Origin of the sequence: Neorhizobium tomejilense, from assembly GCF_964254135.1 — a bacterium.
In the GTDB taxonomy this organism is placed as follows: domain Bacteria; phylum Pseudomonadota; class Alphaproteobacteria; order Rhizobiales; family Rhizobiaceae; genus Neorhizobium; species Neorhizobium tomejilense.
The window spans coordinates 3,922,501-3,979,091 of the sequence record NZ_CAXUSO020000001.1 but is presented as its reverse complement, the minus strand read 5'-3'; the positions used below and the strand labels follow the sequence as shown (position 1 = coordinate 3,979,091).

Annotated in this window: 49 protein-coding genes and 3 riboswitches (1 of these 52 running past the window's edge); of the genes, 14 read left to right on the top strand and 35 right to left on the bottom strand. The window is 63.6% G+C overall.

Annotated features, from left to right (window positions below; genetic code table 11):
* From ACSQ3G_RS19615 to kynU, 3 genes are all read right to left on the bottom strand, one after another.
* A protein-coding gene (locus tag ACSQ3G_RS19615) for an ABC transporter substrate-binding protein (protein ID WP_046636773.1) crosses the window boundary here: on the bottom strand, positions 1-540 show its start. It extends 609 nt beyond the left edge of the window; 540 of the gene's 1,149 nt are visible here — the first part of the coding sequence; its start codon is at positions 538-540; its stop codon lies beyond the left edge, outside the window.
* A 143-nt stretch (positions 541-683) separates the two neighbouring features.
* Entirely contained in the window at positions 684-1,199 is a 516-nt protein-coding gene (locus ACSQ3G_RS19610; protein ID WP_436111223.1) for a MarR family winged helix-turn-helix transcriptional regulator, read from the bottom strand.
* A 4-nt stretch (positions 1,200-1,203) separates the two neighbouring features.
* Positions 1,204-2,397 carry a kynureninase gene (gene kynU, locus ACSQ3G_RS19605; protein ID WP_436111222.1) on the bottom strand — a complete coding sequence of 398 codons (1,194 nt, stop codon included), beginning with the start codon at positions 2,395-2,397 and terminating at the stop codon, positions 1,204-1,206.
* A 189-nt stretch (positions 2,398-2,586) separates the two neighbouring features.
* On the opposite strand from kynU, the gene ACSQ3G_RS19600 reads away from it, so the two are divergent.
* On the top strand, positions 2,587-2,994 hold the full coding sequence (locus ACSQ3G_RS19600) for an ACT domain-containing protein (protein WP_436111221.1): 408 nt from the start codon (positions 2,587-2,589) through the stop codon (positions 2,992-2,994).
* Here ACSQ3G_RS19600 and ACSQ3G_RS19595 read toward each other — a convergent pair.
* Positions 2,991-4,304, bottom strand: a complete 1,314-nt coding sequence (locus ACSQ3G_RS19595; RefSeq protein ID WP_436111220.1) for a cobyrinic acid a,c-diamide synthase CobB — start codon at positions 4,302-4,304, stop codon at positions 2,991-2,993. The genes ACSQ3G_RS19600 and ACSQ3G_RS19595 overlap by 4 nt on opposite strands.
* Positions 4,301-5,080, bottom strand: a complete 780-nt coding sequence (cobA, locus tag ACSQ3G_RS19590; RefSeq protein WP_436111219.1) for a uroporphyrinogen-III C-methyltransferase — start codon at positions 5,078-5,080, stop codon at positions 4,301-4,303. The genes ACSQ3G_RS19595 and cobA overlap by 4 nt, the downstream gene beginning before the upstream one ends.
* Positions 5,081-5,133: 53 nt before the next feature.
* Here cobA and ACSQ3G_RS19585 point away from each other — a divergent pair, with 53 nt between their 5' ends.
* Entirely contained in the window at positions 5,134-6,246 is a 1,113-nt protein-coding gene (locus ACSQ3G_RS19585) for a cobalt-precorrin-5B (C(1))-methyltransferase (RefSeq protein WP_436111218.1), read from the top strand.
* Here ACSQ3G_RS19585 and cobM read toward each other — a convergent pair.
* The 3 genes from cobM to cbiE are packed head-to-tail and all read right to left on the bottom strand — an operon-like array spanning position 6,219 to position 8,637.
* Positions 6,219-7,004, bottom strand: a complete 786-nt coding sequence (gene cobM, locus ACSQ3G_RS19580) for a precorrin-4 C(11)-methyltransferase (RefSeq protein ID WP_436111217.1) — start codon at positions 7,002-7,004, stop codon at positions 6,219-6,221. The genes ACSQ3G_RS19585 and cobM overlap by 28 nt on opposite strands.
* Entirely contained in the window at positions 7,001-7,387 is a 387-nt protein-coding gene (locus tag ACSQ3G_RS19575) for a cobalamin biosynthesis protein (protein WP_436111216.1), read from the bottom strand. Before ACSQ3G_RS19575 ends, cobM begins: the two co-directional genes overlap by 4 nt.
* The gene (gene cbiE, locus ACSQ3G_RS19570; protein ID WP_436111215.1) at positions 7,384-8,637 is read right to left on the bottom strand and encodes a precorrin-6y C5,15-methyltransferase (decarboxylating) subunit CbiE; all 1,254 of its coding nucleotides are present in this window, start codon (positions 8,635-8,637) and stop codon (positions 7,384-7,386) included. The genes ACSQ3G_RS19575 and cbiE overlap by 4 nt, the downstream gene beginning before the upstream one ends.
* 1 nt (position 8,638) lies before the next feature.
* On the opposite strand from cbiE, the gene ACSQ3G_RS19565 reads away from it, so the two are divergent.
* Positions 8,639-9,394, top strand: coding sequence for a cobalt-precorrin-6A reductase (locus tag ACSQ3G_RS19565; RefSeq protein WP_436111214.1), 756 nt, complete (start codon positions 8,639-8,641; stop codon positions 9,392-9,394).
* On the opposite strand, the gene ACSQ3G_RS19560 is transcribed toward ACSQ3G_RS19565, so the two are convergent.
* From ACSQ3G_RS19560 to ACSQ3G_RS19530, 7 genes are read right to left on the bottom strand one after another with little or no spacing between them, the layout of a single operon-like run.
* Positions 9,370-10,137, bottom strand: coding sequence for a precorrin-3B C(17)-methyltransferase (locus ACSQ3G_RS19560; RefSeq protein WP_436111213.1), 768 nt, complete (start codon positions 10,135-10,137; stop codon positions 9,370-9,372). The genes ACSQ3G_RS19565 and ACSQ3G_RS19560 overlap by 25 nt on opposite strands.
* Positions 10,134-10,874 carry a precorrin-2 C(20)-methyltransferase gene (locus tag ACSQ3G_RS19555; protein WP_436111212.1) on the bottom strand — a complete coding sequence of 247 codons (741 nt, stop codon included), beginning with the start codon at positions 10,872-10,874 and terminating at the stop codon, positions 10,134-10,136. Before ACSQ3G_RS19555 ends, ACSQ3G_RS19560 begins: the two co-directional genes overlap by 4 nt.
* The gene (locus ACSQ3G_RS19550; protein ID WP_105426459.1) at positions 10,871-11,500 is read right to left on the bottom strand and encodes a precorrin-8X methylmutase; all 630 of its coding nucleotides are present in this window, start codon (positions 11,498-11,500) and stop codon (positions 10,871-10,873) included. Before ACSQ3G_RS19550 ends, ACSQ3G_RS19555 begins: the two co-directional genes overlap by 4 nt.
* Positions 11,497-12,810, bottom strand: a complete 1,314-nt coding sequence (gene cobG / locus ACSQ3G_RS19545; RefSeq protein WP_436111211.1) for a precorrin-3B synthase — start codon at positions 12,808-12,810, stop codon at positions 11,497-11,499. The genes ACSQ3G_RS19550 and cobG overlap by 4 nt, the downstream gene beginning before the upstream one ends.
* Positions 12,807-16,100 (bottom strand): cobaltochelatase subunit CobN, encoded by a 3,294-nt coding sequence (gene cobN, locus ACSQ3G_RS19540; protein ID WP_436111210.1) that lies wholly within the window; start codon positions 16,098-16,100, stop codon positions 12,807-12,809. The genes cobG and cobN overlap by 4 nt, the downstream gene beginning before the upstream one ends.
* Before the next feature lie 17 nt (positions 16,101-16,117).
* Positions 16,118-17,155, bottom strand: a complete 1,038-nt coding sequence (gene cobW / locus ACSQ3G_RS19535) for a cobalamin biosynthesis protein CobW (protein ID WP_436111209.1) — start codon at positions 17,153-17,155, stop codon at positions 16,118-16,120.
* On the bottom strand, positions 17,152-17,562 hold the full coding sequence (locus ACSQ3G_RS19530) for a DUF1636 family protein (RefSeq protein ID WP_436111208.1): 411 nt from the start codon (positions 17,560-17,562) through the stop codon (positions 17,152-17,154). Before ACSQ3G_RS19530 ends, cobW begins: the two co-directional genes overlap by 4 nt.
* A 105-nt stretch (positions 17,563-17,667) precedes the next feature.
* A riboswitch (cobalamin riboswitch) is annotated at positions 17,668-17,907 on the bottom strand.
* Positions 17,908-17,966: 59 nt separating this feature from the next.
* Positions 17,967-18,195, top strand: a riboswitch (cobalamin riboswitch).
* A 37-nt stretch (positions 18,196-18,232) separates the two neighbouring features.
* Between ACSQ3G_RS19530 and ACSQ3G_RS19525 the strand changes: the two genes are divergently transcribed.
* Genes ACSQ3G_RS19525 through ACSQ3G_RS19510 form a run of 4 tightly spaced genes read left to right on the top strand, consistent with a single transcriptional unit; the run spans position 18,233 to position 21,267 of the window.
* Entirely contained in the window at positions 18,233-18,409 is a 177-nt protein-coding gene (locus tag ACSQ3G_RS19525) for a CbtB domain-containing protein (protein ID WP_037087553.1), read from the top strand.
* Between the two features lie 13 nt (positions 18,410-18,422).
* A complete protein-coding gene (locus tag ACSQ3G_RS19520) occupies positions 18,423-19,184 on the top strand; it encodes a CbtA family protein (protein ID WP_436111207.1) in 762 nt (253 codons plus the stop codon).
* On the top strand, positions 19,181-19,795 hold the full coding sequence (cobO, locus tag ACSQ3G_RS19515) for a cob(I)yrinic acid a,c-diamide adenosyltransferase (RefSeq protein ID WP_046634744.1): 615 nt from the start codon (positions 19,181-19,183) through the stop codon (positions 19,793-19,795). Before ACSQ3G_RS19520 ends, cobO begins: the two co-directional genes overlap by 4 nt.
* A gap of 2 nt (positions 19,796-19,797) precedes the next feature.
* Positions 19,798-21,267, top strand: a complete 1,470-nt coding sequence (locus tag ACSQ3G_RS19510) for a cobyric acid synthase (RefSeq protein WP_436111206.1) — start codon at positions 19,798-19,800, stop codon at positions 21,265-21,267.
* Here ACSQ3G_RS19510 and cbiB read toward each other — a convergent pair.
* Positions 21,251-22,216 carry an adenosylcobinamide-phosphate synthase CbiB gene (cbiB, locus tag ACSQ3G_RS19505; RefSeq protein ID WP_436111205.1) on the bottom strand — a complete coding sequence of 322 codons (966 nt, stop codon included), beginning with the start codon at positions 22,214-22,216 and terminating at the stop codon, positions 21,251-21,253. The genes ACSQ3G_RS19510 and cbiB overlap by 17 nt on opposite strands.
* A gap of 4 nt (positions 22,217-22,220) precedes the next feature.
* On the opposite strand from cbiB, the gene cobD reads away from it, so the two are divergent.
* Positions 22,221-23,255 (top strand): threonine-phosphate decarboxylase CobD, encoded by a 1,035-nt coding sequence (cobD, locus tag ACSQ3G_RS19500; RefSeq protein WP_436111204.1) that lies wholly within the window; start codon positions 22,221-22,223, stop codon positions 23,253-23,255.
* Here cobD and ACSQ3G_RS19495 read toward each other — a convergent pair.
* Genes ACSQ3G_RS19495 through ACSQ3G_RS19485 form a run of 3 tightly spaced genes read right to left on the bottom strand, consistent with a single transcriptional unit; the run spans position 23,236 to position 27,119 of the window.
* Positions 23,236-24,234 (bottom strand): P1 family peptidase, encoded by a 999-nt coding sequence (locus ACSQ3G_RS19495; protein ID WP_436111203.1) that lies wholly within the window; start codon positions 24,232-24,234, stop codon positions 23,236-23,238. The genes cobD and ACSQ3G_RS19495 overlap by 20 nt on opposite strands.
* 3 nt (positions 24,235-24,237) lie before the next feature.
* A complete protein-coding gene (gene amaB, locus ACSQ3G_RS19490; protein ID WP_436111202.1) occupies positions 24,238-25,779 on the bottom strand; it encodes an L-piperidine-6-carboxylate dehydrogenase in 1,542 nt (513 codons plus the stop codon).
* 56 nt (positions 25,780-25,835) lie between these two features.
* The gene (locus tag ACSQ3G_RS19485) at positions 25,836-27,119 is read right to left on the bottom strand and encodes an NAD(P)/FAD-dependent oxidoreductase (protein ID WP_436111201.1); all 1,284 of its coding nucleotides are present in this window, start codon (positions 27,117-27,119) and stop codon (positions 25,836-25,838) included.
* Positions 27,120-27,216: 97 nt separating this feature from the next.
* Between ACSQ3G_RS19485 and ACSQ3G_RS19480 the strand changes: the two genes are divergently transcribed.
* Both ACSQ3G_RS19480 and ACSQ3G_RS19475 read left to right on the top strand, forming a co-directional pair.
* Complete coding sequence (locus tag ACSQ3G_RS19480; RefSeq protein ID WP_436111200.1) at positions 27,217-28,155, top strand: LysR family transcriptional regulator; 939 nt, start codon at positions 27,217-27,219, stop codon at positions 28,153-28,155.
* Positions 28,156-28,208: 53 nt separating this feature from the next.
* Positions 28,209-28,445, top strand: coding sequence for an Lrp/AsnC ligand binding domain-containing protein (locus ACSQ3G_RS19475; RefSeq protein WP_007765628.1), 237 nt, complete (start codon positions 28,209-28,211; stop codon positions 28,443-28,445).
* A 56-nt stretch (positions 28,446-28,501) separates the two neighbouring features.
* Here ACSQ3G_RS19475 and ACSQ3G_RS19470 read toward each other — a convergent pair whose 3' ends face one another.
* The 3 genes from ACSQ3G_RS19470 to purU all read right to left on the bottom strand — a co-directional run bounded on the left by ACSQ3G_RS19470 (position 28,502) and on the right by purU (position 32,747).
* A complete protein-coding gene (locus tag ACSQ3G_RS19470) occupies positions 28,502-28,699 on the bottom strand; it encodes a hypothetical protein (RefSeq protein WP_007765631.1) in 198 nt (65 codons plus the stop codon).
* Between the two features lie 432 nt (positions 28,700-29,131).
* The gene (locus ACSQ3G_RS19465; RefSeq protein WP_436111199.1) at positions 29,132-31,777 is read right to left on the bottom strand and encodes an aminotransferase class III-fold pyridoxal phosphate-dependent enzyme; all 2,646 of its coding nucleotides are present in this window, start codon (positions 31,775-31,777) and stop codon (positions 29,132-29,134) included.
* A gap of 85 nt (positions 31,778-31,862) precedes the next feature.
* Entirely contained in the window at positions 31,863-32,747 is an 885-nt protein-coding gene (purU, locus tag ACSQ3G_RS19460; protein ID WP_105385067.1) for a formyltetrahydrofolate deformylase, read from the bottom strand.
* Positions 32,748-33,258: 511 nt separating this feature from the next.
* On the opposite strand from purU, the gene ACSQ3G_RS19455 reads away from it, so the two are divergent.
* Complete coding sequence (locus tag ACSQ3G_RS19455) at positions 33,259-35,091, top strand: alpha/beta hydrolase (protein ID WP_436111198.1); 1,833 nt, start codon at positions 33,259-33,261, stop codon at positions 35,089-35,091.
* Here the strand turns inward: ACSQ3G_RS19455 and ACSQ3G_RS19450 are convergent.
* Genes ACSQ3G_RS19450 through ACSQ3G_RS19430 form a run of 5 tightly spaced genes read right to left on the bottom strand, consistent with a single transcriptional unit; the run spans position 35,059 to position 40,901 of the window.
* Positions 35,059-37,521 carry a glycosyl hydrolase 2 galactose-binding domain-containing protein gene (locus ACSQ3G_RS19450; protein ID WP_436111197.1) on the bottom strand — a complete coding sequence of 821 codons (2,463 nt, stop codon included), beginning with the start codon at positions 37,519-37,521 and terminating at the stop codon, positions 35,059-35,061. The two genes, ACSQ3G_RS19455 and ACSQ3G_RS19450, sit on opposite strands and share 33 nt — an antisense overlap.
* Positions 37,518-38,501, bottom strand: coding sequence for a DUF1839 family protein (locus ACSQ3G_RS19445; RefSeq protein ID WP_436111196.1), 984 nt, complete (start codon positions 38,499-38,501; stop codon positions 37,518-37,520). Before ACSQ3G_RS19445 ends, ACSQ3G_RS19450 begins: the two co-directional genes overlap by 4 nt.
* Before the next feature lie 4 nt (positions 38,502-38,505).
* Positions 38,506-39,417, bottom strand: a complete 912-nt coding sequence (locus ACSQ3G_RS19440; protein WP_046668199.1) for an amino acid--[acyl-carrier-protein] ligase — start codon at positions 39,415-39,417, stop codon at positions 38,506-38,508.
* A gap of 49 nt (positions 39,418-39,466) precedes the next feature.
* On the bottom strand, positions 39,467-40,648 hold the full coding sequence (locus ACSQ3G_RS19435) for an acyl-CoA dehydrogenase family protein (RefSeq protein ID WP_436111195.1): 1,182 nt from the start codon (positions 40,646-40,648) through the stop codon (positions 39,467-39,469).
* A 1-nt stretch (position 40,649) separates the two neighbouring features.
* The gene (locus ACSQ3G_RS19430) at positions 40,650-40,901 is read right to left on the bottom strand and encodes an acyl carrier protein (RefSeq protein ID WP_046606773.1); all 252 of its coding nucleotides are present in this window, start codon (positions 40,899-40,901) and stop codon (positions 40,650-40,652) included.
* Between the two features lie 179 nt (positions 40,902-41,080).
* A riboswitch (TPP riboswitch) is annotated at positions 41,081-41,213 on the top strand.
* 99 nt (positions 41,214-41,312) lie between these two features.
* Between ACSQ3G_RS19430 and thiC the strand changes: the two genes are divergently transcribed.
* Entirely contained in the window at positions 41,313-43,124 is a 1,812-nt protein-coding gene (thiC, locus tag ACSQ3G_RS19425; protein ID WP_436111194.1) for a phosphomethylpyrimidine synthase ThiC, read from the top strand.
* Between the two features lie 49 nt (positions 43,125-43,173).
* On the opposite strand, the gene ACSQ3G_RS19420 is transcribed toward thiC, so the two are convergent.
* Positions 43,174-43,953 (bottom strand): SDR family NAD(P)-dependent oxidoreductase, encoded by a 780-nt coding sequence (locus ACSQ3G_RS19420; RefSeq protein WP_436111193.1) that lies wholly within the window; start codon positions 43,951-43,953, stop codon positions 43,174-43,176.
* 138 nt (positions 43,954-44,091) lie between these two features.
* Here ACSQ3G_RS19420 and ACSQ3G_RS19415 point away from each other — a divergent pair, with 138 nt between their 5' ends.
* A complete protein-coding gene (locus tag ACSQ3G_RS19415) occupies positions 44,092-44,982 on the top strand; it encodes an AraC family transcriptional regulator (RefSeq protein WP_436111192.1) in 891 nt (296 codons plus the stop codon).
* Positions 44,983-45,512: 530 nt separating this feature from the next.
* Here ACSQ3G_RS19415 and ACSQ3G_RS19410 read toward each other — a convergent pair.
* Positions 45,513-46,559, bottom strand: a complete 1,047-nt coding sequence (locus ACSQ3G_RS19410) for a lysine-2,3-aminomutase-like protein (protein ID WP_436111191.1) — start codon at positions 46,557-46,559, stop codon at positions 45,513-45,515.
* On the bottom strand, positions 46,556-47,626 hold the full coding sequence (epmA, locus tag ACSQ3G_RS19405) for an EF-P lysine aminoacylase EpmA (RefSeq protein WP_436111190.1): 1,071 nt from the start codon (positions 47,624-47,626) through the stop codon (positions 46,556-46,558). Before epmA ends, ACSQ3G_RS19410 begins: the two co-directional genes overlap by 4 nt.
* Before the next feature lie 165 nt (positions 47,627-47,791).
* Between epmA and efp the strand changes: the two genes are divergently transcribed.
* Positions 47,792-48,361, top strand: a complete 570-nt coding sequence (gene efp, locus ACSQ3G_RS19400; RefSeq protein ID WP_038591328.1) for an elongation factor P — start codon at positions 47,792-47,794, stop codon at positions 48,359-48,361.
* 99 nt (positions 48,362-48,460) lie between these two features.
* Here the strand turns inward: efp and ACSQ3G_RS19395 are convergent, their stop codons facing one another.
* The 5 genes from ACSQ3G_RS19395 to ACSQ3G_RS19375 all read right to left on the bottom strand — a co-directional run bounded on the left by ACSQ3G_RS19395 (position 48,461) and on the right by ACSQ3G_RS19375 (position 56,149).
* Complete coding sequence (locus ACSQ3G_RS19395; RefSeq protein ID WP_436111189.1) at positions 48,461-49,888, bottom strand: efflux transporter outer membrane subunit; 1,428 nt, start codon at positions 49,886-49,888, stop codon at positions 48,461-48,463.
* Between the two features lie 132 nt (positions 49,889-50,020).
* A complete protein-coding gene (locus tag ACSQ3G_RS19390; protein WP_436111188.1) occupies positions 50,021-53,119 on the bottom strand; it encodes an efflux RND transporter permease subunit in 3,099 nt (1,032 codons plus the stop codon).
* 49 nt (positions 53,120-53,168) lie between these two features.
* Positions 53,169-54,365: an efflux RND transporter periplasmic adaptor subunit gene (locus ACSQ3G_RS19385; RefSeq protein ID WP_436111187.1), complete on the bottom strand. Its 1,197-nt coding sequence runs from the start codon at positions 54,363-54,365 to the stop codon at positions 53,169-53,171.
* 165 nt (positions 54,366-54,530) lie between these two features.
* Positions 54,531-55,133: a TetR family transcriptional regulator gene (locus tag ACSQ3G_RS19380; RefSeq protein ID WP_436111186.1), complete on the bottom strand. Its 603-nt coding sequence runs from the start codon at positions 55,131-55,133 to the stop codon at positions 54,531-54,533.
* A 65-nt stretch (positions 55,134-55,198) separates the two neighbouring features.
* Complete coding sequence (locus tag ACSQ3G_RS19375; RefSeq protein ID WP_436111185.1) at positions 55,199-56,149, bottom strand: phosphoribosylaminoimidazolesuccinocarboxamide synthase; 951 nt, start codon at positions 56,147-56,149, stop codon at positions 55,199-55,201.
* Positions 56,150-56,591: the final 442 nt, after the last annotated feature.

The following is a 56,591-nucleotide window of genomic DNA, read 5'->3' as shown; positions in this document are numbered from 1 at the left end:
TTCGCCGATCGCCTTGAACTGGCCCATCCAAAGGTCGCCGTAGCTATCCGAGAAGCCGATATAACCGACCGTCTTGACGCCATCTGCCTTCATCTTGGCAAACAGGTTCCTGGCGATCAGGCCGGCATCCTGCGGCATCACAAAGGTCCACTTGCCTTTGGAAATGGTCGGCGGAACCGGCGAGCAGGAGAGGTGCGGCGTGCTGGTTTCACCGGCAACACCGGCAACAGCGATCGAGGCGGGCGTCAGCGCGGAGCCGACGATGACATCGACCTTGTCGTCGTTGACGAAGCGGCGGGCATTGGTGGTGGCAACCGAAGGGTCGCCGGCATCATCGAGAACGATGACCTTCAGCTTTTCGCCGCCCACTTCGGCCGGCCACAATTCGACGGAGTTCTTCAGCGGAATGCCGAGCGCCGCACCCGGGCCGGTCGACGATATGGTCACGCCGATCGTGATGTCGGCCAGTGCAGAGCTTGCAAACAAGGACAAGGACAGGACGGCAACAGGCGCCATTCCAGCAAAAAACCGGTTCTTCATAGGATCCTCCCAGGACAAAAGCGGGCGATCTCCTCCCGCCCTGCCATTTGTTTACAGGGAGATTGTTTCTTTGTAAACAATTCTGATAATGGTTATGTAAAGCTTACGAAGGCCGGTTCGGATGCGGCCGAGGTCCGCAAGCCTTACTCGGCATCACGCCCCAACAGCCGCGCCAAACCGGCTTTACCGTTCAATTCCACCATATCACGAGCCAACCTGGCGCGACGTTCGATCAGTTCGAGCATCTCCATGAATGCCGCGGTCTTTTCCGGCGGCAGATCGCCGAACATGTGTTTCTCGAGGGCATCGATGCCGGCCACCATCTTTTCGTAGACGGCCGTTCCTGCTGCCGTCAGCTGGATCTGGGCCCATCGCGCATCACGTGCGTCGGCGCGGCGGTCGATCAGGTCGCGGTCCACGAGTTCGCGGATCGCGCGCGACACCATCGCCTTGTCGATCGTCGTGAGCTTGCCGATTTCCATCGGCGAGATCGATTGATAGGTGCCGATCGCCGACATGACTCGCCAGATGTTCAGCTTGAAACCGTTGGCCTCGCAAAGCAGGCTGACGAGCTTCATCATTTCCGCGTTGCTGCGCGCGAGCCGGTAAGGCACGACCTTGGAGAGCTTTCGAGGGGACGTGGGGCCTTCTTCCGTCATCCGCTCAGGTCACCATCGCCCGCTGTCTATATTCTGCGGCATCCCAGAGGCGGTTGGTCATGATGTCTTCGAGAATGTCCACCGCTCCCAACACCTCGGCCTCGCCGATATAAAGCGGTGTGAAGCCGAAGCGAATGGCGTTCGGAGCGCGGAAATCGCCGATCACGCCGCGCGCGATCAGGGCCTGCATGATCGCATAGCCTTCCTCGTGCAGGAAGGAAATCTGGCTGCCGCGCTTCGTCCCGTCGCGGGGGGAACCGAGCTTCAGCATCGGGCAGCGCCTTTCGACTTCCGCGACGAACAGATCGCAGAGTTTTATCGACTGCCGCCGCAGGTCCGCCATGTCGACGCCGTCCCAGGCATCGAGCGCTGCGTCAAGCGCCGCAAGCCCGATGATCGGCGGCGTGCCGACCCGCATGCGGTCGATGCCGCCGCCCGGACGATAACCGAGATCGAAGGCGAAGGGCTGTTCGTGCCCCAGCCAGCCGGACAGCGCCGGCCGGACCTTATCCGCATGGCGGGGGGCGACATAGATGAAGGCCGGCGCACCAGGCCCGCCGTTCAGGTACTTGTAGGTGCAGCCGACCGCGAAATCCGCGTTCGCACCGGCAAGATCGACAGGCAGGGCACCGGCCGTATGGGCAAGATCCCAGACGGTGATCGCGCCGGCTGCATGCGCCTTTTCGGTCAGCGCCTTCATGTCGTGCAGCCGCCCGGTGCGGTAGTCCACTTCCGTCAGCATGACCACGGCGACGGTTTCGTCAATCGCGGCTTCGACCCCTTCCGGCTCGACGATCTTCAGCTCAAGACCCTTGCCGAGCGAGCCGATCAGGCCCTGCGCCATATAGAGGTCGGACGGAAAATTGCCGCTGTCGGACAACACGACCTTGCGTTCCGGTACCAGTTCCAATGCCGAGGCGAGCGCCTGGTAGACTTTGATCGACAGGGTGTCACCCATGACGACCGTGCCTTCCGCCGCCCCGATCAGTTTGGCCACCCGGTCGCCGATCCGCCGCGGCATCGTCATCCAGCCGGCCTTGTTCCAGCCCTTGATCAACAGCTCGCCCCATTCATCGGCCATCAGCCGGGCGACGCGTTCCCTGGCGGCAAGCGGCAGCGGTCCGAGCGAATTGCCGTCGAGATAGATCACGCCTTCCGGCAGATAGAAGAGCGAGCGGGTCTTTTCGAAATCCGTCACCGGAACACCTTGCTGTTCGAAACCAATCGTTCGAGGGGCTTAGCCTCGTAGCAGCGCAGACTAAAAGCTGGCGAGGGACGCGCAAGACAGGATTTGCCGCGCGGGCGATTATTTTGGAAGCGATATCGGGTCTTGCGGGTCGTAGATCGCCGTCTTAACCTCGGTTATGGAGCGATCCTTGGAGGCCTCATGAGCGGAATCACCGACCTTTCCACCTTGCTTGCGAGCCTTGAGCCGGTTCTTGTCGACGGTGAATTCGTCTATGCGACCGTGCCGCCCGAGAAAATGCACGACTATCTGGCGCTGAAGCCGATCGGACTGTTCTTCGAGAAGGAAGGCCTGACGCTGATCCTGCCGAGAGAGGCTGCCGAAAAGGCCGAGCTCGCCTCAAGCGCACCGCTTCGCTGCATCACCATGATGGTGCATTCTTCATTGGAAGCGGTCGGCATGACTGCGGCGATGGCGGCGGCACTCACCAAAGAGGGCGTCAGCGCGAATGTCGTCGCGGCCTATTACCACGACCATATCTTCGTGCCGGCGGCGGATGCCGAACGTGCGGTTGTCGCGCTTAGGGCGCTTTCAGCCCCTGCCGGTTAGCCGCGGGCAATCGCGTGGAAAAAGGCGCCGCTGACGAGGCCCCGTCGGCCGCCTGTCGGACCGATCGGCTTGCCGCCACCGTCGGCGATCGTCGCAAATGGCTGGTCGGTTCCCGGTGAAACAACGCTGGCATAGTGGAATTCATGGCCGCGGATCGTATCGCCCTTGCCGCCGAGCGGGCTGTTCTCGGCGATCTCCGCCTGGCGGTAACCGAGGTTCATCCGGCGTTTGGCGAAACTGGTGCGGTGGGACAGGAGACCCGTCATGGCGTGCGTCACGCCGTCGGCATCCTCCAGCGTTTCTCCGAGCACCATGTAGCCGCCGCACTCGCCGTGAACGGGCTTTGTTTCTGCAAATCGCGTTAGGCCGGTCTTGAAATTCTCGGCTGCCGCAAGCCGTCCGGCGTGCAGTTCGGGATATCCGCCCGGCAGCCAGCAGACGTCGCAGCCGACAGCCGGCGCTTCATCGGCCAGGGGCGAGAAGGAAACAACCTCCGCGCCGGCGGAGCGCCATTCGCGCATCAGATGCGGGTAGAGAAAGGTAAAGGCGGCATCCTGCGCCAGCGCGATCCTTCGGCCGGGCGGACGCAGGGATTTTTCCGCCGAGCCGCTCGGAATATTGAAGGGCTTTGCTGCGGCATAGATCGCATCGAGGTCGAGCGAGGCTTCCATGGCGTCGGCCAGCCGTTCGATATGCGCGTCCATTTCCGGGTGTTCGCTCGCCTGCACCAGGCCGAGATGCCGTTCGGGCAGAACCAGCGAGGGATCACGCAGGACGGTGCCGACGACGGGAATTCCGGCCGCCTGGATCGCATCGCCGCACAGTTTCTTGTGTCGTTCGCTGCCGGCCCGGTTGAGCACGCAGGCGGCGATCTTCACGGTCGGATCGTAATGAGCAAAGCCGTAGGCGATTACGCCGGCGGTCTGGGACTGGCCGGAAACGTCCAGTACCAGCAGCACGGGCAGGCGGAACAGCCGGGCGAGATCGGAGGCCGCGCCCGAACGGTTCTCTTCGCTGACGATGCCGTCGAAAAGGCCCATGGCACTTTCGATCAGCAGCAGCTCGGCATCTTCCGCCTGTCCGCGCGCCAGGTGCCGCAGCAAATCCGGCGCCATCGCCCAGCTGTCGAGGTTGAGGCCCGGCCGATGCGTCGCGGCCTCGTGAAAACCCGGATCGATATAATCCGGGCCTGTCTTGACGCCGCGCACCTTGACGCCGCGACGGGCAAAGGCGCGCAGCAGGCCGATGGTGACGCTGGTCTTGCCGGAGCCGGAACGCGGCGCACCGATGATGAGCGCGCGGGCGGTCATGACTTGCCCCCCGACAGGACGGCCTGCATGGAGACGATCCGGCCGATGACGATCAGGGCGGGCGCGGCAAATTTCTGCCGCACCACTTCCGCCTCGACCGTTGCAAGCGTTGCAGTCAGCGAGCGTTCATCCGGTGTCGTCGCCGCCATCAGCACCGCGACCGGCGTTTCCGGCGGCAACCCGCCTTCGATCAGCAGCCGGGCGATCGTGCCGATCGTGCTGACGCCCATATAGACGATGATCGGCTCGCCGGTTTTCGCCAGCGCCTTCCAGTCCAGGTCGCCGGGGCTGCCGGCCGCATGGCCGGTCGCAAGGGTGATCGCGCGGCTCATCCCCCGCATCGTCGCGGGAATGTTGGCGGAAGCGAGAGCCGCCAGGGCCGAGGTCATGCCCGGCAGTACGCGGAACTGGATGTTCTCTCGGGCAAGCGCCTCGGCTTCCTCGCCGCCGCGCCCGAACACGAAGGGATCGCCGCCCTTCAGCCGCAGAACACGCCGGCCCTTGCGGGCGAGTTCGATCAGCAGGCCGGTAATGTCATCCTGGGCGACGGAGGGTTTGCCGCCGCGTTTTCCGACGAAGACAAGTTCGGCGGTCGTCGCGAGCGACAGTACGCCGTCGGAGACCAGCGCGTCATGGACGATCACGTCCGCCTTGCCGATCGCGTCGGCGACTTCCAGCGTCAGGTAACGCGGATGGCCGGGCCCGGCGCCGGCGAGCCAGACATGGCCGGTCTCGAAGACGGGTGCTGCGACGATAGTTTCGATGCTTTCATTCATATGCGGACCTTTGACCGGTGACGCTCGGCCCCGGTCGGGCTATAGAAACGGCCATGGAAGTGGATGGCAAGAACCTTCGTCGTGGCTGGACCACGGGAACCTGTGCGGCGGCGGCGAGCAAGGCGGCTTGTCTTGCCCTCCTTTCCGGAAAATTTCCCGATCTGGTCGAGGTGACTTTGCCCGGCGGGCAGACGCCGTCCTTCTCCCTCGCCGTCGAAGAAGCCGGCGAGGGGTTTGCGAGAGCCGGGATCATCAAGGATGCCGGTGATGACCCGGACGTCACCCATGGGGCGCTGATCAAGAGCACCGTGCGGCGCGGCGCGACCGGCAGCGGCATCACCTTCAAGGCCGGCGAAGGCGTCGGCACCGTCACCCGCGCCGGACTGCCCCTGCCCGTCGGCGAACCCGCCATCAATCCGGTGCCGCGCAAGATGATCGCCCAGGCGATCGCAGAGGTCGCCGGCGAAGAGGCCGATTTCGAGATCGAGATTTCCGTCGCCGATGGCGAAAAAATTGCCGAGAAGACGCTGAACGGCCGGCTCGGAATCGTGGGCGGCATATCGATCCTCGGCACGACGGGGATCGTCATTCCCTTTTCCTGCTCGGCCTGGATCCATTCGATCTGGCGCGGCATCGACGTGGCGCGCGCCGCCGGGCTCGATCATGTGGCAGGCGCCACCGGCAACACGTCCGAAAAGGCGGTGCAGGCGCATCATGGATTGCACGAGATCGCGCTGATCGACATGGGCGATTTCGTCGGCGGCATGCTGAAATATCTGCGCGATCATCCGGTGCCGAAAGTGACGATCGCCGGCGGCGTCGCCAAGATGACCAAGCTCGCGCAGGGCATGCTCGACGTCCACTCCAAGCGCGGACTGGCCGATCTCGAAGCTCTGGCGAAACTCGCCGGTGAAGCCGGGGCGAGCGATGAACTTGCGGCGCAGATAGCGGCCGCCAATACCGTATCCCAAGCGTTCGCGCTCGCTGGCGAAAACGGCCTGGCGCTGGGCGACCGGATTGCCGCGCTCGCCTGGAAGACGGCCGCCAAGGCGCTCAAACAGCCCGAGATTGCGCTGGAAATCCTGGTCTACGATCGCGAGGGCCGGTTGGTCGGCCAGACCGCGTTTACCCCGTCCGATCATTCGGAATCCTTGTCGCCGGCCTGAGGCCAGCCGGGACGGAAGCGGCGCACATAATCGGCATTGTAAAGCTGGCTCTCGACGAAATCGGCAGCGCCCAGGCCCTTGCCAACGAAAATCAGCGCAGTCCGTTCAGCTGGCTCCGCCGCCAGCTTCGCTTCGATATCGGCAAGCGTGCCGCGGATGATCCGTTCTTCCGGCCAGGAGGCGCGAACCACGATTGCGACCGGGCAATCGGCGCCATAAAGCGGTATCAGTTCTGCGACAATCCGGTCGAGCGCGTGGATGGCGAGGTGGATTGCCAGCGTGGCGCCGGTGGCGCCAAAGGCAGCCAGCGTCTCGCCATCCGGCATTTTCGAAGCGCGGCCGGACACGCGGGTGAGGACAAGGCTCTGCGCCACTTCCGGGATGGTCAGCTCCCGCCTCAGAGCCGCGGCGGCGGCGGCAAAGGAGGGCACGCCGGGGGTCAGTGTGTAGTCGATACCGTGCTTCTCCAGCCGGCGGATCTGTTCTGCGACGGCACTCCAGACGGAAAGATCGCCGGAATGCAGCCGCGCGACATCCTGGCCGGCCTGATGTGCCGCCACGTATTCCGCCTCGATATCGTCCAGCGACAGCGAGCCAGTATCGACGATCCGTGCATCTTGCGGGCAATAGTCGAGCAGTTCCTTCGGCATGATAGAGCCGGCATAAAGGCAGACCGGCGAGCGGGCGAGGATATCGCGGCCGCGCACGGTGATGAGATCGGCGGCGCCCGGTCCGGCGCCGATGAAATGCACGGTCATGAATGGTCCTTCGAGCGTGCCAGCGCGCAGGTGGCGCCATCGGCGATCAATCGCGCGACAATCAGTTCCGAAGCCTCGCCAGCGGCGGCCAGTGCCGCGGCTTCGGAAAGGCTTGGCGTGGCCGTTTGCGCAAGACTATGTTTCGAAACTGTTCTGGTGCGCGCTTCCACCTGCTTCAGCGCCACCTCGTCGACAATCTGCAAGGGCAGGCGCAGCCGCTGCGCAAGCGCGACCATCCCCGGCTCATGCCGCTTGATCTCGCCGGTCGCCAGAACGGAAACGGATTCACGTGAAATATTCGCCGCGGCACAGGCGGCAGAAAGCGCCGAAAGCAGCGCTTCCGCGGACGTTCCCTTGCGACAGCCGAGACCGGCGGCAATCATGGTTTCACTCCGGGTTTCGTCCAGCTCCATTGGGTGACCGGCATGGCCGGCTTCCAGCCCGACATGCCGCCGATCGGCGCTGCGCGCGAAACCTCCATGCGGATCAGTTCGCCGCCGAGTTTCGCATGCGCTGCCAGGAGAACCGCTTCCATTTCCAGCGTCACGGCATTGGCGACCAGCCGCCCGCCGGGCTTCAACGCCTCCAGGGCCCTATCGAAAACGCTAGGCTCGCTGCCGCCGCCGCCGATGAAGATCGCATCCGGCTGCGGCAGGCCGGCCAGAGCTCCCGGCGCCTCACCTTCGACGATGCGCAGTCCGGGCACACCGAATGCCGAGGCATTCCGCGCGATCCGTGCTGACCGATTGGCGTTGGCTTCGATCGCAATGGCCTTGAGGGAAGGATCGGCCAGCATCCATTCGATGCCGATCGAACCCGATCCGGCGCCGATATCCCACAACAGTTCGCCGCGGTGCGGAGCCAGTGCCGAGAGAGTCAGCGCCCGGATTTCACGCTTGGTGATCTGCCCGTCATGTTCGAACAGCGTATCGTCCAACCCGAAAGCGCGCGGAAGGATAAAGGCTCCAGCTTCGGCCTTCACGTCGATGGCGACGACATTCAGCACATCGATATCCGGTAGCGCAAACTCATCCGCCTGTTGTGGACGGATACGTTCCGCCGCGCCGCCCAAAGATTCCAGAACAGTTATCCGAGAAGGCCCGAAACCCGTGCGGGACAAAAGCTCCGCCAGCGCCGCCGGCCCGTTTTCATCGGATGTCAGCGCGATGATCCGCCGGCCAGGATGCAGTAGCGGTCGGATGTGATCGAGCGGACGGCCATGCAATGACACCGTTTCGATGTCCTGCAGCGGCCAGCCGAGCCTTGAGGCGGCCAGAGAAAAGGCCGAGGGGGCAGGATAGGCGGTATATTCTTCAGGCGCGACATGGCGGGACAGCGTTGCGCCGACGCCGAAGAAGAAAGGGTCTCCGGAGGCCAGCACGCAGATCTTTTGGCCACGCAGCGCCACGACGTCGCGCATTGTTGCATCAAACGGTGTCGGCCACTGCCGGGCTTCGCCGGTGATAACGGAGGCTGCCAGTTCCAGATGCCGCCTGCCGCCGAAGACAACGACGGCGGATGCAATTGCCGAGCGGGCATTGTCGCCGAGGCCCGGTACGCCGTCCTCGCCGATGCCGACGATGGACAGCCAGCGGCTTTGGTTTAAAGGTTTGCGAACTGATTCAGGAGGCATCTTGCAACGTTCCATCCTCATTCTCGGCGGTACGGCGGAAGCCCGCGCGCTGGCCGGAAAGCTCGCCGGCGATCCGCGGTTTGCCGTGGAGCTGTCGCTTGCCGGGCGCACACGCGCGCCGGCCGGGCAACCCGTGCCGGTGCGTGTCGGCGGCTTTGGCGGTGCCGAAGGGCTTGCAGCCTATCTCAGGCAGAAAGGCATCTCGATTCTGATCGATGCGACGCATCCCTATGCAGCTCAGATTTCCCGCAATGCGGCCAAAGCTGCCGAGATTTCCGGCGTTCCGCTTGTCGCCCTGCGACGGTCGGCCTGGGTGAGGCAGCCCGGTGACCGCTGGATCGATGTCGACGGTGTCGCCGATGCGGTCAATGCCCTGGGAGATGTCCCGCGAAAAGCATTTCTGACGCTTGGCCGGCAGGAGCTTCTGCCCTTCGAAGCCGCGCCCCAACACCACTACCTGGTCCGCAGCGTCGATCCGGTCGAACCGCCGCTTTCCGTCCCGAACGCGGTCTATCTGACCGCGCGCGGCCCCTTTGGGCAGGCGGATGAGGCCCGGCTTCTGCAGGACCACGGCATCGAGGTGATCGTCGCCAAGAACAGCGGCGGGCCGGCGAGCTACGGCAAGATCGCCGCTGCGCGCGAACTTGGTATCGATGTCGTCCTGATCCGCCGTCCGGACCTGCCGGACGTGCCGTCCGTCGAGACCGTGGAGGAGATGCTCGCCTGGCTCGATCATGCGCCGGTGCCCCTGAAATAACGCGGGGAATAGACGATCGGGCGCCGGTTCTCCCGCTCGATAACCCGCGTTTCCGCGGTGCCGACGATCACGCATGTCGCCATGTCGGCCATGTCGCCTGCCGCTTCGGCAAGCGGCACGATGCGGATAGCTTCATCCGGCCGACCGGCCGCTTTGCCGAAGATCACCGGCACGGTGCCGGGCAGATGGGCGCGCAGAATATCGAAGGCTTCGCCGAGTTGATGCGGGCGCGCCTTGCTGATCGGGTTGTAGAAGGCTATCACGAACCCGGCCGTCGCCGCCGCGGTGAGGCGTTTCTCGATCACATCCCAGGGCTTCAGATTATTCGAAAGCGAGATGGCGCAGAAATCATGGCCGAGCGGCGCACCGGCTTTGGCCGCGACGGCCAGCATGGCGGTAATGCCGGGAACGACCGAAAAATCGATCTCGCGCCACAGGGCCGGACCTTCGTCGATCGCCTCGCAGACTGCGGCGGCCATGGCGAACACGCCGGGGTCGCCGCCCGACACGACACAGACCTTGCCTCCGCCCGCCGCCATTTCGAGCGCGGCACGGGCGCGCGCCAGTTCCTCCCGGTTATCGGATGCGTGGCGGCGCTGGTCGGAGCGGAGGTTCAAACGGTCGATATACGGAAAATAGCCGAAAAAATCCTCCGCTTCCGTCACTGCGGCGGCCGCTTCCGGCGTCATCTGGTCGGGATTGCCGGGGCCGAGGCCGACGACGGTCAACGAACCGGTTGTCATGGCCGTGTCTTCCAGCCGGGCACGAGGACGATCGAGAAATACGGAGCAGGGCTCTCGTCGCGCTCTTCCAGACGCTGTGCTGCGCCGTTCGCCATCGTGCCACGCTCGACATAGAGCGCTCCGGACAGTTTTCCGACGGAGGCCAGCGCCCGGCGGATCTTCGGCAGGTTGCGCCCGACCTTCATGATCACTGCGCCGTCGGTGTTTTCAAGCCGCTCCGCAAGCTTCTCTTCGGACAGGGTTCCGGGCAGCACGCTTAGAATATCGTCGCCCTGGACGAGCGGCATGCCGGTCATCGACCAGCAGCCGGACATGGCGGTGACGCCGGCTACCACTTCTGCGTGGTAGCGGCCGGCCAGCCGCACATGCAGGTGCATGTAGGATCCATAGAAGAGAGGGTCCCCTTCGCTCAGCACGGCCACGTGCCTGCCCGCATCGAGATGCGCGGCGATGTCGTCCGCGGAGCGATCGAAGAAATCGGCGATCGGGCCGCGATAATCGGCCTCGTCCTTGTGGGTCTCGACCGTGACCGGATAGACCAGCGGCAATTCGAGCGTACCCGGCCGGATATGTGCCTCGACGATGGCGCGGCCGTTGCCGCTCGAGCCCTTCTTGCAGAAGAAGGCGATCACATCCGCTTCCTGGATGGCGCGCACCGCCTTCAGCGTCAGCAGTTCGGGGTCGCCGGGTCCTGTGCCGACGCCGAGGAGCCTGCCCTTGATGAGCGCGGCGTTCACAGTCCGGCCCTCGCCAGCGCGTTGACGCAGGCAGCCGTCATCGCCGAGCCGCCCATGCGGCCGCGCACGATTGCATAGGGAATACCCAGCGTCGCTTCCATCAGCGCTTCCTTGGATTCCGCCGCGCCGACGAAACCGACCGGCATGCCGATGATGGCAGCAGGACGCGGCGCGCCGGCGTCGAGCATTTCGAGCAGGCGGAAGAGCGCGGTCGGCGCATTGCCGATCGCAACGACTGCGCCTTCGAGATCGTCCCAGAGATCCAGCGCGGCAGCCGAGCGGGTGTTGCCGATGGTTTTGGCAAGCTCGATCGTGCGGCCGTCGCGCAGCGTGCAGATCACCTGGTTATGGGCCGGCAGGCGGGCGCGGGTAATGCCGTGGGCCACCATCTCGGCATCGCAATAGATCGGCTTGCCGGCATGCAGCGCGCCGCGGGCCTGGGCAACGAAATCCTTCGAAAACCGGAAATGCTGAGCCGCCTCGACCAGCCCGCAAGCATGGATCATGCGCACCGCGATCTCGGCCTGTTCCGACGAAAAAGGCGAGAGATCCGCTTCCTCGCGGATGATCGCGAAGGATTTTTCGTAGATCGCGTCGCCTTCGCGAATGTAATCGTAACTGTTCATGGTCTTCCTGACGTAACGGCCGCAGCAAGCCGGCGCGGTCCCAGACGGGCGAGGCAGGCTGCGGAGTTTTCGCCGGCGCGCCTTTCGTCTCGGACAAGATCGGCGATGCGGCGAAGGGAGTTGTTGGTATCGGCAAAAGCGACCGAGGCAAAGGGCTCGTCGGCCGCTTTTCCTCCGGCGATGAGCGAAAGGCCGGCCGCCGTTCCGCAGAGTGCAAGCGCTGACGGCTGCGGATGGGCGCAGCCCTTTGGGCAGCCGGTGACGTGCAGCTTGAACGAGCCATCCAGCAGATCGCCGCAGTCTTCCGCCGCTCTGGCGCCGAGTTCATGGGTGGCGACGGTTGCGGAATTGCAGGCGGGACTTCCGGGACAAGCGGCAATCGCCGAACGCGGATCGCTCGGCGAGGTCACGAAGCCATTGTTACCGGCAAAAGCGGTCAGCGCTTGGCAAGCGCTTCGGGCGCCAAAAAACAGGAGCGAATGGTCGAAGGCCGGTTTCAGGGACTGTATTCCGAGCCGCTCGGCCTCGTCGCAGAGAGCGATCAGGTCCTCGGCGTTTGCCTGACCAAAGGCCGGGCCGATGCCTGCCGCGAAAAGGTCGCCGGGGAGGCGGAAGGTGCCGAAAGGCAAGGCCCGCCGGCTGGGCGCATCGTTCGTGGGCAAGCCGGCGGCGAGATCGCGTCCCCTCGCCTTGGGTCCCTTTTCGCCGAGCTTTCGAAGCAGCGCCAGAGTGGCGGAGACGGCCTCTGTTTCACGTAAAACATTGAAAACGCGGCCGGTTGTTTCGGTCCCGCCTAAAAACAGGGTCCAGTGGATGCCTTCTCCGCTGGAAACGGCGGTAAGCCGGATATCGGCCAGGAGGTCGGAAAGCCTGAGCTGCCCGCCGCTGTCAACCACTACCGACATCTTTGGAGCAAGGCCGGGGATGTCGCGGGCACCTTGGCGGATCGCCTCGGCTATGGCGCGCGGATCGGCGATCTCGGTGTCGTCCATCCCCGCCAGGGGCGGAGTTTCGACGGCAAGTCCTTCCCGGAGCGGCAGGTTCAGCGCGCGGACATCGGCATCGAGGAGGGGAGCCGAGGCCTCGCTCAGTCCCCGGACCTGCAGGTTGCCGCGGGCGGAAATATCGAGAACGCCGTTGCCATGGCGCCGCGCCAGCCGGCAGAGCTCGGCCAGCTGGGCCGGGGTGATCGCGTCAGTCAGCGCGACTCGGGCGAGAAGTCCGTCGCCGGTCAGCATAGGGGCGGACAGGGCGGGGCAGGCGCCACGGCGCATATCCAGCGTGCTTCGATCGAGGGAGAGTGCCGTCATGCGACCTTCTCCCGGGTGAGCATTTCGAGCTCGGCGTCGATCGCGTTGCGGCGGGGATGCCAGAGGCCGCGGCGAAGGGCCGAGCGAAAACGCTCGGCCATGAAGCGTGCGCCTTGGGGGTTCTGGCCCAGCAGGAAGTCGCGGACCTTTTCATCGCCGAGATAGGCGTCGTAGGTCGCCTCGATCAGCGATTGCGGGATGGCGTGGGTGGTTTCGGCAAAACCGATCAGGCGGTCGACCGTTTCCACCAGTTCCGCTGCGCCGCGCGGACCGTGGCGCATCTGGCCGGCGATGAAGCGCGGATTGACGGCGCGGGCGCGCACCACGCGGGTTACCGCTTCGGAAATCGAACGGGCACGAGGTTTTTGAGGATCGGTCGTGTCGAGTGCGATCACATCCGCCTTGCCGCCGAGTGCTGCCACAGCCGCTGCAAATCCGCCGATGAAGGCGACATCGGCCGAGCCGTCCAGCAGGTCGCGGCCCGGATCGTCGCCGGTATGGACCAGCAGATCGGCGGTCCCGATGCGGTTCGCGAACTGGCCGGGCACGTGGCTGGCATCGCCCTCCGCGCCGCCGAAGGAATGGCTCGTCGCATCGAGATAGATGCGGCCCAGCTCCTCGCGTTCGCCCCAAGTGCCATCGGCGAGCTTTTCCTCGATGCCGGAGCCGTAGGTGCCCGGTGCCGAGCCGAAGATGCGTGAGGGGACGTGCCCAAGCGTTTGTGCCTCTTCGGCGAGAGGATTGTCGCCCGGTGCTTCCTCGCGGCTGGCAATGGCGCGCATCGCGGCGTCGAGCAGGGCGATGAGAGCCGGAAACATGTCGCGGAACAGGCCGGAAATCCTCAGCGTCACGTCGACGCGCGGGCGGCCGAGCGCTGCCGGCGGCAAGACGTCGATGCCGGTGACGCGGCCCGTCGCCGTATCCTGCACGGGTCTCGCCCCCATCAGCGCCAGAACCTGTGCGACTTCCTCGCCGCCGCTGCGCAGGGACGCGCTGCCCCAGAGATCGAAGACAAGGCTTTTCGGCCAGTCACCGTGATCCTGGAGATAACGCCGCAGGATCTCGTCGGCCGCACGTTTGCCGAGTTCGAAGGCGGTCGGCGTCGGCAGGGTGCGCGGGTCGCTGGCGAAGAGGTTGCGGCCGGTCGGCATCACGTCGCGGCGGCCGCGGGCCGGGGCACCGGATGGGCCCGGGCGGATGTGCTTGCCGTCCAGTGCGTCGAGCAAGGCCTGTCGCTCGGTTTCAGCGCTACGGACTCGTAATGGATCGTCATCGCTGGGCACCACCTGCCCAAAGACGTACTGGCCGTCCTTGATCGAAAAGTCCTTGAGATCGCAGAGAAAGGCGTCGATGCGGGTCAGCGCCGTATCCGGATCGTCATTGTTCGAGACGCCGGCCTCGCCCGCCAGTCCGGTGTCGCGGGCGGTCTCGACGATCAGCCTGGCCAGCCGGTCGCGGCGGCGGCGATCGAGGCCGTCGGCCTGCGCGTATTCGTCGACCAGCAGTTCCAGCTTCTTCTGTTCGTCGGAAAGACCGGCGCCGGCCAGGACCGGCGGCAGATGGCCGATGGTGACGGCGGCGATCCGCCGTTTCGCGACCGCCGCCTCGCCCGGATTGGAGACGATGAACGGATAGATGACCGGCAGGCCACCGGTGACGATCTCAGGAAAACAATCCTTCGACAGCGCCACGGTCTTGCCCGGCAGCCATTCGAGCGTCCCGTGGGCGCCGACATGGACGATCGCATGCGCGCCAAGCGTCTCGCGCATCCATTGACCGAAGGCGATCAGCGCGTGGCGCGGGGGCAGGTCCGGGCTGTGATAGTCGGCGCGGCGATCGGCGTTGCGGCCGCGATCGGGGGCGAGCGCGACGGTGACATTGCCAAAGCTCGCGGTGCGGAAACGGAAAATGCCGTCCCTGAAGTCTTCGTCGGCTTCTGCCCCGCCCCACGCCGCCTCTACAACGGGCAGGGGATCGTAGGCGGCGCGTGGGTGGCCGGTGGATTTGTCATCCAGGCGGTCAAGAAGGTCACGCGGGGTCTCGGGGATATCCGAAATATGATAGCCGGCTACCGACAGTTCGTGTAGCATCCCGAGCACGCTTTGCGGCACGTCCAGGCCGACGGCATAACCGGTGCGTCCGGGCGCGCTCGGATAATCCGGCATGAGGATGACGATCTTGCGCTCGGGCCGTGACGTGGTTTTCAGCCGGAGGAAGGCGGCGATACGGTCGACGACCTGTTCGACCCGGTCCGGCTCCGGCCGGTTGACGAGGTTGGCGGAGCTTTCGCCTGCCTTGAAGGAGATCGCGCCGGCAAGAATGCGCCCGTCGAGCTCCGGCAGGACGACGTGCATAGCGAGGTCGGCGGGGTTGAGGCCGCGCCGGCTCTCCGTCCAGCCATCGCGGCGGGTCGTGGCAACGACGATCTGGAAGACCGGCACGCCGGTGCGGTCGAAAATCGTTTCGCCGTTGCCGTCCGTGCCGCTGGCAAAGGCGGTGGTGGAAAGGATGGCCGCAGATTTCAGGTCAGAGATCGCCTGTTCGACGAAGGCCAGTGCATCCGGCTCCTTCAGTCCGCCGACGAAGATAGGCACCGGTGCAAAACCGCGCTTTTTGAGCGCTTCGAACAGCGCGTCGATCGGCGCTGCGTCATTCGCAAGCAGCATGGAGCGGTAGAACAGGATCGGCAGGCGCGGCGCATCCGGCGCAAAGCGGGTCAGCAGGTCGTTGATCTCGACAATGCCTTTTCCGGGTGCGTAATAACCGGCCTTCGGCACCGGGGCCGCCTGCGACAGCGGTTCCGTTTTGCCCTCGGCCAGCGTCGTCAGCAACCTCGCCAGAAGCCGCATATTGGCCGGACCGCCCTCGCGAAAGCAGCTCAGGATGCCGGCGATCCGGTCTTCCGAAACGGTCGAGGCCGCGATCAGTCGCTCGTCGCGGATGCTGCATTCGCCGGGCAGCAGCGCCAGCGCGATCTTTTTCCGCTTCGCCATGCGCGAAAGCTCCTCAACGCCGTAGGACCAGCGATCGAAACCGCCGAGAATGCGCACGAGGATGATCTTGGCGTGGGCCGCCGTCTTCTCGACCCACAGATCGACGGACATCGGATGGCGCAGGTCGGAAAGACTGGTCAGCCGCAGGCTCGGCAAATTCGAACCCCAGACGGCGGAAAGGCCGTTCAGGTCGCTGCCGGAAAAGGACAGCACCACCACGTCGGCCGGCGACTGATTGAGGTCGACCGGTTCGATGAGGTCGTCAAGCGACGACGATGTGGTGGCGAGTATGTGCATCCTTCCCTCGGGCCTACTTATGCGGCCAGCATCCTTTCGATCGCGGCGCGGTCGATGCCTTTTTCGCCGATCACGACAAGGCGGCTTGTCCGCGCTTCGCCGGGTGCCCAGGCGCGGTCGAAATAGTGGTTCACGCGCGATCCTACCGCCTGAACCTGCAGGCGCATCGGCTTGTTCGCGACTTCCACGAAGCCTTTTATGCGCAGCACGTTTTCCGCCTCCGCCGTCGCGGAAATGCGTGCGGCGAGCTGTTCGGCGTCGGCGACTGCGGCCAGATCGACGACGAAGCTGTCGAAATCGTCGTGATCGTGGTCGAGTTCGTCGTCGTGATGGGTCTTGCGGTTTTCGATATCGTCCTCGACGGCGAGGCCGAGGCCGATCAGCACTGCCGGATCGATGGCGCCGTTGGCGGCCGAGACGATTTTCACGGCACGTGGCAGATGGGCGGACACGCGATCCCTGGCGGTCGCAAGGCCGGCGGCATCCAGGAGGTCGCTCTTGGTGAGCACGATCATGTCGGCACAGGCCACCTGGTCCTCGAACACTTCCTCGACCGGATCGTCATGGTCGATCGAACCGTCCGCGTTGCGCTGCGCTTCCAGCGCCTCGTGATCGTCGGCGACGCGACCTTCGGCGAGTGCCAGTCCATCGACCACGGCAATCACGGCGTCCACCGTCACTCGCGCCTTGACGTCAGGCCACTGGAAGGCCTGGACGAGGGGCTTCGGCAACGCGAGGCCCGAGGTTTCGATGAGGATGTGATCGACGCGGGGTTCGATGGCCAGGATCCGGTCGATCGCCGGCACGAAATCGTCCGCCACGGTGCAGCAGATACAGCCGTTGGCAAGCTCGATGATGTTGTCCTCCGGGCAGCTTTCGATGCCGCAGCCCTTCAGCACGTCGCCGTCTATGCCGACATCGCCGAATTCGTTGACGATGATTGCCAGCCGCTTGCCCTTCAGGTTTTCGATCAGGTTGCGGATCAGCGTGGTCTTGCCGGCGCCTAAGAACCCGGTAACGACGGTGCAGGGAACGCGGTCGAACGAAACGCTCATGATGGCATGTCCTCGTGGTGATGAAAGGGTGGAATACGGGCCGTCATGCCCTTGCCGCGCAGGCAGGTCGGGCGGCCGCGAAGGGGAAGGAAGCCGCGCTCGTCCTCGGCCAGCATCATCGCGCCGGTGACGATGTCCTCGACATTGTCGAGCGAGAGATGGCCGAAGACATAGGACCAGCCGCTCTTGTGGTTGAAGGCGGCGCTCGGGCTTTTTTCGCAACTGGCAAGGCAGGTGACCGGCTTGACCGCGAGCGGCTTGCCGTTTGCTGCCTCGCGCAGCGCCGCGATTAGTGCGATGCCGGGCCGGATTTCGCCGTCGGACGCGTCACGGCAATTGGTGCAGACGAAAATCGTCACATCTGCCGGGCCGGCGGTTGCCGGATCATCTGGTCGGTGGTCACTCATCGGTCAGCCGCGTTCCCGCCGGGGTCGAAAATCGGGGCGCGGAGCAGAAGGTCGAAACCCCTCTGCGGTGATCGAGAACTTCCTCCGGAGCACCCCGCCCGGTGAAGCAAAATTAATCGGACGGCAGGTCTCCTGGCTCGCGGGTCGTCGCCATTTGCCTGCCTTCCCAGGATACCGTTGGCCGGATTTCCCAGTGGCTTGACGGCCAAATGGCCGTTTTAGGCAATGGCTCGCCGCCTACAGTTGCGGGGGCAGCCGCGGCATTGATCCTGAAAAAGGGATCGCACCGCATTCTCTCTTAGCCCTCCCCGTTGCCGGAAAGGGACCATCTCCTTTCAAGTAAGCCCGGTCGCAGGCCCATGTCAATGCGTCGCAAAGGCGATTGCCGTGACGCCGAATTCGTCTATAGTGACCGAGCCTATGGTGCCCGAAAGGGTTTTAGAGGGAATGCGGTGCGACGGATTTCTGCCGTCCAACCCGCGGCTGCCCCCGCAACTGTAAGCGGAAAGTCTTCGACCAAAACGGCCGTGCGGCCGTCAAGCCACTGGGAAATCCGGCCAACGGGATCCTGGGAAGGCGGGAGAAGGCGTCCGATCCGCGAGCCAGGAGACCTGCCAGAGGCGGCAAAGAACGTGAACGGCCCTCGGGTGGAGGGCGAAAGGACGAGACCATGGTTACGAATTCTGCTGCAGCTGCAGTCAGCCTCTCCGCTTCGAAAATCATTCCCCTCAGCATGACGGCCCTGCTCGGCCTGTTCATCGTCGGCTTTGTCGGTTTCTCGCATCTGGAAGTCGTCCATAACGCCGCGCATGACACGCGCCACTCGCTCGCCTTTCCCTGCCACTGAGGAGTTCTCCCCAATGTCGTTGTTTCGCAACATCGTCTTCACGGCGGTGATCGCCGGGCTTTTGTCCGGACTGCTGCTGACCGTGATGCAGAGCTTCTCCACCGTGCCGCTGATCCTGCAGGCGGAAGTGTTCGAGAATGCCGCGCCCGAGGCAGGCCACAGCCATGATGCTGCGCCGGCCGCAGGTGCCACGGCATCGGCCGCCGAGCATCACCACGGCGACGAAGCGTGGGCTCCCGCCGACGGCTTCGAGCGTTTCATCTATACTGCTGCCGCCGACATGCTGTCGGCTATCGGTTTTGCCCTTGTCCTGGTTGCCGCTTCGGAAGCGTTCGGCGGCTTCAAGGGCTGGCGCGGCGGCCTGATGTTCGGCATTGCCGGCTTCCTCGCCGTCATCCTCGCGCCCGGCCTTGGCCTGCCGCCGGAACTGCCCGGCATGCCGGCTGCGGAACTCGGCCCGCGCCAGATCTGGTGGGTCTCGACGGCGGTCTGCACGGCAATGGGTCTCGGCCTGCTCGCCTATACCCGCTCGGCCGTGTTCGCAGCGCTTGCGATCGTGCTGCTGATCGCCCCGCATCTGGTCGGCGCGCCGCTGCCGCCAAGCCATGAAACGGCGGTCCCGATGGATCTCCATGCCCGCTTCGTCAACGCCGTCTATGCCACCAACCTGGTGTTCTGGGCCGTGCTCGGTGCGCTTACCGGTGTGGTCCGCGAACGATTCCGGGCCGGCGAGGAAGCTTCTGCCGGATCCCCGGCGAAGCTCGCTTCCCGGTGAAGGAGATCGACGAGGCGTCCGTCGAGCGTCACCGCGCCAAGATGGCGAACCGCAAGGCGGTGCAGGATGCGGAAGTGGCCGAGAAGACCCAGGAAAAGGGTCTTCTCATCGTCCATACCGGCTCGGGCAAGGGTAAATCCACCGCCGCTTTCGGCCTGGCGCTGCGCATGCTCGGCAACAACCGCCGGGTCGGCGTCGTGCAGTTTATCAAGGGCGCCTGGTCGACGGGGGAGCAGCCGGCGCTTGCCGTCTTCGGTGACCGCGTCGTCTGGCACACGATGGGCGAGGGTTTCACCTGGGAAACCCAAGACCTGAAGCGTGACGTTGCTGCGGCGGAGAAGGCCTGGGAAAAGGCGCTCGAGCTGATGGCGGACGAGACGATCGGGCTCGTCATCCTCGACGAACTCAACATCGCACTTCGTTATGACTATCTCGATCTCGACAAGATCGTCGCGGCGCTCCAGGCGCGACGGCCGGACCTGCATGTGGTCGTTACCGGCCGCAATGCCAAGCCTGCGTTGATCGAGGCGGCCGACATGGTCACCGAGATGACGCTGGTCAAACATCACTTCAAGGCGGGCGTGAAGGCCCAGGCCGGCATCGAGTTTTAGCCATGGTTCGGGTCAAGCCAGCTCGGGCGCTGATGTTTCAGGGAACGGGCTCGGATGTGGGCAAGTCGCTGGTGGTGGCCGGCCTTGCCCGCGCCTTTACGCTGCGCGGCCTGAAGATCATGCCGTTCAAGCCGCAGAACATGTCGAACAATGCCGCGGTCACCGCGGATGGCGGCGAAATCGGCCGGGCGCAGGCGCTGCAGGCGCGTGCCGCCGGCGCACCGCTCAGCGTCCACATGAACCCGGTGCTCCTGAAGCCGCAGAGCGAGGTGGGTGCGCAGGTCGTGGTGCAAGGCAGGGTCGAAGGCAATGCCAAGGCCGCCGAGTATCAGATGCTCAAACGGACGCTGATGCCGCGGGTTCTCGAAAGTTTCGGGCTTCTTCGCAATCAGGCCGATCTGGTGTTGATCGAAGGTGCCGGCAGCGCCTCGGAAATCAATCTTCGCCAGAACGACATCGCCAATATGGGGTTCGCGCGGGCCGCCGGCGTGCCGGTGGTGCTGATCGGCGATATCGACCGCGGCGGGGTGATCGCCAGCCTTGCCGGCACTAGGTTGGTGCTCGATCCCGAAGATGCGGCAATGATCCGGGGCTTTATCGTCAATCGGTTTCGGGGCGACCCAGCCCTGTTCGCAGACGGCATGCGGATGATTGGGGAACTCACGGGCTGGCATTCGGTCGGGCTGTTGCCGCATTTTGCCGATGCGGCCCGGCTGCCGGCGGAAGATGCGCTTGGCCTCAATGCACCTTCTGTGCGGAAGGCTGGCGCGAAGATCAGGATCGCGGTGCCGATCCTGCCGCATGTCTCCAATTTCGACGATCTCGATCCGCTGGAAGCGGAGCCGGATGTCGATCTCATTCGGATCCGGCCGGGACAGGTCATTCCCGGCGATTGCGATCTCGTGCTGCTGGTCGGTTCGAAGGCGACGATATCCGATCTCCGGGCGCTGAAGGCGGCCGGTTTCGACGTGGATATTGCAGCGCATGTCCGCCGCGGCGGGCGAGTTTTGGGCCTTTGCGGCGGCTATCAGATGCTTGGCAAAACGATTTCTGATCCGGACGGAACGGAAGGACCACCCGGCTCGATCGAAGGTCTTGGCCTATTGGATGTCGAAACGGTTCTTTCCGGCGATAAACGGCTGGAGGCCGTCTCAGGCGAAAGCTTCGACGGAATTTCCCTGTCGGGCTATGAAATGCATATCGGACGGACGTCGGGCGTGGATTGCCAATGCCCGTTCTCGATCGTCGGCGGCAACCCGGAAGGCGCGATATCGGCGGATGGCCGGGTCTGGGGCACTTATCTCCACGGTCTGTTTTCCGACGACCGGCAGCGGTCGGCCTGGCTGACGCGACTCGGAGGTTCTACCTCCGCCCTCGATTACGAGGCAGGCGTGGACGCGGTGCTGGACCGGCTGGCCGCCCATATGGAAAAGCATCTCGATCTGGATGGGCTGCTCAAACTTGCCAGATGATCCACGCCAGAAGGCCGAAAAGGCCGATCAGCAGCGCGTCGGCAACGCGGGCGAGTTTCAGCGCGCGGCGAATGTCGTCGTAGGTGAGCTCGGAGCGCCCACCCTCGCCCATGAACCGCGCCTCGATCATCTGTCCGCCATAGCTGCGCGGTCCGGCAAGCGCAATGCCGAGCGCGCCGGCCATCGCCGCTTCCGGCCAGCCGGCGTTCGGCGACCGGTGATGGCGGGCATCCCGCCTGATGGCGCGGATCGCGTTGCCTGGCGAGGCGCGATCGATGAAACCTGCAGCGACCACGAAAAGAAGGGCGCTCAGGCGCGAGGCGGGCAGGTTGATGAGATCGTCGAATCGCGCGGCCGCCCAGCCGAAGGCTTCGTAACGCGGCAGCTTGTGGCCGATCATGCTGTCGGCGGTATTGGCCGCCTTGTAGCCGACGCCGCCCGCAAGACCGCCGATCCCCATCCAGAAGGCCGGCGCCACGACGCCGTCCGAAAAATTCTCGGCCAGACTCTCGATCGCCGCGCGGCAGACGCCGGCTTCATCGAGCTTTTCCGGATCGCGCCCAACGATTTTCGAGACCGCTTTCCGCCCGGCGTCCAGGCCGCCGTATCGCAGCGCCGTGGCCACGGCCTCTACATGGGTTTCAAGGCTCCTCTGCGCAGGCAGGCTCGCAGCGATCACGACCAACAGGATCGGCCCGAGGGGGATCATTCTCAGGTCGTATTCGATCACCAGGCTGAGCAGGACTGTGATGCCGAGAAGCGCCAGAAGCGCGAACACGCCCTTTCGCTTGCGCGTGGAGAAGTCGTCGCTTTCGCGGTTCAGATCGCGGTCGAGCCGGGATATCAGTGCGCCGATCCAGGTGACCGGATGGCCGATGCGCCGGAACAGCCAGTCCGGATAACCCACGATGCGCTCCGTGATCAGGGCGAAAAATGCGAGAAGGAACATAAAGTTGGCAGGCCCTGATATTGGTGGTGAAATTGGCGATCCGATACAGCACGGCGGCAATCTTTCCCGTGCCCGGGCGCTGTTTCGCCACGCGCCGGAACCCTGGGTCGATCTTTCCACCGGTATCAGCCCGCATTCCTATCCGTATTCGCCCCTGCCCGACAATGCTTTCGCGCGACTGCCCGACGTCGCATCGGCGGAAAGGCTGAAGGCTCTTGCCGCTGCTGCCTACGGCGCGCCGTCGGCGGCACATGTCGCGGCGGGGCCGGGGACGCAGATCCTGCTGCCGATGGTCGCCGATCTGATCGCCCGGAAAGGCCGTGCCGCGGTTCTTTCTCCCACCTATGCGGAACATGCCCGCGCGGCGCGGCTTTCCGGTTTGGAAGTCACCGAAACCGACGATCTGGATCGGTTGGTGGAAGCGGACATCGCCGTCATCGTCAATCCAAACAATCCGACCGGACGGATCGTCCCGCGGGCCGATCTTTTGGCGCTCACAGAAGTCATGCGCGCGAAGGGTGGGCTGCTGGTCGTGGACGAAGCGTTCATGGACGTCTCGGAAGCATCGAGCGTCACCGACGCAGTGGACGCCGGCGGGCTGGTGGTGCTGCGCTCCTTCGGCAAGTTCTTCGGCATGGCCGGCCTGCGGCTCGGCTTCGTGATCTCACATCCGGAAGCGGTGGCGAGAATCGAGAACCGGTTGGGTCCCTGGGCGGTGTCCGGTCCGGCATTGCACGTGGCGAACGAGGCACTCGCCGATGTCGGATGGCAGGGCGCGATGCGGCTGAGACTTGGAGAGGATGCGGCGCGGCTGGATGCCCTGCTCGGTGCTGCGGGAATACCTGTTACGGGTGGGACGTCGCTGTTCCGCTTCATCCGCGATCCGCGCGCGCAGGCGGTTTTCCGGCACCTTGGAGAGCGGGGCATTCTGGTGCGCCGGTTCGAGGAACGGCCCGAGGATCTAAGAATCGGCCTTCCATGCGAGAATGACTGGCCGCGGCTCGAAGAAGCCTTGAAAACTATTGAGCCGGCGAATTGAATTTGTCGCGCCAAGCGATCTGGGCGTTGGCATTGGGCAAAGCCGTTGCCTCGTAGACGCCGCGGGCTATGGCACGGGCGGTTACCAGCGTCGCCAGATGGCAGATTTCCATGAAATCCGAGGGGTCGCTTAAAGGTCTTGCACCGGTTGCCGCCGAAAAGATCGTGTCGCCGTCGAAGGGCAGGTGGGCCGGGAGGATGGCGCGGGCCAAGCCGTCATGGGCGAGGATGGAAAGCCGGTGCGCCTGTGCCTTGGTCAGCACGGCATCGGTGACGATGACGCCTATCGTCGTCGACGTCACGTTGCGGCCCTTGAGGCGCATGCGATTGTCGAAGGTCGGAGGCAGTCCAAGCCCGCCGAACTCCTTGTCTTCTTCAAAGGGAGCGGCCCAGAAATGCGGGCCTTCACCTATCGTCGCCGAGCCCAGGGCATTGGCGGCAACCAGTGCCGCGACCGTATGACCTGTCGAAGTCCGGGCGCTCGCCGAACCGATGCCGCCCTTGAACGTCGCCGTCGTGGCGCCCGTTCCGGCGCCGATGGTTCCGAGCGAGAACCCACCCTTGGCGGCGGCCCTGAAGGCCTCGTAACCCATCTCGCGGTAGGGCGAATGCAGGCCCCAGTCCTTGTTGCCGCCGTTGAGGAGATCCATCAGGATCGCCTGCGGCACGATCGGCACGCGGACGCTGCCGACCTGGAAACCGCGGCCGATTTCCCGCAGGCCCGATTGCACGCCGCCGGCCGCATCGAGACCGAAGGCCGAGCCGCCCGACAGCACGAAGGCATCGACCGTCTGCACGGTCATCGACGGATCGAGCAGGGCCGTATCCCGCCCGCCCGGAGCACCGCCGAGCACCGAGCCGGAGGCGATTGCCGGTTCGTCGAAGATGATCGCCGTGACGCCCGACCCCAAGGCAAGATCGGTGGCATGGCCGACGGCCACGCCCTCGATATCGGTCAGCAGGTTCAGCGTTTCGGCCATCGGTTATTCGATGTCGAACTTGACGCCCTGCGCGAGCGGCAGTGTGCGGCCGTAGTTCAGGGTGTTGGTGGCGCGGCGCATATAGACGCGCCATGCGTCGGAGCCGGATTCGCGGCCGCCGCCGGTTTCCTTCTCGCCGCCGAACGCACCGCCGATCTCGGCGCCCGAAGGGCCGATATTGACATTGGCGATGCCGCAATCGGAGCCGCGGGCGGAGACGAAGGTTTCCGCCTCGCGCATGTCGTTGGTGAAGATCGAGGAGGAAAGGCCCTGCGGCACGTCGTTGTGCAGGTGGAGCGCTTCATCGAAGCTCGAATATTTCATCACGTAGAGGATCGGAGCGAAAGTCTCGTCCTTGACCGGACCGGACTGGGCCGGCATTTCGACGATCGCCGGGCGGACGTAATAGGCGTCTGCCGCCTCGTCCTGGTGGACGCGTTCGCCGCCGGTCACCTTGCCGCCTTCGGCCTTTGCTGCTTCCAACGCCTTCTGCATCTTGTCGTAAGCGGCCTTGTCGATCAGCGGGCCGACGAGATTGCCGTTTTCGAGCGGGCTGCCGATCGTCACCGACTGGTAGGCCTTGGCGAGGCGCGGCACCAGCGTTTCGTAGACGCTGTCATGCACGAAGAGGCGGCGAAGCGAGGTGCAGCGCTGGCCGGCGGTGCCCATGGCGGCGAAGGCGACACCGCGAAGCGTCAGGTCGAGATCGGCGGTCGGGGCGACGATCGCGGCATTGTTGCCGCCGAGTTCCAGCAGCGAGCGGGCGAAGCGCGACGCCAGCCGCGGGCCGACGGCGCGACCCATGGCCGTGGAGCCGGTCGCGGAAACCAGCGGGATCTTGTCGTGATCGACCAGGACTTCGCCGATATCGCGGCCGCCGATCAGGAGGGTCGAAAGGTTCTTCGGGGCCTTTCCGCCGTCGGCGATGAAACGGGCGAGTGCCTTTTCGAAGATTGCCTGGGTGGCGAGCGCGGTCAGCGGCGTCTTCTCCGACGGCTTCCAGACGGTGGAATTGCCGCAGACGATCGCGAGCGCCGCGTTCCAGGACCAGACGGCGACCGGGAAGTTGAAGGCGGAAATGATGCCGATGGCGCCGAGCGGATGCCAGGTCTCCATCATCCGGTGTTCGGAGCGTTCGGTGGCGATGGTCAGGCCGTAGAGCTGGCGGGAAAGGCCGACCGCGAAATCGCAGATGTCGATCATTTCCTGCACTTCGCCGAGACCTTCGGAGGTGACCTTGCCGACTTCGATCGACACCAGCCGGCCGAGCGCGGTCTTGGCTGCGCGCAATTCCTCGCCGAGCAGGCGGATCAGTTCGCCGCGCTTCGGGGCCGGTACCAGCCGCCATTCGAGAAAGGCCGCATGGGCGGCGTCGATCGCCTTTGCGGCGCCGGCGGCGGTTTCTTCCGGCAGTTTGCCGATCTCTTTGCCGGTGATCGGCGAACGGACGGCGAGCGTGCCGCCGATATAACTTTCGGCCTTTACGCCGAGACCGCCCAGAATGTTTTTCACCTCAGCGGCGAGATCGAGTGTGGCGAGCGTCATGTCAGTCTCCGGATGTGTAATTTTCGTCAATCTACAAATCGGTGGCGGTTTCGCAATCAGAACCGCTCGCCGGCGAAATGGGCGATCTGCGCGCCCGCTTCATAATAAGCTTCCTTGATGGCGCGGAAGCCGGGTTCCTGAACCTCTGTCAGCGGCAGCGGAAGGTCGGTTTCCGAAACCTCGCCGAGGATATGGCGTGCCAGCAGCTTGCCGAAGGTGGTGCCCGGCGCGATGCCGCGACCATTGTAGCCGGAAAAACCGAGGACGTTGCGGCCGAATTTGTGGAAACGCGGCAGGGCGTTGTCGGTCATGCCGATCTGTCCATACCATTCGGCCTCGAATTCCACATCTCCGAGCTGCGGAAAGAGCCGCTTCAGCGAGCGCCGCGCCCAGTTCTTGTGAATCCCCGTTCCGGTGCCGCGCAACGCGCCGACCGAACCGAAGACAAGCCGGCCGGCCTGGTCCATGCGGAGGGAAGAGAGAATGTCCTTGGTGTCCCAGCAGCCTTCGCGGCCGGGCAGGATCGAGCGGCGCAGGTTGTCGCCGAGCGGCATGGTGGCAAGGTTGAAATAGGGCAGGTAAACCTGTTCGCGGCGCACCTGTTCCCAGGGGCCGGTGCTGTAGGCGTCGGTCGCAACGATGATCCAGTCGGCGGTAACTTCGCCGGAGGCAGTCCTGACGACTTTCCGGCCGTTGACTTCATCCGTGCCGGTCACCGCGCTGGCGGTATGGAGCCTGGCGCCGGCCTTTACCGCCGCGTGGGCGAGGCCGCGAGCATAGGCGAGCGGCTGCAGCGTGCCGGCCCGCATGTCGAGCAGCGATCCGGCATAGGCGCCTGAGCCGACGCGGTGCTCGGTTTCGGCTGCATCGAGCAATGTCACCGGGGCGCCGCGCGTCTGCCATTGCCGGGCGCGCTCCTCCAGCTCCTTCAGCCCTTCGGGACCAACGGCGCAATGCAGCGTGCCGTTCTTTTCGAGCTCGCAGGCGATGGCGTGTTTCTCGATCAGCTCGCGGACGAGGGCGGGGCCGTTGCCGAGCAGGTCGAGCAGGCGTTCACCGTAAACAGGGCCGAGTTCCTTCGGAAAATCGTCGGGCATCACCCACATGCCGGCATTGATCAGGCCGACATTGCGGCCGGCGCCGCCGAAACCGATCTCGGCTGCCTCGAGCAGCACGACATTGGTCCCCGCTTGCGCAAGATGCAGCGCGGCTGAGAGACCGGTATATCCGCCGCCGACAATCACCACATCGGCAGATATGACCTCCTCCAGCCGGGCGGTCGGCGGCGGGGCGGGGGCGGTCTTTTCCCAGAGGCCGTGAGAGCGGGGATCGTTCAGCATGATGATTGTCCGGGAGCGTTGATCGCCACTCTTTACAGGGAGCAGTTATCGATGAATATCGACATGTTCTCAACAGATCATTCGCTGGAGGAATGACATGCTGCCGCCCCGGCGCTTTCTCCCGTCATTCTCGCTGCTTTCCGCCTTCGAGGCCGCGGCCCGCACCGGCAGCGTCACGGCGGCGGCAAACGAGCTCGGCCTGACCCAGAGCGCCGTCAGCCGCCAGATTTCGGCGCTGGAAAGACAGCTCGGCGTGGCTTTGTTCCTACGCGAGCGGCAGACGATCCGGTTGACGCTTGCCGGAGACGGGTATGCCCGCGAGGTGCGGGAGGCGCTCAGGCGCATTTCGCATGCCTCGCTCAATCTCAGGGCCAATCCCTCCGGCGGCACGCTGAACCTCGCGGTCCTGCCGTTTTTCGGCACGCGATGGCTCACTCCGCGCATCGGCCGCTTCCTGGAAGCGCATCCGGGCATGGTGGTCAATCTCATCACGCGGCTCGAGCCTTTCGATTTCCGGTTCGATACGCTGGATGCCGCGATCCATTTCGGCTCGGCCCGCTGGCCGGGCGCCACGCTCACCTTTCTCATGGATGAGGAAGTCGTGCCGGCCTGCAGCCCGGCCTTCAAGATCAAGCATCATCTTCAAACGCCGGCGGACGTGCTTCGGGCGCCTCTGCTGCATCTCAACACGAGGCCGGATGCCTGGGAATTGTGGTTTTCCAGGAACCGGATCGTCTTCGAGGCGCTGCACGGCATGCTGTTCGATCAGTTCATGACCATGGTGGAGGCGGCAACCGCCGGCCTCGGTGCGGCTCTGCTGCCGCGGTTCCTGATCGGCCGGGAGCTGGAACAGGGCCTGTTGGTGCCCGCCGTGGAGGCCGAGAAGATGGAGACCGGGCAATATCATCTTGCCTATCCGCCCGACCGGGCGACCTACCCGCCGCTTGCCGCCTTCCGGGACTGGATCACCGAGGAAATTCATCGCGACGAGAATCGCCAGGATATGCTTGCGAACGGCGACGGCATCGGCCAATAGTCGGACATGTCCATCATGATCGCTCAGGCGATCCGACCGACGGGAAGACGTCCATGAAACCTATTTTCGTCCAGCTCCGCTGCAAGCCCGGCAAGACCTACGAGGTTGCCGACGCCATCTACAAGACCGAGCTCGCGTCCGAACTTTATTCGACCAGCGGCGACTGGGACCTGCTGTTGAAGGTCTACATCAAGGACAACGATGAGATCGGCCGGTTCGTGAACGAGAAGATCGCGTCGATCCCGGGCATTGAGCGTTCGCTGACGACGATGACCTTCACCGCGTTCTGAGCGCAATAAAAAAGCCGCCACAGGGGCGGCTTTTTGGAATTTGAACTTAAAAAATATCAGACATGCGCCGCCGAGGCGCTGTTGCGCGAGCGAACCAGCTCGCGGATGGCAAGACGCACTTCGTCGGCAGAGCCGAAACGCTGCTCGTCCAGATCGATGACATGGAATTTCACGGCGATGAACTTCAGCCGGTCCGCGTCAGGAATGACAATACCGACGGGCTCGCCGCCGAATTCGATTACTTGCTTCTGCATGGCAGACTCCCGCTTTGGCTGCTTGCGACGCAGCTCTGGCGAATGAAAATTTTCAGGAACGATTGAACTGAAGCGTTACATTCGACAGCACGGAAGGGAGCGGCGATCCGTGCCATTCATTTTGAACGCGGCCTCACCAAAGGCGGCGACGCGGACGAATTTAAACATGTCACTCTCCCTTCATGGTGTTGCGCGAAAATCGGCCAGACTCAGCAGGCCGAACGAAAATCATCTGTAGGCGAATCCCACAAAATGATCAACGAAAATCAGTCTACCTAGAATTTTTTTCCGACTGATGACAGGAAGAAGGCCGAATTGTGAAATTTCATTCGCGATTCTTGGCCGCCGCCCATAAGCCCAGAGATAGGTGGCTTTTCCACTCAAGCAAGGATCGGCGGTGGAAAATTTCCGGCAACGACCGGATCGGCCAGCTCAAATTTCCGAGAGCAGGGTCTCGATCCGATCCACCAGCCCGTCCGCGCTTTGGCGGCTGAAGCACAGCGGCGGACGCAGGACGAGGCGTCTGGGAGTGCCGATATCGGCGACAATGCCGGGTCGCAGCCGTTCGCCGAGGTCCGCCGCTTCGTCGGCGAGATCGATGACGAGCAGCAGCCCGCTCCCCGATACGGTGGAGATCGCGGGAAAACGTTCGACCAGGCTTTCGAGCCGTGTCTTCAGATGGCTGCCGATCTCGCGCGTATTTTCGCGCATTTGCTCCTCCCGGATGACGTCAAGCGCCGCGCTGGCGGAGGCTGCCCTGACGGGGCAGATCGCTGGCGGGTGTAGGTCCGAGGGGAGGTTTGCGGCGATCTCGGGCCGTGTCATCAGAAACGACGGAGCGCCGCCGTCCGGGCCGTCCACAAAAACGATGTCCGGCGCGAGCCCCCGGTGCGAAAAGCCCCAGATGTGGTGGCCGAGGCGGCCATAACCGGTTCCGGTTTCGTCGACGATCAGCAGGCCGGCTTTCTGCCGAAGTTCCGTCAAGGGCTCGTCCAGGTTCGCGGCCTCGCCATAACCTTGCGCCAGCACTGCAGCGACATCATCGAGATCGTGGATCATGTCGGTTGCCGTTCCAACGGATGGAACAGCGAAGAAGTCCGGATCCCGACGGTCCGTCCGCAGCCCCGGCAGGCCGATGATGCCACGCTTGTTGGTATGGCTGCGGGCAAGCCTGAAGGCGAGATCCAGCGCCTCCGCGCGGCCAGAGACAAAAAAGACATGGCTCAGCCCTTCGGGCGCAAGCTCGGTCAGTTGCGCGCGCAGAGCCTCTTCCGATTCAGACGGATGGCCTGCGGCGCGGTTGAGGAGGATGGTCTGGCGGTAGGTGGCGGCAGCGAGGCGCGGATGTCCGTAGCCGGTCAGCGGCGCTTGGCCGGTAAGATCGAGCGCACTGCGGCCCGTCGCATCGAAGAGGTATTCCCTCCAGCCGCGGGCGGGCTGGTCAGGATATTTCGGCGCCGGGGCATTCGCGTCGATACCGAGCAGCGCCGACGGCGAAGGGCATAATCTCGCCCACGTGCCCACCTCGGTCGGCTTGCAGAAGAGCGGCGGCACGAGATCCGGGTCGAGGCAAAACCTGAGGCGCAGGCCGCCGACGGAATTTTCGGTCCCCGCGATGACACCAAGCGGGTCGCCCGCTGCGAGCTCGGTCTCTTCGGCCAGCGTGCATTCGAGGCCTTCGACATGCAGGGTCAGGTCGCGGCCGACAAGGACGAGGCGAGGTCCGGCGGTTTTCAGCGTACCCGCAAAGGGCGCCACCGCCGGCATCCGGGCGGGTATGCAGGCATCGATGTGAAGCGCGAAACTTTCCGGTTCCTGCTGCGGGTCGGTGCTGCTTTTCGAAAGCCGGTATTCGCCGTAGCGGGTGCTGGCCCGGCCGGTTTCCCGGGCGATGTGGGCAAGCAGCTTCCAGTCGTTGTCGGCATCCGTCCAGTTTCCGCCGTAGAGAAGCGGGCTGGTGACGCTCAAATCCACCAGCCGGAAAGTTTCCGGGTCGATATCGGGCAGGAGGCGGCCGATCTCCGGCAGCGGTTTTTCCATGCCGGTCGCATCAAGGATGGCCGCAAGCACCTGTGCCGGTGCAACGGTCGTTGCAGCGTTCAGGACGGCGCGGCGTTTCTCCGCGTCTTCCCTGGTTTGCGGGTCGTCGGGTAACCCGGTCTGACGGCTTTCGGCTTCGGCGGCGAGAATGCCGGTGCGGGCGACGACCAGCGGCCACAGCGCCTCGAGTTCGTTCAAGGTGAACGGGTAGATGTCGTGATAGGCGCGGATCGCCGGCAGCAGCGCGAAAGGATCGCCATCGCGGTCGGCGAGCAGATAGGCGCAGGTATTGGCGAAACCAGCGACCAGCCAGCCGTTGGAAATGCCGGTGAAGTCCGTCACGCCGGTCGGCAGCCATGCGCCGTCCGTATCCTCGCCGACGACGGTTTCGCCGTTGATGTTCTGGTGCGCCGCCGCGATCCTCAGGCTTGGGCCGAGCGGCTGGATGCGCCGGAGCGCCGTCACCATCGCCTTGGCGATCACGCCGCGGATTTCCTGGTCGGCGACGGCGGAGAGAAGCGTGACCGTCTGCGGGCCGGCCTTGCGCAGGTCCCCTTCCGGCTCGCGCTGCAGGACCGGATGTTCGAAATCCAGCAGGCTTTTTGCAAGTGCTGCGGAGATCGCCCCGAAGGCTGCCACGGCCTGGTCCGGCAGTTTCTCGCCACTCGGCGGGGCCGTACCGTCGAGAAAGGTGAGGAGCCGGATGCGCCGGTCTTCGCCGCCGAGCGGCAGGACGAGCGTGTCGCCGCCATCCCTGGTCACCACCGGCTCGGGAACCCGCGGCCCGTCCGGGCTGCGCAGGATATGGCGCATCAGGGCGTGTTCAGCCTCGATCTCCTCGATAGGTCCTTCGGCGGGCGCCACCTTGAGCAGGTAGCGCATGTGGCCGTTATCGATCAGGAAATAAGGGTTTTGCCGGCCCTCGATCGGGAAGATTTGCCCGGAAAGCCCGTAATGGTCGCGTAGAACGTCCTCGATCGCTTCGATCGGAACGTCATTTGCAGGAGGCTCGATGAGTTCGGGCAGTATGTCGGACATGAACCTCTCCGGAAGGGCGCTTCCGAAGAGGATAGAGCGTTAAAGGCCTGCGTCCATAGGCCTTTCTACCGACTTTGGATAAGCCTCAGCCCATGCGCTCCGAAGCGTAGGAGCCGGGGCTCGGCGGGAAGACGACAGTGCGGTTGCCGTTGATGAAGGTGCGGTGATGAATATGGGCGTGGATGGCGCGCGCCAGGACCTGGCTTTCGACGTCGCGGCCGAGCGAAACATAGTCGTCGGCCGACTGCGCATGGGTGATGCGCACCGTGTCCTGCTCGAGGATCGGGCCTTCGTCGAGATCGGCGGTGACGTAATGGGCCGTTGCGCCGATCAGCTTCACGCCGCGGGTATAGGCCTGCTTGTAGGGGTTGGCGCCCTTGAAGCTCGGAAGGAAGGAGTGGTGGATGTTGATGATCTTGCCGGACATCTTCTTGCAGAGGCTGTCGGACAGGACCTGCATGTAGCGGGCAAGCACGATGAGCTCGGTACCGCTCTGCTCGACCAGATCGAGAAGCTGGGCTTCGGCCTGCGGCTTGTTTTCCTTCGTTACCTTGATGTGGTGGAAAGGAATGTCGTTGTTGACCACGAGCTTCTGGTAGTCGAAATGGTTGGAGACGACGCCGACGATGTTGATCGGCAGTGCGCCGATCTTCCAGCGGTAGAGCAGGTCGTTCAGGCAATGGCCGAAGCGCGACACCATCAGCAGCACCTTCATGCGCTCTTCGGTGTCGAAGATCTCCCATTCCATCTCGAACCGGTCGGCGATCGGCTTGAAACCTTCGAGCAGTGCCGGGCGTTCGGCGCCTTCTTCGGAGAGAAAGCTGACGCGCATGAAGAACTTGCCCGTGTCGAGGTCATCGAACTGCGAACTGTCGATGATGTTGCAACCCTTTTCCGCCAGAAAGCCGGAAATCGCCGCGACAATGCCGCGTGTCGTCTTGCAGGATACGGTCAGGACATAGTTGTTCATGCAAATTCTCCCTCCTCTGCCATCGGTCGGCCACTCCGTGTATACATAAAATTGGTGCCGGACAATATCCGGTCCCATGCAGGACAGGAAAATGCCCGGCGAGGCCCGGTCTTGGTTCTGGAATGTGTACAGCCCGTCTTGTTTGTCTGTCCAGATGAGCTTCTTACCTGCCGACCTTAAAGCCAGCCACCCAAAATTCCGTTCCTTTTGCGCCGTCGGCGCGCGCATCACCGCCGCGGGAGCGCTTCGGGCAACGATTCGCATTTGCCAAAGGTTATGGTGGCAGGTTGCGGCTGGTCCTATTGGCCCAGCGGCGAATGGTGGCCGGAAAACGAGCCGCTCAATATCCAGCCGACCAAAAGCGGCGACCGGCCGCAGATGCAGGTTCTCTCCCGCGTCTTTTCGGAACAATCCAGCTGCGATCGGTAAAATTGCGCCAGATAGTTTAAGCGCCTGGAAGCAAGGTCGGACGTATTGCTGGCGTAGTGATCAAAAACCTGCCGGCACGACCATGATGGACGCACGACATAAATCCCCGGCCGCCGGGGAAACCTCGCCCCTGCCTCAACGCGCGGCGTCGCAACCGCTGACGTTCGACGGCACCGTCGGGCTTTTCACGCCACCGTCCGCGGGAACCGCGCCGTCCGGCGTCGCCGTGCTGTTTGTCAGCCCCTGGGGACTGGAGGAAATGTGCACGCGCAAGTTCTGGCGCATCATTTCGGAAAAGCTTGCCGATCGCGGCATTGCCAGCCTGCGGTTAGATTATCCCGGGACCGGCGATGCGCTTGACGACTTCGACTTCGAGGGCGGGCTTTCCGTCTGGTCCGACAGCCTCGTCTCCGCCGCCGCCCATCTCAAGGCGCTTTCCGGCTGCGAGCGGATCGTCCTCGTTTCTCAAGGCCTGGGGGCTGTCGTCGCGGCCAAGGCGGCCGACAGGCTCGAAGATCTGGCCGGCGTCGCCTATATGGCGCCGGTCGTTTCCGGTCGCCTGCATATTCGCGAGCTTGCGGTCTGGTCCAAAGTGGTGGACGAAAATCTGGGCCTTGCCGACGAGCAGCGCGACAAGACCGGCGTGTCCATCGCTTCCCTCACCATGCCCGGCCAGATCGCCGACGAGGTTCGCAAGGTCAATCTGCTGATGATCGATCGGCTGGCCGCGCCGCGCGTTCTGGTGGTCGGACGGGCCGACCGGCCGGCCGATACGCAATTCGCCGCGCGGCTCCGGGCGCTCGGGGCGGATGTGACCGAGCAGGCTTTCGAAGGTTACGACCAGCTGGTCTCCAACCCGGCGATTGCAAGACTGCCGCTCCCGGTGGCGGACAAGCTGGCGGACTGGATCGTTGCGTTACCCGTAGGGCCAATCTCCGCGACACAACGCCCGCCGGTGCAGGCGGAGCCGCTCGTCGGTGACGGTTTCACGGAAACTCCGGTTCGTTTCGGCCTCAACGATCGGCTGTTCGGGGTCCTCTGCGAGCCGAGCCACGGCCGCGCGGGCGCCACGGTGCTTTTCCTGACATCGGCTTACGACAGGCATGCCGGCTGGGGCCGCTCGACGGTGGCGCTGGCCCGGTCGCTGGCGCGCTCCGGCATTCCTTCGCTGCGTTTCGATACGGCCAATGCGGGAGATAGCCCGCCGGTGCCGGGCCGGCCGGAACAAGTCCTCTATCATTCCACCCAAAATGCCGACGTATCGGAGGCGATCGACTTTCTCCAAAGCCGCCGCCTTACGCCGGTCGTCACCGCAGGCCGCTGCAGCGGTGCCTATCTCGGCTTCCAGGCCTCGGTCGCCGAACCGCGCATCGCCGGCAATGTATCCGTCAATCCCGCCGTGTTTCACTGGTCGCCTGGCCGTTCGGTCGAGGATGCGATCGTCAACGGCACGCGCAGCCTGCAGGACTATCGCCGGCGGGCCCTGCGAGCCGAAACGTTCAAGCGCATCATCCGAGGCGAGGTCGATACCATTGCCGCGGCCCGCAATATCGCGAAGAGCCTCGGCAATCGGGCCAGGCACAAGATTCTGCATGCCTTTCGTGGTTTCCTGCCGGAGGGCCGGGCGATCTACGACGCTTTCCGCACCCTCCACCAGCGCGGCACCTCCATCTCGCTGATCTATAGCGAAAACGATCTCGGCCTCGAACAATACGACTTCTATTTCGGCCATGACGGGTCCGGCTTGAGCCGCTTTCCCAATGTCTCGGTGGAAATCATTCCGGATGCCGACCACAATCTGACGCCGGAGCATGCCCGGGCTGCCTATCTCAAAGCTCTCAGGCAAATGGCTTTCCGTTTTCCGCTGGAAGAGCTTGCCTATTCAAAAACGCAGGATTCGATCGCCGCCGAGTGAACGGATCGTGCCGCCGGGCCTGCCGGCGGCGTCCGGGAGTGCGGCAAGGCGGATGCGCCTGATTGCGCCCGGCGCCAGGTGAAAGCCATTGTCCGAGGGACGATAACCGGCACATTCGATGCTGACCGACTGCGCAAAGATGTCCGTCGAAAGCTCCAGCCAGAACTCTCCCCCATCCTCTGCGGCCGAAACCGCAATCTCGGCATCGTGGAAAGCGTGGGCGCGTCCGAGCGGGAAATGGAAAGCCTCTGCGACAATCTCTCCCGTTTGCGCATGTTTCAGCCGCGCAACCGTCACGTCGTGAGAGGGCGGACCGAAACGGTAGGCGTAGTTGGCGTCGAAGAAGGTGCCGAACAGATCGGTCGCGGCGATGCTCTCGCTGCTGCGAGAGATAAGCGTCAGTTCTCGGCGGCCTGAAACCACTGCCATCCTGCCGTCCCGCAGGCAGGCGAGTTCGAGAACCACCGGCAGGTCGGTGGGCGTTTCATTGAGAAGGTGGATATCCAGCCCGTTGGTGCCCTCGTCGGCAAATATGGCCTGGACCGGCCGGAAGGCCCGCTTCAGCGCGAACCAGGCAGGTTTCGGCAGGCGGTCGACGCCAACCACGCCCCAGCCGGGACCGGGCATGACATCCTGGAAGGTAAAGGCGAGTGCGCCGTTGCAAGTCGAGCCGGGCCGGCGCCATTCGGCGAAGGCGGCTTCCATCACTTCCCCGGTCACGGCGCGGGAGAGGGCGAGATATCGTTCCGGCTGCTGCGCGCGCAGCGTCTGCGGATCGGCATCATAAAGCGTGCCGAGGTAATGATCGCGAACGTCCTCGAAATCCCAGTCCACCCCGGCATCACGCGGGATTCCGGACTTGCCGCCGGCCAGCGTTTCCGAATCGGAGAGGTTTGAGAACGCCAGGCACTCGGCTGCGAAACGGATATTTGCCCGCCGCGCATCCTCGAGCGGCCGCTTGTAGGCGCCGACGCCGTAATAATGGGCGACACCGGCATTCGGGTAAAAAGGCAAGGCGCCGCCGGAGGGCGAATTTGCCACATAGGGCAGGTCCGGCCGGCAATCGGCCGCCAAGGCGGGAAGGATTTCCTCGCAGAGCATACCTTTCCAGATGCGTTCCGGCAGGCCCAGCATGGCGCCTTGCTGGTGGATTTCGCTGCCGCCGCAAAGGACCGCAAGCGACGGCGAGGCCTGCGTCGCCGCCAGGAACTGCCCGACTTCCGTTTTCACGTGAATCACGAAATCCGGATCGCCGGCAGGATAGTCGAAATTGGCAAGCATCAGATCCTGCCAGATAAGCAGGCCGAGCTCGTCGCACAGCGCGAAGAACTCCGGGCTTTCATAGGTGGCGATGCCCGGAATGCGGATCATGTTCATGCCCGCGTCTTTCGCGAGCCTGAGCCAGGGCTCGTAGCCGGCGCGATCGCCCGGCAGATTGACGATATCGGCGGAGGTCCAGACGGCGCCGCGGCAGAATATCTTCTCGCCGTTGACGATGACGGCGAAATCGTCGCCGTCCGTGCCGCGATCGACCTTCAGGCTGCGGAAGCCGGTCCGGACGAGCGGGAATTCTTCGCCATCGACCTTGAGCGCCACGTCGTAAAGCGCCGGCGCGCCATGGGTATGCGGCCACCAGGGTTCTATTCCCGGCAGGCAAAGCTCAGCCGAATATCGGTCGCCGTCATTTGTAAAATGTGTCTCTCTGCCATTGCAGACGAGACGGAGATCGTGGGACGGTCCGTCAAAGGCAAAGCTGACCTTGAGAAGGCCTGCTCCGCTTTCATCAAGCTCGGCGGAGATGGCGAGCTCCCTCTTCTCCCCAGCGGTGAGAAGGTGGCTCGCTGGGCTTGACGAGGCGGGGGACCTGATCACCGAAACCGGTCGCCAGGGTCCCACCGCATGAACCTCCGGACACCATCCCGGCATGAAGCCAAGTGCAGTCGTGCGGATCAGGCGGAGACCTTGGCTGTTCATCAGCCGCGGACGCCAGCGGGCACGAGGCCCGGCCTTTTCCAGATGCGGTTTCAAGGCTCGAAAGCAGATCGACAGGGTGTCGCTGCCCGTCAGTTCCACCGCGACATCGTGGCTTTCGAACATGCTTGTCGAGGACAGGATCAGCGTCTCGCCGAGAAACACCTCGGCAACAGTCGCAAGCCCGGCAAATCGCAGGATCGCCGGCCCGGGCGCTTCACCGGCAAGCGGGCAGCGATACCAGGCGTCCCTGTCGATCAGCGGCTCGGGATTGTTGCGATCGAAGCGGCCGGCAGCCTCCAGGGCGGCGGCGACCGTGCCGGGCACCATGGCCGGGAGGCATTCCAGCTCCGGAGGAAGATCGGACGGCAGGGAGCAGGCGCCAGGCTCGGTCAACGCCAGAGACCAGCCCTCGGCAAGAAGGCTGGTTTTTGATCCGATCGGGATAAGAAGGCTCACGCGGCCTCGCGGGCGTGGCTTAGTGTCGATGCCAGGTCCCCCATCAGCAGGTCCCAGGCGTCGGCGGCCGGATCGAGCGCTGTTGCCAGCGGTTCGAACTTCTTGCGGGTCAGGGCACGGGCAAGCTGGAACTGGGTAGATTTCGCCACTTCCGAAATCCTCAGCGCCTGCTGTTCAGGCTGGGCGAACGCCTTGTGGTTCAGCCAGGCGAGATGGCTCGCCAGCAGCTCGAAATTGGCGCCGATCTGCCGGAGCGTGTTGAACGCGTATTTGTGAAAGAAGCCGAAATCCCTCTCGGCGATCCGCTCCACCTGTGCCGGGAAGACTTTGCCGAACGCGCGTATTGGATTCTCTTCCGGCCGCCGGGGAAAATGATGCCTGAGCAGCTTCCACGCGGTTTCGCGAATTTCCCTCGCGTCCGGATAGGCGGCGGGGAACTTGGCAAATTCGGTATAGGGCAGGAAGGGCAGCGCCTCCGGGCTGGCGTTCAACTGGAACAGGCCATCGAAATCCTCGCCGGAAAGGGTGAAGAAGCCGCCATTGTGAAAATAGTCGAGCTCGCGGCGTTCGAGGTCCAGCCGGTTGATCGCGACCGTCGTCTTGCCGTGTTCCTGGCGATAGGCGACGCCGCGCGTATCGGGCAGATAAAAGCTGTCGAGTTCGAGCAGCGTCAGCCGGCCGCGGCGGATCTGCTCCGCAACATGCCATTCCGGCCGGTCGAAGATCGCCAGTTCGGTCACGCGGATGCCGAACAGGGTCTCGAGGTCTTCGAGCGGCACCTTGAAGAAGGTGAACTGGTCGCCTTCGAAATCCTGGGTCAGGGTGAAACCGAGCATGGCTTCCGGTGGCAGGCCCTGTGCCGAAAGCACCTCTATCCACAGATCGACGTAACAATTCGTCTCCGGCCACATGCGCTCGGCCGAATGCAGCGCATGCGTCCTGTAGTTCGCCGGATCGAGCGCCGGAAATACCGCCGTCATTGGATCAGCCCCAGAGCGCGGCGCGGACGGAGCCCGGCCACTCTTTTACGTCCAGACCGTGGGTGTGGAAGAGCGCAAGCGCGATGCGTTCGAGGCCGAAACCAACGCAGGCCGTGTGAGCGACGCTGCCATCCTCCAGGTTGAGGCCCCATTTCAGGCCGAAACTGTCCTGATGATAATTGAAGCTCATGCAGGCGGTGGGCTTGGCGACGGAGGTGATCGGGATCAGGAGTTCGAACTTCAGGTTCTGGTCGCGCTGGTTGTTGACCAGCATCTTGCCGGCGCGGCCGAAGAACGGGTCGTTGGCGATGTCGATCTCCACCTCGAGGCCGAGCGACTTCATCATCTCGACGCCGCGATCCATCCACAGCTGGCGAAAATCGGTGACGTGGCTCTCGGTGCCCATGCAGACATATTCGCGCATGCGGAAAAGCTGCTGGCGGGCCGGATCCTTGGAGGGCTCGTGGCGGAAGCAGTAGCTCTGCAGGTCGAAGAGAGCGCCGCCGGCTGGCAGGCTGCCGCGCCGCGCCACGGTCGGATAGAGCGGATAGCAGGCGGCCGGCGTCAGCACGATGTCGGTTGCTTCCTGGCCCTTGGTCCAGTCCTCCTCGCCGACTTCCATGCATTTCAGCAGGCTCATATGGTCGAGTTCGTTGCCGCAGAACGAATGCACCGTGCCGGCGAGCTGCGGAAAGCTCTTCATATAGCCGCTGGTCTCGAAGAAGGCGCGGTTCATGCCCGGCGGGAAGCGCATCGCCTCGGCACCGTCGCCGCCGCCGACCTTGTCGATCAACCGCTCGAAGGCGGCGATGACGTCTTCGAACTGGCCGCTGCGGCCATACAGGCCGTCGACGCCGGTCTCGATCAGCAGGCCTGCATCGAACAGGCGGTCGAGAAATGAAACTTGCATATCCATGGCTTTACCTCATTCTTTTCAATGGTTTACATATGAAATGATCGGGGCGTCAGCCGAGCAGGCTGGTGTCCGGTTTCTGAACGAGCAGCATGGTCGACGTATTGCCGAGGATGCGGTCGTTGGAAATCATCAGCTGGGCGGAATGCGCGTCGCGCAGATGCCGGCCGAGACTGTAGGGCGTGCCGTTCTTGTAGCCCATGATGCCGCAGATGATCATCGCCTGGTTGATGATGGTCAGGATCGTCTCGGAGGAAGCCAGCTTGACGTTGTTCATGGCGATCGAAAACGCCATGGACGACAGCTGGTCGTGATCCGCCTTGGCATCCGCGTAGATCCTGAGGCCGGAGAGGATGCCGGCCTTGAGGAGCTGCAGCAGGTTCGAGGCTTCGGCGAGCCTCAGCGCGCCGGGCGGCTGGGTGCCGCCGGCCTTGCGGGCGGCGGCGCGCACGAAGGCCTGGGCGCGCAGTACCGCATCGGCGGCGATCCCGTACCAGACCGCGCTCCAGAGGAGATGCGAGGTGGCGAGCATCGATTGCGCCGCGATCTCGGCGAACGGCTTTGGAAAGATCTGGACGGACGGCGCCTCGCCCCTGAAGAGGAAACCGTCGGAGCAGGTGCCGCGCATGCCGAGCGTATCCCAGTCGACGGTCTTCTGCAGGGTATACTGGCCTTGCTTGAAGACCGTCATGACCTGGTCGGTCGGTGCGGCCTTCTCGTTGGAGCGCGAGGTGACCATGATCACATCGGCGTGGGCGCCGTAGGAAATCACGGTCGCATCCTTGGTCAGGCGGCAGATGTCGCCATCGACCTCGATCGCGCAGATGGAGTTGCGCATATTGCCGCCGATGCCGCCCTCGGTCGTCGCGGAAGCGACGAGAAGCTGGCGGCCGGCAAGCTCGCGCATGAAGTCCCTATGCCATTCGCTGTCGCCACCGTGCTCCACCAGGCTCGAAACCTTGATCTGGTGCATGGCGAAAACCATGGCGCTCGCGGCGCAGGCCTGTCCCAGGATGGAGCAGACCTCGGCGATCTCGGCGATCGAAGCGCCCTCGCCGCCGAACGCGGCCGGGATCTGGATGCCGATCAGGCGCTCGGCCTTCATGGCGTCGACCGCCTCCCGGGGGAAGCGGCCGTCATGATCGACGCGGTCGGCAAATTCGGCCGCTACGGTTGCCACGCGGTGAGCGCGGGCGCTCAGGCTCATGTCGGCGGCAAAGGCGGGGAGGCTCATCTCAAGCGGCCTCGCGCGCTTTCAGGATATGCGAAACCGTCTGCTCGATCGCGGCTATGCTGGCGAAGGACTTGCGGTTCAAAAGGCTGTCGGGAAACTCGATGTCGAAAGCCTCTTCCAGGCCGAGCATCAGTTGTACGGATGCAAATGAGGAGAGGCCGGCCGCATAAAGATCGGCCCCGTCTTCCAGCTCGGTCACCGCGACCGGAAGGCCGCCTACCCGTGTGAGCAATTCGCGAATGGTCTCGTTCATCTCGACATCTCCGGATCGTTCAAATTCTGCGTTCATCGCTGGGGACGTTACTACGCGGGAAAGCCTAAGATTCCAGCAATAAACGTCGTGAAGTTAGGGCTGCGGGATTCCGTAAAATCCGATCGATCGCCATCCGCATGCCCCGGCTTGACATCAACGGCCCGCGGGTTTCTGATGGCGCCATTCACCAGGGGGGTCCCGTCAAGGGGCTGAGATACTGCTGGTCGGACCGGCTTTGGCCGGCCGAGGCGCAGTGACCCGTTGAACCTGATCCAGTTCATACTGGCGTAGGGACGGTGCGGGCGCTGCGGTAACAAGGGCGGGAAACCGTCCTTCGCATTCCGGGGTGTTTTTCCATCATTCCAACACTGGAACTGGGTCTCCAAACGTCAAACCTTGGAGCCTTGAACCATGAATATCGCAACCACCAAGCTCACTCCGGTCGTTACCACCGGCCCGCTTCCCGCCTCCACGAAGGTCCTGAAAGCAGGAACGATCCACCCGGACATCCGCGTGCCGATGCGCCAGATCGCGTTGCATCCGACCTCCGGCGAACCGCCGGTCACCGTCTACGATTCCTCCGGTCCCTATACCGTCGAAGGTGCCGCGATCAGCATCGATGCCGGCCTGCCGCGCCTGCGCGAAAGCTGGATTCTCGCCCGCGGCGACGTCGAAATCTATCAGGGCCGCATTGTCAGGCCGGAGGACAACGGCTTCGTGTCCGAAAGCCATCTGACGCCGGAATTCCCGGTCCGCAACCAGCCTTTCAAGTCAAAGGGAGGCAGGGCCGTCACCCAGCTCGCCTATGCGCGAGCCGGCATCATCACGCCGGAGATGGAATTCGTTGCCATCCGCGAGAACCTCGGCCGGCAGGCGGCCAGGGAACCGCTCGTCCGCGACGGTGAAAGTTTCGGTGCCCATGTGCCGGATTTCGTGACGCCCGAGTTCGTTCGGCGCGAAGTCGCGGAAGGCAGGGCAATCATTCCCGCCAACATCAACCATCCCGAATCCGAACCGATGATCATCGGCCGCAACTTCCTGGTGAAGATCAATGCCAATATCGGCAATTCGGCCGTCACCTCGTCGATGGCCGAGGAAGTCGAGAAGATGGTCTGGGCGATCCGCTGGGGCGCCGATACGGTCATGGACCTGTCGACCGGCCGCAACATCCACAATATCCGCGACTGGATCATCCGCAATTCGCCGGTGCCGATCGGCACCGTGCCGCTCTATCAGGCGCTCGAAAAGGTCAACGGCATTGCCGAGGACCTGACCTGGGAGGTCTATCGCGACACGCTGATCGAACAGGCCGAACAGGGCGTCGATTATTTCACCATCCATGCCGGCGTGCGGCTCGCCTATATCCCGCTCACCGTCAACCGCGTCACCGGCATCGTTTCCCGCGGCGGCTCGATCATGGCCAAGTGGTGTCTGCACCACCACAAGGAGAGTTTTCTCTACGAGCATTTCGAGGAGATCTGCGACATCGCCCGGGCCTGTGACGTCTCGTTCTCGCTCGGCGATGGTCTTCGCCCGGGTTCGATCGCCGATGCCAACGATGCGGCCCAGTTCGCGGAACTGGAGACCCTTGGGGAGCTGACGAAGATCGCCTGGGCGAAGGATTGCCAGGTGATGATAGAAGGCCCCGGCCATGTGCCGATGCACAAGATCAAGGCCAACATGGACAAGCAGCTCGCGGTCTGCGGCGAGGCGCCGTTCTATACGCTCGGGCCGCTGACCACCGATATCGCGCCGGGCTATGACCACATTACGTCGGGCATCGGGGCGGCGATGATCGGCTGGTTCGGCACGGCCATGCTCTGCTACGTGACGCCGAAGGAACATCTCGGCCTGCCGGACCGCAACGACGTCAAGGTTGGGGTCATCACCTACAAGATCGCCGCACATGCTGCCGATCTCGCCAAAGGCCATCCGGCGGCCCAGGTGCGCGACGACGCGCTGTCGCGCGCCCGCTTCGAGTTCCGCTGGGAGGACCAGTTCAACCTCTCCCTCGATCCGGAAACGGCCCGCTCGATGCATGACGAGACCTTGCCGAAGGAGGCGCACAAGGTGGCACATTTCTGCTCCATGTGCGGCCCGAAATTCTGCTCGATGCGGATTTCCCACGACATCCGCGCCGAAGCGCAGAAGGAGGGCCTGGAAGCCATGGCTGCGAAATATCGCGACGGTGGCGATCTTTATATGCCGGTCGAGAAAGGGTGATCAACTTCACGACCCCTGCCGGCCGCAACCGGCAGGGGTCGTTCGAACGTCAGAGCGCCATGCCGCCCGACACCTCGATGCGCTGGGCATTGACCCAGCGGTTGTCCTCGGACAGCAGCGAAGCAACCATCGGACCGATATCATCCGGTTCGCCGGCACGGCCAAGTGCCGTCATCTCGGCGACGCGCCTGTTGATCTCGGGATTGTCGCGCACCATGCCGCCGCTGAAATCGGTCATGATCGCACCGGGCGCCACCGTATTGACGGCGATGCCGCGTGCGCCAAGCTCCTTGGCCAGATACCGGGTCAGCACCTCGACCGCCCCCTTGATCGCCGCATAGGCGCCGCTGCCCGGAACGGTGATGCGGGTAAGCCCGGTGGAGAAGTTGACGATCCGGCCGCCGTCGCGGATCAGCGGCAACAGCTTCTGGGTCAGGAAGAAGACGCCCTTGAAATGGACATTGAAGAGCCCGTCCAGCTCCGCTTCGGTGGTCTTTTCGAAATCGCCATGATGCGACGTGCCGGCATTGTTGACGAGGAAATCGAATTTTTCGGCACCGAGCTCGGCCAGGGTTTCCTGCACCCGCCCGACGAACGCGTCGAACGACGCGACATCGCGGATGTCGAGCTGCAGTGCGATCGCCCTGCGCCCCAGTTCGCTCGCCGCGGCGGTCGTGGCTGCGGCTTCTGCCTGATTGGAGTTGTAGGTGAAGATCACGTCGATACCGCGCTTTGCAAGGCTGAGCACGGTGTTGCGGCCGAGACCGCGGCTGCCGCCGGTCACGATGGCGAGCTTGGCTGTCGATTTCTGAGATGTTTGATGCGTCATGATGGAGGTTCCTTGTCTGGATTGGATGGCCGGAAACTACGCCCCTCGGCCCTGCGCCTGAATGCCGGAACTTTCCCAGTTCTTGCCTGATCCTGCTCGCAGGCCTATGTCTTGGTCTTGGAACCTCGGAGGTGTGGCATGTCGACGGCCCTGCTCGATGCGGTAAAGCGGTTCACGGATGTGCAAACCGGCGCGAGCCCGTTCGCGACGGCGATCGAAGGGCTGACAATCCTGCGGTCGGACCACGAAAAGCGGCCGGATCATCTGATCTTCAAGCCGGCGCTTTGCGTCGTTCTGCAAGGCGCGAAATGGGCGGTGTTCGGCGACCGTCATGTGAATTACCGGGCGGGCCAGGCGCTCGTTGTCAGCGTCGAGATGCCGGCCTTCGGACGGGTCGCGGAGGCGAGCTCGACCGAGCCCTATCTCGGACTGATCATCGAATTCGATCTCGGCATCATGCGCGAGGTGATGGAGATTTTGCCTGCTCTGCCGGAGGCGAGCGGCGACGTGTCCTCGGGCATCTTCGTCAGCGATTTCGATGGCCCGCTTGCCGATTGCGCACTGCGTATGGTGCGGCTGCTCGATACGCCGACTGCGATCCCCCTGCTTCATCCCGCGATCATGCGGGAGATTTCCTATTGGCTGCTCACTGGTCCGCATGGCGGCGATGTCGTCAGGATGGCGCTCGGCAACGACCACACCCAGCGTATCGTCAGTGTCATTCACAGCCTGCGCGATCATTTCGCCGAGTCGGTCCGCATCGAGGATCTGGCGGACAAGGCCGGTTTGAGCCCGTCCGCCTTCCACCGAAAATTCAAGGCGATCACCTCGATGACGCCGCTCCAATACCAGAAACAGCTCCGGCTCCTGGAGGCGCGGCGCCTGATGGTCGCGGAAGCGGCGAATGTGGAAACGGCGGCGTTTCTCGTCGGCTACGAAAGCCCGTCGCAGTTCAGCCGCGAATACGCCCGCATGTTCGGCACCCCGCCGCGCCGCGATGTGACGGCGCTGCGGACAGTGGCGGCGTGAGAGCGCGCCTGTTCTCCCCTTTGCGCATGTGGATCCTCGGGTTTAACCCGAGGATGATCTGAGGATCCAAAGGCGGCGCTTCAACGTTTCCAACGACTTACCCTTTTCCTCATCCCCGCCCTTTTAACCCATGCCTATAATCCTCCCGCTTCCGTCACCGGAGTGTTTCGCGAGACGTTCGCGGGCAGGCGGAAGCCGGCGCTTTCATCAAAACCGTAACGTGCGGGGATGGTGGAAGAGGTGAAAGCCATGGGAGATGAAGTCTCCCTATCAAGCCTCCCCCGGACAGCCATGTCCGGTTCGGTTGAGCCGTGCAAGTGGCAGGCCTGTCCCGAAAGGATGGGCGCGAACAAAGCCACGCAGCGAGGCGAGATGATCAGCTGTAGAGGCCGGAAGCCTCGAAAGAACGCCGAAGGCCACGCGAATGCGGAGCCATATTATTATTTTACAACGAGGTTCCGCATTCGTGTGGGCTCTCCAATTCCGGGCCAAGCCACGGGCGCATTTCGCCGCGTGAACAAGAACCCGTGTCATTTCGGCGGATACGCATGCTCCCCGCCGCGGTAATCGCTGACGGAATAACAGCCGCCTTCGCTGCGCACGGCGCTTTCGCCGATCACCGCCTTGCCGTGGCCGCCGGGGATATCCAGGACATAGGTCGGCTGGCAGAGGCCGGAGATGGTGCCGCGCAGCGCCGAGACGATCTTCTGGCCTTCGGCGATATCCAGCCGGAAGTGGCTGGTGCCGGGTGCGAGATCCGGATGATGAAGGTAATAGGGCTTGATCCGGGTCTCGACGAAAGCCTTCATCAGGTCGCCAATCACCGCCGGATCGTCGTTGACGCCGCGCAAAAGCACCGTCTGGCTCACCATCGGAAAACCGGCATCGACCAGGCGGGCGCAGGCGGTCCGGGCGGCGTCGGTCATTTCGCGCGGGTGGTTGGCGTGCAGCGCGATGTAGACGACCTTGCCGCTTTCCTTCAGTGCCGCAATCATTGCCGCGTCGATGCGCTCCGGCTCGACGACGGGCACCCGCGTGTGGAAGCGGACGATCTTTACATGGGGGATCTCGGCAAGGCCGCGCATGATGGCAGCAAGCCGTCTCGGCGAAAGGACCAGCGGATCGCCGCCGGTGAGGATCACTTCCCAAATCTCCGGATGCTCGCGGATATAAGCGAGCGCCGCCGACAGTTCCTCGGGCGCCAGCGTCCCGTCGCCTTGCGGCCCGACCATCTCGCGGCGGAAGCAGAAGCGGCAATAGACCGGGCAGATATGCACGGCCTTCAGCAGCACCCGGTCCGGATAGCGGTGAACGATGCCCTTGACCGGGCTGTGCGCCTGATCGCCGATCGGGTCGGCACGCTCTTCCGGCGTCGTCAGCAATTCGTTCGGATCTGGCACGAACTGCCGGGCGATCGGATCGTTTTGATCGGTTCTGTCGATGAGCGAAACTACGGTTGGGGTCAGCGCGATCGCGTAGCGGTCTGCGATGGCTCGGATGCCGTCGAGCTTTTGGGGCTCGATCAGGCCGGCGGCCGCGAGATCTTCCGGGGTTTTCAATGAACGGACTGCGGTCACGAAAACACCTCCGCGACCGGCGCCCACATGACCTGTTCGATGCGGGTCGCACCGGTTGCCAGCATGGCGAGCCGGTCGAAGCCGAGTGCGGCACCGCTTGCGTCTGGCATGATCGAAAGCGCGTCGAGAAAGTCTTCGTCGATCGGATAACGTTCGCCGTAGATGCGGGATTTCTCGGCCATCTCGTGCTCGAAACGGCGTCGTTGCTCGCCGGCGTCGGTCAGTTCTCCGAAGGCGTTGGCAAGCTCGACGCCGCAGGCATAAAGCTCGAAACGTTCGGCGACGCGCGGATCGCGGGCGGACGGCCGGGCGAGCGCTGCCTCGGAAACAGGGTATTCGTGGAGGATCGTCGCGCGGTCCTGGCCGAGATGCGGCTCGACCTTCTCGACCAGCACCCTGCTGAAGAGGTCTGCCCAGGTGTCGTCTTCGGCAAAGCGGATATCGGACTTTTTCAGGCCGGCCGCCAGGAGATCGCGGTCGGTGTCGCCGTTCGCCGCGACCGAGGAGAGCAGGTCGATGCCGGCGAACCGGTCGAAGGCTTCAGCGAGCGTCAGGCGTTCCGGCTCGGCGAAAGGATCGACTTCCAGCCCGCGGAAGGCAAAGCGCCCGGTCCTGGTGGTATCGGCGGCCAGCGCCAGCATCTCGGCGCAATCGGCCATCAGCTGCTCGTAACTTTCGCCGACGCGGTACCATTCCAGCATGGTGAATTCCGGATGGTGCAGCGGCCCGCGTTCCCGGTTGCGGTAGACATGCGCGAAGGTGAAGATGCGCTCCTCGCCGGCGGCCAGCAGCTTCTTGGCGGCGAATTCCGGCGACGTGTGCAGATAGAGCGGCGCCTTGCCGCCATCGATGGCGATCGCTTCGGTTGCGAAGGCATGCAGATGGGTCTCGTTGCCTGGGGAAACCTGGAGCGTCGCCGTATCGACCTCGATGAAATCGCGCTGCGAGAAGAAGTCGCGCAACGTCGTCTGGACCGCGTTGCGGCCCATCAGGAAGGGCCGGCGGTCGGCGTGGTTTGCCGGCGTCCACCAGGGCGAGCGGGATATGGCAGGTCGCGACGAGCTCATTTACGGCTTTCTTCGCCGGTTCTCCCCGGCAAGGCTTCCACTTTGCGCGGTTTTGGAGTAGTTCCGGCCGGAAAACAGACGATCCGTCCTTCGGGCCGGTTATCGCCCGGTCCTCTACGACGCATTTTCGGCAGTTACAAGCCGGTTCGCACCACAAGGAATCCTATGGTCAAGGTCATCGCCTCTTCTGTCCGCAAGGGCAACGTCATCGATGTGGACGGCAAGCTTTATGTCGTTCTCACCGCCGAGAACTTCCATCCCGGCAAGGGCACGCCTGTCACGCAGGTCAATATGCGCCGCATCGTCGACGGCGTGAAGGTGTCCGAGCGCTGGCGGACGACCGAGCAGGTCGAGCGCGCCTTCGTCGAGGACGTCAACCACCAGTTCCTCTATCAAGACGGCGAAGGCTTCCATTTCATGAACCCGGAAAACTACGACCAGGTCGTGGTGGACGTGGATACGATGGGCGACCAGAAGGCCTATCTTCAGGAAGGCATGACCTGCGTTCTCTCCATGCATGAAGGCATTGCGCTGGCTCTTCAGCTGCCGCGCCACGTGACGCTCGAGATCGTCGAGACCGAACCGGTCGTCAAGGGCCAGACGGCTTCCTCGTCCTACAAGCCGGCCATGCTGTCGAACGGCATCCGCACCGCGGTTCCGCCGCATGTCGATGCCGGCACCCGCGTCGTGATCGCCACCGAAGACAATTCCTACGTCGAGCGCGCCAAGAACTGATCGTCAATTGATCGTCCCCGGCCTTTCCGGGCATGATAAAAAAACCTCCGAAGCGCTGGCTCCGGAGGTTTTTTGTTGTCGGTTATGTTGAGGCGGAGCCTACTTCTTGACGACCACCGATGCGACCTTGGTATCGGTCTTGCCGAAGGCGTAACCGCCGCCGATCGCCACATTGAGCGAGACGTAGTCCTGCGCCATCTGACGCACGGCGGCAGCGAGGTTCGACTGTGCGGTCGAGACCTCACGTTGGGCGTCGAGAACGTCGAGCAGCGAGGAGGCGCCGTCACGATAGCTGGCGGTACCGAGCTGCAGGGCTTCTTCGTAGGACTTCACAGTTGCCTGAAGTGCGGAAACCGTGCGGCTGTCGCGGGCGACTGCGGCCAATGCATTTTCCACTTCCTCGACCGCGTTCAGAACCGACTGCTTCCAGGCGAGATACTGTCCGCGGGCGCTGGATTCGGCGATCTTGACGTTGCCGCGCAGACGGCCGCCGTCGAAGATCGGCAGGCTCAGCTGCGGACCGAAGGACCAGGTCAGGGCCCGGGTATCCAGGCTGCCGGCAATGGCGTTGTATCTCGGAGAAATGGAGCCTCCGAGCGTAATGGCCGGATAGAGCTGGGCCTCGGCGACGCCGATTTCGGCGACTGCCGATGCGAGTTGGCGTTCCGCGGCCCGGATGTCCGGACGGTTGCGGATCAGGTCCGCCGGGACGCCGGCCTTGGTGCTGAAGCGGGCGACCGGCTGGCGGGCGCCTTTCTGCAGTTCGGGAACGAGCGACGACGCAGGCATGGCGAGAAGCGTGGCGACACGGTGCGCCGCACCCCGGAAACTCGTTTCCAGGCCCGGAATTTCCGCGATCGTCGAATTGACCAAGCCTTCCGACTGGACGACATCGAGACGGGACGCGGCGCCGGCATCAAGCTGAAGCTTGGTGAGGCTTAGCGTTTCGCGCCGCGAATCGAGGTTCCGGCGGGCAATCGCAATACGCTCCTGATAGTAGCGTACGTCGATATAGGCCGCGGCGATCTGAGACAGGAACGAGAGACGTGCAACGTCCTCGCTGGCATAGGCAGCATCGAGGCTTGCGAGCGCACTTTCCTTCGAACGCCTGTAGAGGCCGAAAAGATCGAGGAACCAGGACGCATCGGCAGTACCCGCCGTGACGGTCGTCCGCGAGAACGAACCCGGGCTGGTACGAGTGCCGGTGGTCGTGCTGGCGGCCGAGAGATCCAGCGACGGGAGAGCGCCCGCGCCGGCGACGGTAACGTTGGCCTCGGCAGACGTGATCCGCTCCAGAGCCTGGAGGATATCGAGGTTCTGACCGATCCCCTGATTTACATAGCCGTTCAGACGGCTGTCATTAAATGCGGTCCACCAGGCAACCTGCGAAACATCGCCGTTGCTGGTCTTGCCGGCTTCGGCAAATTTACCCGGAAGAGCAATTTCCGGCGCCTTGTGATCTGGACCGACGACGCAGCCCGAAAGCAGCAGCATAGTGAGAGGAGCAACAACACGAATGGATAACATTTTTCTGTCCCAGTGCCCTATAACGCGTGGAAGGTCAGCACTCATGCCTCTTCCGATTGTCCCGTCAGCAGCGATTCGCATAGCTTCTGACGGCATTAAAGGTCGAATACGTTAACGAACGTAATCGCCATCCTACTCTTTTTCACGCTTTGATAACCGTCTAACGACAACAAAGAAGGACGGAACGAAGAAAATTCCGAGAAGTGTTGCAGAAAGCATACCACCCAGCACGCCGACGCCGATGGCGTTCTGCGCGGCGGATCCAGCGCCGGTTGCGATTGCCAGCGGCACGACGCCGAGGATGAAAGCGAGCGATGTCATGACGATTGGCCTCAGTCGCAGGCGCGCGGCCTCGAGGGTGGCCTCGATCATTTTCATCCCGCCGGCCTGACGATCCTTGGCGAATTCGACAATCAGAATGGCGTTCTTCGCCGCCAGGCCGATCGTCGTCAGGAGCCCGACCTTGAAGTAGACGTCGTTCGACTGGCCGAAGAAATACGCGGCGGAAAGCGCACCGAGCACGCCGATCGGCACGGCCAATATGACCGAGAACGGGATCGACCAGCTTTCATAGAGCGCCGCAAGGCAGAGGAAGACGATCAGGACCGATAGGGCGTAGAGCATCGGCGCCTGCGAGCCGGACAGCCGTTCCTGGTAGGAAATGCCCTGCCAGGCCACCGAATAACCGCCAGGCAGTGCGGACGTCAGCCTCTGCATCTCGTCCATGGCCTGGCCGGTACTGACGCCGGGACCCGCCGCGCCGTCGAAAGGAATGGCGCTGGTGCCGTTGAAGCGCGCAAGCTGCGGCGTGCCGTTGATCCACTGGACGGTGCTGAAGGCGGAGAAGGGAACCATCTCGCCGCTGGTGTTGCGGGCGAACCAGTGTTTCAGGTCGTCCGGCTGCATACGATAGGGCGCATCCCCCTGGACATAGACCGGCTTCAGTTCGTTGTTGAGGGTGAAGTCGTTGACGTCGCGTCCAGCGAAGATCGTCGCCAGCATCGAGTTGACCGAAGCGAGGTCGACGCCCATCGCGCCCAGCTTTTCCTGGTCGAGCAGGATCTTGAGCTGGGTTTCGGACCGCTGGGTGCTGCTGCGCAGCGAACTGATGTTCGGATTGCCGGTGCCGGCCTGAATGAGTTGCTGCGATGCCGTGGTCAGCGCCGCATTGCCGTTGTTGCCGCTGTCGACCAGATACATGGAGAAGCCGCTCGACGTGCCCAGCCCCTGGATGGCCGGCGGCAGAAGCGCGAAGACCTGCGCATCGCGGATGCTGAAGAAATACCCGCTCGCCCGCTGGACGATAGCTGCAGCAGACTGCTCCGGCCTGGTTCGCTCCGCGAAATCCTTGAGCTTGGTGAAGACGATCGCATTGTTCTGGCCGCTTCCGCTGAAGCTGAAGCCGAGGACGCCGAATACAGCATCCACATTGTCCTTTTCCTTTTCGAGGAAATAGGCCTCGACCTTCTTGACCGCCTCGTCGGTGCGCGGCGTGGTGGCGCCGACGGGCGTCTGGATGATGGTCAGCAGAACGCCCTGGTCTTCCTGCGGAAGAAAGGAATTCGGCAGCCTGGTGAAAAGCCAGGCGCAGCCGCCGATCACCAGCAGGAACACCAGCATCACACGGAACGGGCGCTTCAGGAGATAGCCGATGGTGCTGACATATCCGCTCGTAGACCGCTCGAAACCGAGATTGAACAGGGCGCCGATACCGCGACGTTTCTTGTGATGGTCGATCGGCTTCAGCATGGTGGCGCAAAGCGCCGGCGTCAGCACGATGGCGACCAGTGCCGAAAGCAGCATGGCGGACACGATGGTGATCGAGAACTGCCGGTAGATGATGCCGGTCGAGCCACCGAAAAAGGCCATCGGGATAAACACAGCCGTCAGGACGAGCGCGATGCCGATAATGGCCCCGGTGATCTCGCCCATGGACTTTTCGGTCGCTTCGAGCGGACTCAAGCCCTCCTCGTCCATGATGCGCTCGACGTTCTCGACGACGACGATGGCGTCGTCGACCAGAAGGCCGATGGCCAGAACCATGGCGAACATCGTCAGCGTGTTGATGGAATATCCGGTCATCGCCAGCACCCCGAACGTGCCGAGCAGGACGACGGGCACCGCAATCATCGGGATCAGCGTCGCACGCAGATTTTGCAGGAAGACGAGCAGGACCACGAAAACCAGGATGATCGCTTCGATGAGCGTGTGGACGACCTTCTCGATCGAAAGCTGCACGAAGGGCGTCGTATCATAGGGATAGGTGATCTCGACGCCGTCCGGAAGATTGGGTCCGATGGCGGTCAGCGCCTCCCTGACGCGTGCGGCGGTATCGAGAGCGTTGGCGCCGGTGGCGAGGTTCACGGCGAAACCGGTGGACGGCAGGCCGTTCTGGCGGGAACCGCCGCCATAACTCTCTTCGCCGATCTCGACGCGGGCAACATCGCTGAGGCGCACCGTCGCGCCGTCCTGTTCGACCTTGAGGATGATCCGCTCGAAATCGTCGACCGTCGTCAGCTGGCTTTGCGCGGTCATGGTGACCGTCAGCTGCTGCTCCGCCTTGGCCGGAAGACCGCCGAGCGCGCCGACCGAAACCTGGGTGTTCTGGGACTGGATCGCGGACGTCACATCGGCGGGCGTCAGCTGGTATTTCTGCAGCTTGTAGGGATCGAGCCAGACGCGCATTGCGTAACCGGACCCGAAGATGTCGATGCTGCCGACGCCTTCCAGGCGCTTGACCTGATCCTCGATCTGCGTGGAAAACAGGTCGCCGAGATCGACGGAGCTTCGCTTCTTGTCGGTGGAAACCAGGGCGCCGACCATCAGGATGCTCGAGGTCGAACGGGCGACCTCGATGCCTGCCTGCTGCACCACATCGGGGAGCTGCGACTGTACGAGTTGCAGCTTGTTCTGCACCTGAACCTGGGCGATGTCCGGAAGAACGCTGCTGCCGAAGGTCAGTGTGACGTTGGCGCGGCCGGTCGAGGAGGAGGAAGTCATATAGGTGAGGTCGTCAAGGCCGGTCATGCCGTCCTCGATGATCGTCGTCACCGATTTCTCCACGGTTTCCGCGCTTGCACCGTTGTAGCTTGCCGTGATCCTGACCGTGGTCGGCGCAATGTCGGGATATTGCGAGATCGAGAGCGTCGCAATGGCGAGCGCGCCGCCGAGCATGATGACGATCGCGATGACCCAGGCGAATACCGGTCGCCGGATAAAGAACTTGGCCATTCAGATTATTCCTTGCCGCGTTTCGTCATGATCGGTTCCGCTCGGGGCCTCACGGCTTTGCAGCGGCTGGTTTCGGCGCCTCGACGACGAAACCCTTGTCGTCGACGGTCGCCTCGACCGGTTGAACCGTGGCGCCATCGGCGATCCACTGGAAGCCGTCGACGACCAGGCGGTCGCCATCGGTTACGCCCTGCGTGACCAGCCAGTTGCTGCCGGAAACGCCGCTGGTCGGGAAGATGCGGGTCTCGACCTTGCCGTCCGCCGTGACGAACTTGGCGGAAAGCTCCCCGCGGGCATTGCGCGTCGCGGCGCGCTGCGGGATCAGGTAACCGTTCTCGTTGCCGAGGGTGACGGTGGCGCGCATATAGGTGCCCGGCAGGATCATGTCGCTCGGATTGTCGAACAGCGCGCGGATCTGATAGGTGCCGGTCGTCTCGCTGACGGCCATGTCGGCCATGTCCAGCTTGCCGGTCAGCGGGTAGTCCGTGCCGTCTTCAAGGGTCAGGCGGATATCGGCCTTGCGCGGATCGCCGCTCAGGCGGCCGGAAGCCATGGCCGAGCGCAGTTCGAGAAGGTTGGTGCTGGAATCGATCAGGTCGATGTAGATCGGATCGAGACGGCGCAGCGTGGTCAATGCCGTCGTCTGGTTGGCGGTGACGATATTGCCGATGCTGACATTGGAGATCGACGTGACGCCGTCGAAGGGCGCCCGGATTTCGGTCAGGTCGAGATTGATCTGGGCGGCATTGAGCGCGGCATTGGCCTGTTCGACATCCGCCTGCGCCTGGAGAAGCGTCACCCGCGCGCTCTCATATTCGATCTGTGTCGCACCGCTGTTGACCAGCCGCTCATAGCGGGAGAGGTTCGCCTGGGCGCTCGGGATACTGGCTTCCGCCTTCGAGACGGTCGCCTTCGCCTGGGCGACCTCGGCCGCATAGGTGCTGTCCTCGATCTTGTAGAGAAGGTCTCCGGCCTTGACCTCGTTGCCCTGCTTGAAGGCGATCTGCTTGATCTCCCCGGTGACGCGCGGGCGGATGTCGGCGATCTGGAAGGGTGCAGCCCGGCCCGGCAGGACGGCCGTGCTCGGCTGCTCGGACTTCTTCATGATCACTACGCTGACCGGCTGAGGCGGGCGCTGCGGGGCGCCGCCTGCCGCACCGTTGCCGGCCGGCGTCTGGCCCGAATCGCTGCAGGCAGCGAGTGCTGCGGAAAAAAGCAGGGGAAGTATCAGTTTGCGTCCGGTCATGGCGTCATCCAAGGCAAAACATCTGGGCGTCGCCTCGGCAGGCGGAATGTGCCGGGGCGGAAGGCGGGGAGATTAACCCGTCTTAGGCGGTCGGAACAGTAGTGGTCGAAAACGTAAGTTCAACCGGCGTTCCAGGTTCGCGAAAGTGACGTAAATATAAAACCGTCACTTGGCAAGCGGATTTTGCAGCGCAGCATTCACAAGTCTGGCAAGGCCATTGCAGCGGTCATGCAATTCCGCCTCGCCCGCCTTGGCCAGGAGGACCGGATGCAGCACGCTCGCAAAGGCTGCCGCCACATGCTGGCTGATCGCCTGCGGGTCGGTGCATTTGTAGGCGCCGCTTTCGACGCCCTGCCGGATCAGATCGGCAAACAGGTTCTCGATCAGCCGCCGGTAATGCTGGCCGCTCGGAAGATCGGCTTCCGACATCAGGAAGATCATCTCGAACAGGAAGGGATTGTCGCGGAGGTCCTGGAGATGCGCCTCCATCAGCTTGCGGACGACGATCGCCAGCCGCTCGGGCGCCGGCGCCGGCTCGTCGAGTGTCTCAAACCGGCCGATCATGCGGCTGATATGCCGGTCGCAAATGGCATCCGCCAGGGATGCCTTGGAATGGAAATGCTTGAAGATGTTGGCGGGCGACATATGCAGCGCATGGGCGACGTCGGCGATCGAACACTTGGCAATCCCCCGTTCACGGAAGAGCGTCTCTGCCGTGTTGAGGATATCGCCCCGGGTTTCTTCCGCCTTGCGTCTCGGTCTGCGCACTCTGTCCTCTTCTGAACGTTGGCCTCTTTTAAGCGCCGGCCTCTTCAAAAACGCTGGATGGGACTTCAACCCGCGGTAAAATAGGGCGCCAGGTTCCGGCGGATACGGTCGAGCACGGTCGCGCCGCTCGTATCGGGCACAAAGGTCTCGCCGGTGATCGTCTCGTATGCCGTGCGGTAGACCTTGGCGGTCTCCTCCACGAGCTCGGCGGGGATCGCGGGAATCTCATCCTTATAGGGGTCGCAACGCTCGACCACCCAGGACCGGATGAAATCCTTGTCGAAACTCTTCGGCCGCGTGCCGTTGCGGAAGGCCTCACTATAACTGTCGGCGATCCAGTAGCGGCTGCTGTCCGGCGTATGGATCTCGTCGGCAAGGATGATGGTGCCCTCGGCATCCGTGCCGAACTCGTATTTGGTATCGACGAGAATCAGGCCGCGTTGCGCCGCCAGCTGCTGCCCGCGCGCAAAAAGCGCCAGCGCATAACGGGAGAGGGTCGTCCATTGTTCGGCGGTCAGAAGCCCCTGCTCGACGATCTCGCTCGGCGTCAGGGGTTCGTCGTGACCGCCGTCGAAGGCCTTGCTGGTCGGCGTGATGACCGGGGCGGGCAGGATCTCGTTGTCCTTGAGGCCGTCCGGGAGGTCGAGCCCGTACATGGTCCGCTCTCCTCTCTTATATAGGGTGAGCAGCGACGTGCCTGTCGTGCCGGCAAGATAGCCGCGCACGACGATCTCGACGGGCAGGATGTCGAGACGCTTGCCGATCACCACATTCGGATCCGGATAGGCGATCACATGGTTGGGGCAGATGTCCTTTGTCGCCTCGAACCAGTATCGCGCGGTCTGGGTGAGCACATGCCCCTTGTCGGGGATCGCGGTCAGGATGCGATCGAACGCGCTGAGGCGATCTGTTGCGATGATGATGCGGCTGCCGTCCGGCAGATCGTAGTTCTCGCGTACCTTGCCGCGATAGGGGTTCGGCAATTCGGGAATGAAGGCATCGGAGAGAACGCGCACAGGGACCACTTTCCAGAGAGTTTCGGGGGCATCCTGCTATCGCATGTTTTGCCGCAGCGGCACAAGAATGGAAGGAATGGCCGCCTTCATGGGTGAAATCGGTCCCGCGGTCGATGAAGAGCCCTATATAGAGTGCAGTTAACGAATATTAACGCCTCAGGATTCTCCAAAATCTGGTATTCTCCTGCGAAAACAAATAGTTGTACGATTTCTCAAGATTTCTGAATCAATGCTGTTGACTTCAAATGGTGGTGGGATCTATAACCCGCTCACTGAACGAGGGCGGCGGCGCTGCTGGCGACGACGACTTTCGTTCTACAGAAATCACTGATTGATTGGCGCATGCTGGTTGGGACCGAGTTTCGGTTTGGTCTCTTGGGGTGTTGCTGTTTCGAGAAGTTTTGACGGTTAGGCCTTTGGGTTTTGAAGCGTCGGTTATTTG

Bases quoted from the DNA above. Each gene is read 5' to 3' on its own strand.
- ACSQ3G_RS19610 (WP_436111223.1), bottom strand. From the start codon at position 1,199: ATGACGGAAGAAGGCCCCACGTCCCCTCGAAAGCTCTCCAAGGTCGTG.
- ACSQ3G_RS19595 (WP_436111220.1), bottom strand. From the start codon at position 4,304: ATGACCGCCCGCGCGCTCATCATCGGTGCGCCGCGTTCCGGCTCCGGC.
- ACSQ3G_RS19530 (WP_436111208.1), bottom strand. From the start codon at position 17,562: ATGAGTGACCACCGACCAGATGATCCGGCAACCGCCGGCCCGGCAGAT.
- ACSQ3G_RS19495 (WP_436111203.1), bottom strand. From the start codon at position 24,234: ATGGCCGAAACGCTGAACCTGCTGACCGATATCGAGGGCGTGGCCGTC.
- ACSQ3G_RS19510 (WP_436111206.1), top strand. From the start codon at position 19,798: ATGGTTCGGGTCAAGCCAGCTCGGGCGCTGATGTTTCAGGGAACGGGC.
- thiC (WP_436111194.1), top strand. From the start codon at position 41,313: ATGAATATCGCAACCACCAAGCTCACTCCGGTCGTTACCACCGGCCCG.
- cobA (WP_436111219.1), bottom strand. From the start codon at position 5,080: ATGAATGAAAGCATCGAAACTATCGTCGCAGCACCCGTCTTCGAGACC.
- cobM (WP_436111217.1), bottom strand. From the start codon at position 7,004: ATGACCGTGCATTTCATCGGCGCCGGACCGGGCGCCGCCGATCTCATC.
- ACSQ3G_RS19480 (WP_436111200.1), top strand. From the start codon at position 27,217: ATGCTGCCGCCCCGGCGCTTTCTCCCGTCATTCTCGCTGCTTTCCGCC.
- ACSQ3G_RS19520 (WP_436111207.1), top strand. From the start codon at position 18,423: ATGTCGTTGTTTCGCAACATCGTCTTCACGGCGGTGATCGCCGGGCTT.
- ACSQ3G_RS19585 (WP_436111218.1), top strand. From the start codon at position 5,134: ATGGAAGTGGATGGCAAGAACCTTCGTCGTGGCTGGACCACGGGAACC.
- ACSQ3G_RS19445 (WP_436111196.1), bottom strand. From the start codon at position 38,501: ATGACGGCGGTATTTCCGGCGCTCGATCCGGCGAACTACAGGACGCAT.
- ACSQ3G_RS19465 (WP_436111199.1), bottom strand. From the start codon at position 31,777: ATGTCCGACATACTGCCCGAACTCATCGAGCCTCCTGCAAATGACGTT.
- ACSQ3G_RS19470 (WP_007765631.1), bottom strand. From the start codon at position 28,699: ATGCAGAAGCAAGTAATCGAATTCGGCGGCGAGCCCGTCGGTATTGTC.
- cobN (WP_436111210.1), bottom strand. From the start codon at position 16,100: ATGCACATACTCGCCACCACATCGTCGTCGCTTGACGACCTCATCGAA.
- ACSQ3G_RS19420 (WP_436111193.1), bottom strand. From the start codon at position 43,953: ATGACGCATCAAACATCTCAGAAATCGACAGCCAAGCTCGCCATCGTG.
- ACSQ3G_RS19440 (WP_046668199.1), bottom strand. From the start codon at position 39,417: ATGGATATGCAAGTTTCATTTCTCGACCGCCTGTTCGATGCAGGCCTG.
- ACSQ3G_RS19575 (WP_436111216.1), bottom strand. From the start codon at position 7,387: ATGATTGCCGCCGGTCTCGGCTGTCGCAAGGGAACGTCCGCGGAAGCG.
- ACSQ3G_RS19485 (WP_436111201.1), bottom strand. From the start codon at position 27,119: ATGCTGAACGATCCCCGCTCTCACGGCCTCTGGGAAAAGACCGCCCCC.
- epmA (WP_436111190.1), bottom strand. From the start codon at position 47,626: ATGAGCTCGTCGCGACCTGCCATATCCCGCTCGCCCTGGTGGACGCCG.
- efp (WP_038591328.1), top strand. From the start codon at position 47,792: ATGGTCAAGGTCATCGCCTCTTCTGTCCGCAAGGGCAACGTCATCGAT.
- ACSQ3G_RS19430 (WP_046606773.1), bottom strand. From the start codon at position 40,901: ATGAACGAGACCATTCGCGAATTGCTCACACGGGTAGGCGGCCTTCCG.
- ACSQ3G_RS19385 (WP_436111187.1), bottom strand. From the start codon at position 54,365: ATGACCGGACGCAAACTGATACTTCCCCTGCTTTTTTCCGCAGCACTC.
- cobW (WP_436111209.1), bottom strand. From the start codon at position 17,155: ATGAGCGTTTCGTTCGACCGCGTTCCCTGCACCGTCGTTACCGGGTTC.
- ACSQ3G_RS19455 (WP_436111198.1), top strand. From the start codon at position 33,259: ATGATGGACGCACGACATAAATCCCCGGCCGCCGGGGAAACCTCGCCC.
- ACSQ3G_RS19600 (WP_436111221.1), top strand. From the start codon at position 2,587: ATGAGCGGAATCACCGACCTTTCCACCTTGCTTGCGAGCCTTGAGCCG.
- purU (WP_105385067.1), bottom strand. From the start codon at position 32,747: ATGAACAACTATGTCCTGACCGTATCCTGCAAGACGACACGCGGCATT.
- ACSQ3G_RS19525 (WP_037087553.1), top strand. From the start codon at position 18,233: ATGGTTACGAATTCTGCTGCAGCTGCAGTCAGCCTCTCCGCTTCGAAA.
- ACSQ3G_RS19390 (WP_436111188.1), bottom strand. From the start codon at position 53,119: ATGGCCAAGTTCTTTATCCGGCGACCGGTATTCGCCTGGGTCATCGCG.
- ACSQ3G_RS19475 (WP_007765628.1), top strand. From the start codon at position 28,209: ATGAAACCTATTTTCGTCCAGCTCCGCTGCAAGCCCGGCAAGACCTAC.
- ACSQ3G_RS19395 (WP_436111189.1), bottom strand. From the start codon at position 49,888: ATGTTATCCATTCGTGTTGTTGCTCCTCTCACTATGCTGCTGCTTTCG.
- cbiE (WP_436111215.1), bottom strand. From the start codon at position 8,637: ATGCCTCCTGAATCAGTTCGCAAACCTTTAAACCAAAGCCGCTGGCTG.
- ACSQ3G_RS19415 (WP_436111192.1), top strand. From the start codon at position 44,092: ATGTCGACGGCCCTGCTCGATGCGGTAAAGCGGTTCACGGATGTGCAA.
- amaB (WP_436111202.1), bottom strand. From the start codon at position 25,779: ATGACGCTCGCCACACTCGATCTCGCCGCTGAGGTGAAAAACATTCTG.
- cobG (WP_436111211.1), bottom strand. From the start codon at position 12,810: ATGACGGCACTCTCCCTCGATCGAAGCACGCTGGATATGCGCCGTGGC.
- ACSQ3G_RS19435 (WP_436111195.1), bottom strand. From the start codon at position 40,648: ATGAGCCTCCCCGCCTTTGCCGCCGACATGAGCCTGAGCGCCCGCGCT.
- ACSQ3G_RS19550 (WP_105426459.1), bottom strand. From the start codon at position 11,500: ATGAACAGTTACGATTACATTCGCGAAGGCGACGCGATCTACGAAAAA.
- cbiB (WP_436111205.1), bottom strand. From the start codon at position 22,216: ATGTTCCTTCTCGCATTTTTCGCCCTGATCACGGAGCGCATCGTGGGT.
- ACSQ3G_RS19560 (WP_436111213.1), bottom strand. From the start codon at position 10,137: ATGACAACCGGTTCGTTGACCGTCGTCGGCCTCGGCCCCGGCAATCCC.